This window comes from Phycisphaeraceae bacterium (genome assembly GCA_019636735.1).
Taxonomy (GTDB): Bacteria; Planctomycetota; Phycisphaerae; order Phycisphaerales; family SM1A02; genus VGXK01.
Window position 1 is genome coordinate 173,015 of sequence record JAHBWY010000005.1, and the last position, 57,671, is coordinate 230,685.

Annotated in this window: 42 protein-coding genes and 1 CRISPR repeat array (1 of these 43 cut by a window edge); of the genes, 25 read left to right on the plus strand and 17 right to left on the minus strand. The window is 65.2% G+C overall.

Annotated features, from left to right (window positions below; all coding sequences use genetic code 11):
- On the plus strand, positions 1 to 1,005 hold the 3' portion of the coding sequence (locus KF724_08755; GenBank protein ID MBX3355774.1) for a hypothetical protein. The gene continues 702 nt to the left of window position 1, outside the view; only the last 1,005 of its 1,707 coding nucleotides appear in the window; its start codon lies beyond the left edge, outside the window; the stop codon is at positions 1,003 to 1,005.
- Positions 1,002 to 2,276, plus strand: a complete 1,275-nt coding sequence (locus tag KF724_08760; protein MBX3355775.1) for a hypothetical protein — start codon at positions 1,002 to 1,004, stop codon at positions 2,274 to 2,276. The genes KF724_08755 and KF724_08760 overlap by 4 nt, the downstream gene beginning before the upstream one ends.
- A gap of 42 nt (positions 2,277 to 2,318) precedes the next feature.
- On the opposite strand, the gene KF724_08765 is transcribed toward KF724_08760, so the two are convergent.
- Complete coding sequence (locus KF724_08765) at positions 2,319 to 3,347, minus strand: hypothetical protein (GenBank protein ID MBX3355776.1); 1,029 nt, start codon at positions 3,345 to 3,347, stop codon at positions 2,319 to 2,321.
- Positions 3,348 to 3,775: 428 nt separating this feature from the next.
- Between KF724_08765 and KF724_08770 the strand changes: the two genes are divergently transcribed.
- Complete coding sequence (locus KF724_08770; protein MBX3355777.1) at positions 3,776 to 4,876, plus strand: class I SAM-dependent methyltransferase; 1,101 nt, start codon at positions 3,776 to 3,778, stop codon at positions 4,874 to 4,876.
- Positions 4,877 to 5,013: 137 nt separating this feature from the next.
- Here KF724_08770 and KF724_08775 read toward each other — a convergent pair whose 3' ends face one another.
- Both KF724_08775 and KF724_08780 read right to left on the minus strand, forming a co-directional pair.
- Positions 5,014 to 5,877: an alpha/beta fold hydrolase gene (locus KF724_08775; protein ID MBX3355778.1), complete on the minus strand. Its 864-nt coding sequence runs from the start codon at positions 5,875 to 5,877 to the stop codon at positions 5,014 to 5,016.
- 104 nt (positions 5,878 to 5,981) lie between these two features.
- The gene (locus tag KF724_08780) at positions 5,982 to 6,941 is read right to left on the minus strand and encodes a cation transporter (GenBank protein MBX3355779.1); all 960 of its coding nucleotides are present in this window, start codon (positions 6,939 to 6,941) and stop codon (positions 5,982 to 5,984) included.
- A gap of 40 nt (positions 6,942 to 6,981) precedes the next feature.
- Here KF724_08780 and KF724_08785 point away from each other — a divergent pair, with 40 nt between their 5' ends.
- Complete coding sequence (locus tag KF724_08785; protein ID MBX3355780.1) at positions 6,982 to 7,836, plus strand: universal stress protein; 855 nt, start codon at positions 6,982 to 6,984, stop codon at positions 7,834 to 7,836.
- Positions 7,837 to 7,887: 51 nt separating this feature from the next.
- Here the strand turns inward: KF724_08785 and KF724_08790 are convergent, their stop codons facing one another.
- From KF724_08790 to holA, 3 genes are all read right to left on the minus strand, one after another.
- Positions 7,888 to 9,765, minus strand: coding sequence for a KUP/HAK/KT family potassium transporter (locus KF724_08790; protein MBX3355781.1), 1,878 nt, complete (start codon positions 9,763 to 9,765; stop codon positions 7,888 to 7,890).
- 250 nt (positions 9,766 to 10,015) lie between these two features.
- On the minus strand, positions 10,016 to 11,206 hold the full coding sequence (locus tag KF724_08795) for a hypothetical protein (GenBank protein ID MBX3355782.1): 1,191 nt from the start codon (positions 11,204 to 11,206) through the stop codon (positions 10,016 to 10,018).
- Positions 11,207 to 11,403: 197 nt separating this feature from the next.
- A complete protein-coding gene (gene holA, locus KF724_08800) occupies positions 11,404 to 12,456 on the minus strand; it encodes a DNA polymerase III subunit delta (protein MBX3355783.1) in 1,053 nt (350 codons plus the stop codon).
- On the opposite strand from holA, the gene astB reads away from it, so the two are divergent.
- Positions 12,455 to 13,861, plus strand: a complete 1,407-nt coding sequence (astB, locus tag KF724_08805; GenBank protein ID MBX3355784.1) for an N-succinylarginine dihydrolase — start codon at positions 12,455 to 12,457, stop codon at positions 13,859 to 13,861. The genes holA and astB overlap by 2 nt on opposite strands.
- Here astB and KF724_08810 read toward each other — a convergent pair.
- Positions 13,821 to 14,633 (minus strand): hypothetical protein, encoded by an 813-nt coding sequence (locus tag KF724_08810; protein ID MBX3355785.1) that lies wholly within the window; start codon positions 14,631 to 14,633, stop codon positions 13,821 to 13,823. The two genes, astB and KF724_08810, sit on opposite strands and share 41 nt — an antisense overlap.
- Positions 14,634 to 15,639: 1,006 nt before the next feature.
- Here KF724_08810 and KF724_08815 point away from each other — a divergent pair.
- Both KF724_08815 and KF724_08820 read left to right on the plus strand, forming a co-directional pair.
- Positions 15,640 to 16,785 carry a hypothetical protein gene (locus tag KF724_08815; GenBank protein ID MBX3355786.1) on the plus strand — a complete coding sequence of 382 codons (1,146 nt, stop codon included), beginning with the start codon at positions 15,640 to 15,642 and terminating at the stop codon, positions 16,783 to 16,785.
- A gap of 493 nt (positions 16,786 to 17,278) precedes the next feature.
- On the plus strand, positions 17,279 to 18,385 hold the full coding sequence (locus tag KF724_08820; protein ID MBX3355787.1) for a hypothetical protein: 1,107 nt from the start codon (positions 17,279 to 17,281) through the stop codon (positions 18,383 to 18,385).
- 66 nt (positions 18,386 to 18,451) lie between these two features.
- On the opposite strand, the gene KF724_08825 is transcribed toward KF724_08820, so the two are convergent.
- Complete coding sequence (locus KF724_08825; GenBank protein ID MBX3355788.1) at positions 18,452 to 19,258, minus strand: hypothetical protein; 807 nt, start codon at positions 19,256 to 19,258, stop codon at positions 18,452 to 18,454.
- A gap of 553 nt (positions 19,259 to 19,811) precedes the next feature.
- A complete protein-coding gene (locus tag KF724_08830) occupies positions 19,812 to 21,896 on the minus strand; it encodes a serine/threonine protein kinase (protein MBX3355789.1) in 2,085 nt (694 codons plus the stop codon).
- A 447-nt stretch (positions 21,897 to 22,343) separates the two neighbouring features.
- On the opposite strand from KF724_08830, the gene KF724_08835 reads away from it, so the two are divergent.
- From KF724_08835 to KF724_08845, 3 genes are read left to right on the plus strand one after another with little or no spacing between them, the layout of a single operon-like run.
- Positions 22,344 to 23,504, plus strand: coding sequence for an FHA domain-containing protein (locus tag KF724_08835; protein MBX3355790.1), 1,161 nt, complete (start codon positions 22,344 to 22,346; stop codon positions 23,502 to 23,504).
- A gap of 17 nt (positions 23,505 to 23,521) precedes the next feature.
- Positions 23,522 to 24,142 (plus strand): ATP-dependent Clp protease proteolytic subunit, encoded by a 621-nt coding sequence (locus tag KF724_08840; protein MBX3355791.1) that lies wholly within the window; start codon positions 23,522 to 23,524, stop codon positions 24,140 to 24,142.
- 43 nt (positions 24,143 to 24,185) lie between these two features.
- On the plus strand, positions 24,186 to 24,824 hold the full coding sequence (locus KF724_08845) for an ATP-dependent Clp protease proteolytic subunit (GenBank protein ID MBX3355792.1): 639 nt from the start codon (positions 24,186 to 24,188) through the stop codon (positions 24,822 to 24,824).
- 656 nt (positions 24,825 to 25,480) lie between these two features.
- On the opposite strand, the gene KF724_08850 is transcribed toward KF724_08845, so the two are convergent.
- Positions 25,481 to 26,041, minus strand: a complete 561-nt coding sequence (locus KF724_08850; protein ID MBX3355793.1) for a hypothetical protein — start codon at positions 26,039 to 26,041, stop codon at positions 25,481 to 25,483.
- Positions 26,042 to 26,384: 343 nt separating this feature from the next.
- On the opposite strand from KF724_08850, the gene KF724_08855 reads away from it, so the two are divergent.
- Complete coding sequence (locus tag KF724_08855; GenBank protein ID MBX3355794.1) at positions 26,385 to 26,912, plus strand: dCMP deaminase family protein; 528 nt, start codon at positions 26,385 to 26,387, stop codon at positions 26,910 to 26,912.
- A gap of 6 nt (positions 26,913 to 26,918) precedes the next feature.
- Here KF724_08855 and KF724_08860 read toward each other — a convergent pair whose 3' ends face one another.
- The 5 genes from KF724_08860 to KF724_08880 all read right to left on the minus strand — a co-directional run bounded on the left by KF724_08860 (position 26,919) and on the right by KF724_08880 (position 30,622).
- The gene (locus KF724_08860) at positions 26,919 to 27,809 is read right to left on the minus strand and encodes a serine/threonine protein kinase (protein ID MBX3355795.1); all 891 of its coding nucleotides are present in this window, start codon (positions 27,807 to 27,809) and stop codon (positions 26,919 to 26,921) included.
- 294 nt (positions 27,810 to 28,103) lie between these two features.
- Entirely contained in the window at positions 28,104 to 28,838 is a 735-nt protein-coding gene (locus KF724_08865) for an N-acetylmuramoyl-L-alanine amidase (protein MBX3355796.1), read from the minus strand.
- A gap of 100 nt (positions 28,839 to 28,938) precedes the next feature.
- On the minus strand, positions 28,939 to 29,100 hold the full coding sequence (locus KF724_08870) for a hypothetical protein (protein ID MBX3355797.1): 162 nt from the start codon (positions 29,098 to 29,100) through the stop codon (positions 28,939 to 28,941).
- Between the two features lie 137 nt (positions 29,101 to 29,237).
- On the minus strand, positions 29,238 to 29,903 hold the full coding sequence (locus tag KF724_08875) for a hypothetical protein (GenBank protein ID MBX3355798.1): 666 nt from the start codon (positions 29,901 to 29,903) through the stop codon (positions 29,238 to 29,240).
- 65 nt (positions 29,904 to 29,968) lie between these two features.
- A complete protein-coding gene (locus KF724_08880; GenBank protein MBX3355799.1) occupies positions 29,969 to 30,622 on the minus strand; it encodes a redox-sensing transcriptional repressor Rex in 654 nt (217 codons plus the stop codon).
- 68 nt (positions 30,623 to 30,690) lie between these two features.
- On the opposite strand from KF724_08880, the gene metF reads away from it, so the two are divergent.
- Positions 30,691 to 31,605, plus strand: coding sequence for a methylenetetrahydrofolate reductase [NAD(P)H] (metF, locus tag KF724_08885; protein ID MBX3355800.1), 915 nt, complete (start codon positions 30,691 to 30,693; stop codon positions 31,603 to 31,605).
- A gap of 622 nt (positions 31,606 to 32,227) precedes the next feature.
- Here the strand turns inward: metF and KF724_08890 are convergent.
- Positions 32,228 to 34,018, minus strand: a complete 1,791-nt coding sequence (locus KF724_08890) for a hypothetical protein (protein ID MBX3355801.1) — start codon at positions 34,016 to 34,018, stop codon at positions 32,228 to 32,230.
- Positions 34,019 to 34,139: 121 nt separating this feature from the next.
- Between KF724_08890 and KF724_08895 the strand changes: the two genes are divergently transcribed.
- The 9 genes from KF724_08895 to KF724_08935 all read left to right on the plus strand — a co-directional run bounded on the left by KF724_08895 (position 34,140) and on the right by KF724_08935 (position 48,700).
- Positions 34,140 to 34,952 carry a hypothetical protein gene (locus KF724_08895; GenBank protein ID MBX3355802.1) on the plus strand — a complete coding sequence of 271 codons (813 nt, stop codon included), beginning with the start codon at positions 34,140 to 34,142 and terminating at the stop codon, positions 34,950 to 34,952.
- A 39-nt stretch (positions 34,953 to 34,991) separates the two neighbouring features.
- Positions 34,992 to 36,758, plus strand: coding sequence for a class I tRNA ligase family protein (locus KF724_08900; protein ID MBX3355803.1), 1,767 nt, complete (start codon positions 34,992 to 34,994; stop codon positions 36,756 to 36,758).
- Between the two features lie 124 nt (positions 36,759 to 36,882).
- Complete coding sequence (cas1, locus tag KF724_08905; protein MBX3355804.1) at positions 36,883 to 38,796, plus strand: CRISPR-associated endonuclease Cas1; 1,914 nt, start codon at positions 36,883 to 36,885, stop codon at positions 38,794 to 38,796.
- A 322-nt stretch (positions 38,797 to 39,118) separates the two neighbouring features.
- The gene (cas2, locus tag KF724_08910; GenBank protein ID MBX3355805.1) at positions 39,119 to 39,409 is read left to right on the plus strand and encodes a CRISPR-associated endonuclease Cas2; all 291 of its coding nucleotides are present in this window, start codon (positions 39,119 to 39,121) and stop codon (positions 39,407 to 39,409) included.
- 849 nt (positions 39,410 to 40,258) lie between these two features.
- The gene (locus tag KF724_08915; GenBank protein MBX3355806.1) at positions 40,259 to 43,174 is read left to right on the plus strand and encodes a DEAD/DEAH box helicase; all 2,916 of its coding nucleotides are present in this window, start codon (positions 40,259 to 40,261) and stop codon (positions 43,172 to 43,174) included.
- Complete coding sequence (gene csx17, locus KF724_08920) at positions 43,171 to 45,930, plus strand: type I-U CRISPR-associated protein Csx17 (protein MBX3355807.1); 2,760 nt, start codon at positions 43,171 to 43,173, stop codon at positions 45,928 to 45,930. The genes KF724_08915 and csx17 overlap by 4 nt, the downstream gene beginning before the upstream one ends.
- A complete protein-coding gene (gene cas7u / locus KF724_08925) occupies positions 45,927 to 46,943 on the plus strand; it encodes a type I-U CRISPR-associated protein Cas7 (GenBank protein MBX3355808.1) in 1,017 nt (338 codons plus the stop codon). Before csx17 ends, cas7u begins: the two co-directional genes overlap by 4 nt.
- A gap of 4 nt (positions 46,944 to 46,947) precedes the next feature.
- Positions 46,948 to 48,489: a type I-U CRISPR-associated protein Cas5/Cas6 gene (gene cas5u6u / locus KF724_08930; GenBank protein MBX3355809.1), complete on the plus strand. Its 1,542-nt coding sequence runs from the start codon at positions 46,948 to 46,950 to the stop codon at positions 48,487 to 48,489.
- Between the two features lie 7 nt (positions 48,490 to 48,496).
- The gene (locus tag KF724_08935) at positions 48,497 to 48,700 is read left to right on the plus strand and encodes an integrase core domain-containing protein (protein MBX3355810.1); all 204 of its coding nucleotides are present in this window, start codon (positions 48,497 to 48,499) and stop codon (positions 48,698 to 48,700) included.
- Between the two features lie 48 nt (positions 48,701 to 48,748).
- Here the strand turns inward: KF724_08935 and KF724_08940 are convergent, their stop codons facing one another.
- Positions 48,749 to 49,864, minus strand: coding sequence for a Fic family protein (locus KF724_08940; GenBank protein ID MBX3355811.1), 1,116 nt, complete (start codon positions 49,862 to 49,864; stop codon positions 48,749 to 48,751).
- Positions 49,865 to 50,068: 204 nt separating this feature from the next.
- A CRISPR array of direct repeats spans positions 50,069 to 53,767; the repeat unit is 35 nt; unit sequence CTTCAATGGGGCCGCTGCTTTGCAGCAGCGGAAAG.
- Between the two features lie 606 nt (positions 53,768 to 54,373).
- On the opposite strand from KF724_08940, the gene KF724_08945 reads away from it, so the two are divergent.
- From KF724_08945 to KF724_08960, 4 genes are all read left to right on the plus strand, one after another.
- Positions 54,374 to 55,753 carry a hypothetical protein gene (locus KF724_08945; GenBank protein ID MBX3355812.1) on the plus strand — a complete coding sequence of 460 codons (1,380 nt, stop codon included), beginning with the start codon at positions 54,374 to 54,376 and terminating at the stop codon, positions 55,751 to 55,753.
- 152 nt (positions 55,754 to 55,905) lie between these two features.
- Entirely contained in the window at positions 55,906 to 56,454 is a 549-nt protein-coding gene (locus KF724_08950; protein ID MBX3355813.1) for a sigma-70 family RNA polymerase sigma factor, read from the plus strand.
- Positions 56,451 to 56,966: a hypothetical protein gene (locus KF724_08955; protein MBX3355814.1), complete on the plus strand. Its 516-nt coding sequence runs from the start codon at positions 56,451 to 56,453 to the stop codon at positions 56,964 to 56,966. Before KF724_08950 ends, KF724_08955 begins: the two co-directional genes overlap by 4 nt.
- A gap of 19 nt (positions 56,967 to 56,985) precedes the next feature.
- The gene (locus KF724_08960; GenBank protein ID MBX3355815.1) at positions 56,986 to 57,615 is read left to right on the plus strand and encodes a UbiX family flavin prenyltransferase; all 630 of its coding nucleotides are present in this window, start codon (positions 56,986 to 56,988) and stop codon (positions 57,613 to 57,615) included.
- The last annotated feature ends 56 nt before the right edge of the window (positions 57,616 to 57,671 follow it).

Genomic DNA, 57,671 nt, shown 5'->3' on the forward strand with positions numbered 1-57,671 from the left:
ATGCGCGAGGTCGACTGGCGAATCGGGCCGCTTGGCGTAACTCACTGCTCGGTTTGGCAGCCCCTCATCATGATGCCCTACGAGTCGCCGAACCGTCTCGTTGGCGAAGCGCGAGTCGAGGATCAACTCGTCGGGAGTGCCGAGGTTGTTCCCGTTGCACGCCTCGAGTGGTTCCCGGGTGGACTGGAGGTGGAGATCCTCTTCGATGTGCAAGGGAAGCTCCGTGGCGGCCTGCCCGCAAACCCGAGCGCCGCCAGCTCGCCTCGATTGCCGAGTTCAATCGACATTCGCACCCGTGGTGGCGTGCTTGCGCGAAGTGTGTACCGCGACTTCCACATCGGTGATCATGCTGAGTCGATCTCCTCGACACAGAGGCTGCTCGATGATCAGGTGACGGAGCTTTACGAGTTCGCGCACCAGGCACGCGCTTCCGAGATTGAAGTACTCAGGAGTGGCGCGGTTCCGACATTCGACGAACCGGAGACTCTGGGCGCCACTGATCCCCTTCTTGCGAGATGGCGGCTCCGGGTGAACCTGCTGGTTGCCGCGCGCCTGGGGGATCAGCAACTGCATGATCGCTCCATCGACTTGATGCAGCGACGCCTACGACAGGATGGCGTAGCCTTGAAGTGGGCCATCCGAAATGCTCAAGCGTGGGTGCAGGAACTGGCAGGCCCCATGGACATGCCCGGAGCCGCAATTGAACTTGCGCTACCTGCGTGGCTCGCACTGATGAGCCAGGCTGACCCCGAGACGGCGCTCTCGGAGGTGGCTCGCCTCGCCATCGGCGGCCAGTGGGCGTTCGCACTGCTCGCCGCGCGCACTCTGGAGGGCCGGAACCTTCCACCCGGTGCGCTGGATTGGATCAATCGGCTGAAGCCGCTTCTCTCTGAATGGGCGCGCGGAGGACCAATGGCGCCGGTCCGAGAGGGCCCGCTCCGGCACTGGACCGCTCGAACCAACCAAGTCCTTCTTGAACACCTGACCTTGGAAGGAGCACCATGACGACCCTTCACTCGTCCACCAATGCCGGTGATGTACCCCACCTCTCAACCGCGGAACTCCCGCAGCCGCGTGTGCAGTCCCTTCAGAGGCGGTGGCGGCGAGGCCTTGAAGCGACACTCAGGAACCCTTGCGGGGCTCGCCGTCCCCGGCACACGACCGATGGCGACCAACTGCGATCAGTGCTCGCCATTCTGATGCTCTCATTGACGGCCATCGCGTCCTCAGCACGCGCCGACGAGGTACTTGCCGAGCGCCTCATCGACGGGCTCCGAGCGTCGAAACTCCTCACACCCACGGCCAAACAGATTCTGGAGCCCTACATTCGGCGAAGCGCCACACCGCTGCCATCTCTTCCGGTGCAAGTCCTCGTCCGAATCGATCGTGATCTCGCCAATGCCATCGATGGTCGCGAGTGGCCCTTCTACTTCACGGGCTCGACGCTGACGATGGAACGACTTCAGTGGATGGGACAGGGTCTCGAAATCGCCATCGAGCGACTTGAGTTTCTCTCCTACCCCACAACAGAAGAGTGCAACCAGATGGCATCGTGGGCGACGATCGCAGGGAACGCCGCTGCTCGCTTCACGCGGGAGTCGTTGGCCGATGAGTCGAGCGAGTTGCGGGACGACATTACTCGGGCCTTGCGCCTCCATTTCCAAGAACAGGCTTGGCGATTCTGCAATCCCTTCGTTCCGAGCCTTCTCAAGCCCTGTGAGACGAGTTCGACCGAGGAACTTGAGCAGCGACTCATCAAAGTGCTGCAGGATTCCGAGCTCATTGAGTCCTCTCGCAGCGCCCATCGCGCCTTTGAAGAGGCTGCCAACGCCAACGCCGAGCAAACCTTCGGCGAGGAACTGCGCCGTCAGGTCCGGATGTCGAATGAGTTCATGATTCAAACCAAGGCGCTCACGGAAGCCCTCGTGGATTTCAACGCCCCCTGCCTTGCCTCGATCCGGGGCAGACTGAGCCCGCCCGCGTGGCACACCGAACTCGGCTCGATCATCTCGCAGCGGGAGCTTGAGCTTCAAGCGCAAGCCGCATCCCGCGGTAGCGGGGCAGCCGTTGTGGGAGCGCAGGCATCTGGGTCGAGCCCCTCGTCATCAGGTTCCCGCGGTACTCAGGGAGACCGGCTATCGATCGACGATGCGCTCGCGCAGGCCTTTGCCGGAAGCGGGGTCCGCGTCGAGTTCTCAACGGCACTGCTTCCCAACTCATGGATCAGATCGGAGCGCCTCTGGCGCGATTGGTCCGGGGAGAAGTCGACGGAGTGACCGGAACCCCGACTTCGGGGGAGTGAACGACAACCCGAGTCGCTACTTCGCGCCTTGCGCGATCCACTGTCGCACGAGGGCGACTTCATCTTCGGTCAGTCTCGGGCCCTCGGGTGGCATCGCGAACTCATCACCCGCAGGAAGCAGCAATCGACGCAGAAGTTCGCTCTCCTCGGGCTCGCCCACTCGGACAATCCAGTGACCATCGGAGTTCTGCCGGATGACATCACTCACGCGTCCAAGTGCAAGTCTGCCCTTCCGCCGTCCTCCCATGTGGCACTCCGCACAGCGCGCCGTGAACAATGGGCGAATGTGCACCTCATAGAGAATCGCCTCGACGGTCTCACTTGAGCCGCCTGCGGCAACCGGCAGAGTGAGCTCGCCCGCGTTGCTCGACTCGGATGACTCGTGCGCCTCGCCCCGCTCCTCCGGTGACGACCGTGTTGACGGCGCAGTGGAGCGGCGCTCATCAGGGCCCTCATCTCGGTGCTCATCGCGGCGCTCTTCACCGCGCTCATTGCGGACCCGATCCGAGTGCTCATCCGAGTGCCCATCAGCGTGGTCGGACCTCTGGCCGAAGATCGTCGACCGCACCGCCTTGAAGAGCGTTTCGGTGGTGAAGCCACTGCCCCACTTCATCTCGCCACCGAGGTGGCCGCACCAAGCCAAGAGCGCGGCAACTCCAATCATGGCCAGCCTCACGATCAGGGATCCTCGGGCGTTGGTCGAGCCGTCGGCCGATCGCTTCTGCCTGCGACGCAGCACGGCCGCGGTGATGGCCACGACCCACAGCAGAATGACCGACGCGATGCCGCTCCAGCGATGCAGCGTCATCAGCGTGCTGTCATCGTCATGCGCTTCCGCAAGCAGGAGGCCCGACATCGCCGCAGGAATCGCGAAGACAGCGGCCGCCCAGAGGAGGGTGAAGCCCGTCGGGGTCGGTGCCGATCGCCTGCGCAACCAGCCCCAGCACTCGACCATCGCGGCGAAGACCCCCAGGGCCAGCGGGAAGTGAAGAACCGCAGGGTGCAGACGACCTATGGCGGTCACCCAGAGTTCAGCCGTGCTCACACTCCGATGGTATCGCATCACCGCCGAAGCAAGAGGCGACGACCACCGGCCGCGCAATCCACACACCGCATCTCCTACCTCTCGCAGCCCGCCCGACCGCGGAAGCACGCGGCGACATGTGCAGGCAGCTCCACACACACGGCAATGCCCAACTCTCGCGGCTCGCCCGACGACCAAAGCAAGGCGCGACAGCCCCCGACCGGTCAACACACACGGCATCGCCCAACGCTCACCGTCCGCCCGACCGCTGAAGCAAGAGACGACGGCCCCAGGCCGCTTGACACACACAGACGGCATCGCCCAACGCTCACCGCTCGCCCGACTTCTGAGGCAGGGGCCGATGGCTCGAGAGTCGCCGATCGGACTGCAGACCTCCAGCGACGCGACAACGCCGCTCACCCGGAGCCGCTGTCGTACCTTGAACGGACATGAGCGGCCCTTGGCAACCCTTCGACTGGTATCGCGATGTCCTCTACTACGACATCATCTTCGACCAGACCACCGACGATGAGGTCCGCTTCCTGCTCGGGGCTCTTGCGCGGCATGGCCAGACTGCTCGAAGCAAGGCGCTTGCGGCAGCACGACACTCAGGGATCGCTGCCGACGAACGCGGAACTCGACGCGGTGCAGCAGGAGCGCCGCACCGTGACAACTCCGCGATCGCTCGCGGGGAGACGCGCACGACCACCTGTGCGGTGACGCGCACGACCACACGCGAGGGCCGGCGCACGACCGCTTGCGAGGTGACACGCGCGACCGCCCGCGACGGCCCGCGCACGGCTGCTCGCAAGGTGACGCCCGCGACCACTCGCAAGGGCCCGCACACGACTTCTCCAGTTCATTGCATCCGTGTTCTCGAGCCCGGCTGCGGAAGTGGGCGTCTCATCAACGCCTTCGCTCAGCTCGGCGCCGAGGTGCTGGGTTTCGATATCGAGCCTCGCGCCCTCGAGTATGCGCGGCGCCGACTCCCACCCGGATCGCGCGCACGCCTTCAGCGTGGCCGCTTTGACGACTTTCGTGCGCCGCGCGAGTCGTTCGATCTCGCCCACTGTCTCTACTCCACGCTCCTTCACGCGACGAAGCCCGGCGAAGCCGAGGAGCACTTGCGGCGAGTCTGCGACGCCCTCGCGCCGGGCGGCCTCTATGTCATCGGCCTGCACCTGAGTGACCCCACCCGCCGCGAAGTGATTCGCGAGCGCGCCGACTGCACTCGGCGCGGCGTACGCGTCATCTACACCCTTCGCCACGGAGTACCGGATCGAACCACACGCCTCCAGCCGATGCGCTGTCGACTGGCGATTCGCCGGGCGGGGCGCACTTCCGTTCGTCGCCTCGAGAGCCAGTGGGACTTTCGAACCTACGACGAGCGCCAACTGCGTGCGCTCCTTCGAAGCGAACCGCGGTTCCGACTGGTGGCCACGCACGACTTCCACCACGATCTGGACAGTCTCAACGAAGGTCGCGATGCCAGCTTCGATCGAGTCCTCATTCTGCGCCGCGACCCGGCGCGAGCCCGTGCTCGAAAGTAGGCCACGAGGCTCTTTCGTCTCATCGACGCGCCATGACGGAGTGACCTCGCGAAGTCGTCGGGCATCCCGCCGCATCACCACACCCGCTCACCCTCGGCCCGCACACTTCTTTCGTTGCGCCCCAAGGCTCGCACCCCTCACTCCAAGTGCTTGCGAAGGAACTCAAGCACGGCGCGACGAGCCTCGGGGTGAGTTTCCTGCAAGGTGTTGTGACCGCCGCCTTCGAACGCAAGCAGCGTCACCTGATCAGGCGACGAGTCGCGGAGCCGTTCGCCATGCACCACCGGCACGAGCGTGTCATTCGCCCCATGAATGATCAGGATCGGCGTGTCCGTCGTGCTGAGTGCATCGATCGGTGCGTCGCCGTCACTGACGAACAGCCAGCAGAGGGCCCGCACGATCACATTTGGCCTGCTGCCGCCAAGGGCCGTGGCCGCCGCCAGGCGCCACGATGCAAATGGACTCTCGAGCACCGCGCACTTGAAGTCACTTCGCCGCCCAAGCAGCGAGAGCCCGACGGCGCCGCCAAGTGACTGGCCGAAGAGCGCGATACGCTCCGAATCAACCTCCGGCAGCGCGAGCATGGCATCGAGCGCAGCCACCGCGTCGCTTATGACCGCCCGTCGACCTGTCACCGACCCGTGACTCTCACCGAATCCGCGATAGTCAAAGAGGAAGAGGTTGAACCCCTGGGCGGGGATCCACGATGTGAAGTCGAGATGCCAATTCATGTTTCCGGCATTGCCGTGCACATGCAGGATGGTTGGGCTGCGCCCACTTGCATCAGCAATACCGCCCGCCAGGTGCTGCCCGGCACTTCCTCTTGCAGGAATGAACCATCCGCAGAGGCGCGTGCCATCGGATGACTCGAACCAGACGACCCGCGCCTCGGGGAACTTCGCGGGCGCAGGGGTCGGCTCGCGATAGGGGTGAAAGAAGAGACGATCGGTGCAGCCACCCACTCTGAGGAGGAGGATCAGCACCGCGATCACCGCCGTCAAGCGAAGCGGCGCCGCCCACCGCCTTGCCGGACGCGCTCTGCCGCCCGATTGGCCATGACCCGCCGAGGTGCGCCCACCCGCCCCCCGCTCTTCGGACCCGCGACTCACCCGTCACCTCGCGGGGGACAGCACCGGCACGCTTCATCGTCACAGGGTTCGACATGGGCCGTCGCATTGCCGAAGCCGAAGTGCTGCTCGATCTCATGTTCGATGGCCGAGGCTGCATCATGCGCCGAGCGGACGTCGGTGGCGTCCGGCAACCTCATGTGAAACTCCACCCAGTGCTGCCTGCCAACATGGCGAACTCGAAGCTTGTGCCAGGAACAGATGCGGGGCGGATTTCCCTGTGCACCCGTGTGGCCATCAAGCAGGCGCTCGATCTGTGCAAAGTCATGCGGATCCTGCTCGTCAACGAGATCGCCCAGCGCGCGGCGCACCACGCGCACTCCGGCGATCCCGATCACGAACGCCATCACCATCGCCGCCAGCGGATCGATCCACGCCGCGCCAGTCACACGCACCAGAAAGAGCGCCACGATCGCCGCGCCCGTCGTCGCCGCGTCGGCGAGCAGGTGCTTGCCGTCGGCATCGAGCGCCGGGCTTCCGAAGCGGCGCCCCAGGCGAAGCAGCCACATGCCCACCGCGCCATTGATCACCACCGTGCCGATCAGGAGCATCATCGCCAGGTCAATCGCCGCAGTGTTCAGTTCCCCGGAAATGAACGCCTCGATGGCCCGCCACAAAATGACCACGGCGGCAATCGCAATCATGCCCCCCTCGAGCGCCGCTGACAGCAGCTCGAAGCGGCCGTGACCATAAGGATGCGATCGATCTGCGGGGCGATGGCTCTGACGGATGGCCCACCACGCCACGCCACTTGCGACGACATTCACGACGCCCTCGACCGCATCGGAGAAGACCGCGGCGCTGCCGGAGATCTTCCACGCCACGATCTTGGTCGCGGTGAGCGCCAGCGCCACGATCACGGCGACGCTCGCCGCTCGCTGCTCCAGGCGCGCCGTGGCCAGATCGATCATCAGGGGATCGGACCGTCTCTCAGCCATGCGCTTAGCGTATCGGTCGCGGTCATGGCACAATGCTCGCATGGACCTCGCACCGCTGACGACGGTGGCCGTCGCCACCGACTTCTCCGAGCCCGCCTCGGTGGCGGTGGCGTGGGGGCATCGATTGGCCGCCCTTCATGGAGCTCGCTTGATCCTCGTGCACGCGCTGGGCGGCTCCGCCGATCATCATCTGACACCCGACGAGGCGGAGCGCGGTCTCGAAGGCATTGCGGCATCGATCCGGCAGGAGGGACTTCGCGTCGAGATCGTGACGCGCCCTGGTCAACCGGCCGAGGTGCTGCGCACGGTCGCCGAAGAGGCGGGCGCGGAGATTCTCGTCATTGGAAGTCACGGGCACGGCGTGCTGAAGCGCCTGCTGCTCGGCTCCGTCGCCGATGAGCTTCTGCGCACGGCCAAGTCTCCGCTGCTCGTCGTCCATCCGCGTGACGGTCAGCGCACCATTCAGTTCCGCACCGCCCTTGTCGGAATTGACTTCAACGACCCGGCCCAGCGCGCTGCGGAACTCACTCTGCGAACGCTCGAGCGGCGTGAGGAGAGTCGACTGCTTCTGCTCGCCGCCACGCAATTGCCGATGACCTTCGTCGGCCCCGACGCGCCAGCCATGCCGTTGATCGAGGTCACCGAGGTCAACGACGCCGCGCGTGAAGGCATCGCGCGCCTGACGCACAAGCTGGGCGGACACGGCCTGAGCGTCGAAGGCCTCGTCTGCCCCGGCGCTCCCGCGGAGGCGATCGTCGACACCGCCGAGGATCGTCGCGTCGACTTCGTCGCCGTCGGAAGTGAGCCCCGCAGCGGCGCCTCGCGCATGCTTCTGGGGAGCATCGCCCGCGATGTCGTTCATCACGCGCTATGCCCGGTGCTCGTCGTGCGCTGAGCATTCGAGGTCCGGCGCCCCCCCCGATCGACCGTCCGTGAGAAGGCGCGATCAGATCTCGACCTGCGTGCCGAACTCCACCACGCGTTGCGGCGGCAGATTGAAGAAGCGAATAGAGTCGGTTGCGCCGCGCGACAGGCTGGCAAAGAGGCGTTTGCGCCACCGCGCCATGCGTGTGTCGCCCGTGGGCAAGACGACCAGTCGCCGCGCGAAGTAGGTGGTCGTCTCAGGGTCCCACTGGATGCCATGCGCACGGAGTCGCTCGAGCAGCTTCGGCACATCGGGCGACTCCATGAACCCGAGTTGCACCGTCACGCGCCAGAAGCCGTCGGGTAGCCACTCCACATGCACCTTGCGATGTTCGGGCACGACGGGCAGGTTCGTCGTGACCACGCTCAGCAGGATCACCTGCTGGTGCAACACATGCGAATGCTCCACGAACGCGACGAGCGAGTAGGGTGTGTTCCTGTTGCCCGCTAGGAAGACGGCTGTGCCCGGGACTCGCGGCACCACTTGTGACCAAAGCGTCGCGAGGAAGACATGGATGTTCCGCGTGTCGTCGAGCAGCTTCCGCGCGACCAGCGATGACCCCTGCATCCAGGTGAGCATCACGATCGCGCCACTGAGACCGATCGCCAGTGCGAACCACCCGCCGTAGGGAATCTTGAGCAGATTCGCACCAAGGAAGAGAAGATCAGCCGCAAGGAAGATCGATCCGATGATGGCGATGTAGCGGCGTCGCCAGCGCCAGAGGCGCCGTGCAACCACCATGAACATGATGGTCGTGATGCACATGTCGGCGGAAACTGCGATGCCGTACGCGCCCGCCAGACTGGTGCTGCTCTGGAAGAGGAGCACCGTGACCACGCAACCGACCGCCATCAGGCTGTTGATGGAGGGGATGTAGACCTGACCCTCCTGCTCACTCGACATATGCAGGATCTGGATTCGCGGCAGGTACCCGAGGCGCACCGCCTGTCGGGCCACGCTGAAGACACCGCTGATCATCGCCTGGCTCGCGATGATGGCGGCGGTGGTCGCCAGCACCACAAGCGGGAGCCGAAGCGCGACCGGCGCCATGTCATAGAAGGGGTTCAGAATGGCCGCATCAAGCGCCTCGGGCGACGCCTGCGACGCTGCGAGCAGATGCGCTCCCTGCCCGAAGTAGTTGATGATGAGCGCCGGTCCCGCGAGGCAGTACCACGCCATGCGGACTGACTTCAGCCCGAAGTGTCCCACATCGGCGTAGAGCGCCTCGGCGCCCGTGACCACCAGGAAGACGCTTCCAAGGATCACGAAAGTCTCCCAGGGCGCCGTGCGCACGAGATAGAGCGCGTACCAGGGATTGACGCTCGACCAGATGCCGGGGTTCTCCCAGATTCCCCCAAGCCCCAGCACGATCAGCGTCGTGAACCAGACGATCATCACCGGACCGAAGACACGACCGATGCGACCGGTCCCGAACTGCTGGACCGAGAAGAGACCCAGCAAAATGCCGAGCGTGACGGGCACAACCGCCGGTTCGAGATCGGGGTTGACCTTGACCAGTCCCTCGACGGCCGAGAGCACCGAGATACTCGGCGTGATGATCCCGTCACCGAAGAGCAGGCCTGCGCCGAAGGCCGCGAGCGTGCCAAGGAACACAACGGACTTCGAGCCGCGCTTGCTCAGGCTGCGCGGAATCAGGGCAAGCAGCGCGAAGAGGCCGCCTTCGCCTCGATTCGTCGCCCGCATGACGACCGTCAGGTACTTGATGTTGACGACTGTGACGATCGACCAGAACACCAACGACAGGATGCCGCGGATGAACTCCTCCTCGACCGCCCTCACCTCCTGACCGTGGAGGTGAATCTCGATGCACTCCTTGATGGCGTAGAGCGGGCTCGTCCCGATGTCGCCAAAGACGACGCCAAGCGCCGCGATCGACATGAGCGCGAGAGCTCGCCCCCGAAGCGGCTGGCCGCCACCGTGTCCATGCAGCGGTGGATGCGCCGATCCGCCCCCGACCCCATGACTTCCTCGGGGGGCCGCGGAGCCGTCGTCGCGCAGCGACTCCCCGGTGTTGGGCGATTTGTCGGATGGCCTTTCTGGCGACTCTCCCACGCGTGTTCTCGTCCCGCGCTCGTAGGGGGACGCATGGTAGCGACCCGGTCAGCGCGCAGGGCACCGCGCTGCGCGATCAGTTCGGCAGTGATCCTCCCGATCGATTGGGCGCCGAAGGGCTCGTCGGGGCGCCACCCGTTGCAGGACCACTCGAACTTCCGGGGCGAGCCGCCGCGGCCACCATTCGGAAGGGCACGCTGTGCTCTGCGAGAGCGCCCGTCTGTTCATCGCGAACGCGGATCTTGAGCGCATAGGCGCCTACGGAGAGTGCATCCGGAATCGTGACCGTGTGGGTCACAAAGAAGTCCTTGCGCTGTGTGGCGACGAGATCGGTCATCGTCTGCCAGTCGCGGCGCCATACAGGGACGCCATCTCGCTCGGAGAGAATCGAAAGCTCGACCGAGAGTTCCGTCTTCCACCCTTCGGCACCCAGCTCGACGCTGCGATAGCCATCGACCTCGAAGTAGAGCGCGAAGCGGGCGCCTGAGTGCGCCACGAATTCGCGCGGCTCGATCGCTCGGAAGACGCCGAAGCCATCGACCTGCGTGCAGAGCTCACCTCGCGGAATCCGAAGTCGCCTCGCGCCGCGCATCTCATGCGAGAGACGCTCGACCGCGCGCGCAACGGCCTCGGGGTCGTCACTGCCGGCGAGCTGTCGCCCCAGATCGCGGCAGAAGCCGTGGAAGCGGGCGAGCACCCGGCGCTCATCCTCGGTGAGATCGGGAATCGCTTCCGCATTGAAAGGCCGATCCGGTTCCGCAATCGAGAGCGCCGCGATGGCCATGAGTGACCGAAGCGGCGTGTCTTCACGAGTCGCGTCTCGATAGAGCGCCGCCGCCGTGGCAGCCAGCGCATCGGGAGTTTCAGGCACGCGCCGAGGTGGCGTTCCGCCGGAATCGGGCCACTGCCGTCCGTCGAGATCACGATCCACGGCGACTGCACCTGTCGATCGATTGTCCGACGCATTGCGAGCGCCGCCGGCTCCCGTTCCAAGCGCATCAGCGAGCTCGGGCCCCGAACCGATGGCACCCGCTGGTGTGACTCGGTCGCTCTGATTGGATCCGAGCCCTCCTGCCTCCGAGCCACTCGAGCCTCCGGCGGGCGGCATAGACACTCCGACCTCTCGTCCACCGGTACCTCCAGTCGCACCCGTGCCGCGCCGCGCCGCAGACATGCGCTGGAACTCGGCGAGATCGCGCTCCGCCTGTTCAGCGATCTGCTCCGGCGTCATGGCGCCGATTGGCACCGCACTGTCGCCACCGGCCATTGGATTCTCTCGCTCCGTATCGCTCGCGCCCACCGCGCGGGCGGCGCGATCATCCGCTGCGGGCGTGCTTCCGCCGCTCGTGCACGCACTCAGTCCGACGATCACCAACAAGCAGCACGCCCCGGCCATGGGCGCACGCACACTTCGCGAGCTGGCGGCACTTGGGTGCCCCCTCCGAAGCGCGGTCCTTGAAGAAGTCATCGCAGCGCCCCACCGATGGTGACGAGCAATCCCTCGATGGTCCGGCGATCATCGCCTGAGAATCCGCTTCGCATTCGAACCTCCGTGTTCAACGCCGTGTCGAGCAGCTCCGCCGCCCGACGACTGCCGATCGATCGCGCCGCTCGGAGCACCGCGTTGGACTGCGGTCCCCAGAGCCTCAAGGAGCGCGCAATCTCCGCCTCGCTCTCACCCTGCTCTCGCAGCTTCGCCGCGTCATGCAGCTTGCGAAGCAGGTCGGTCACGCTCCAGGCGATCATGACTTCCGGTGCCCGACTCACGCCCAGGAGATCATCGAGCTTCTCAATGACCCGCCGAGGCGGGCCCTCGAGCAGCACCGATTGAATCTCCCACGCTTGCTCCTCGCGGGAGAGGCCGACGAACTGCCCCACCAGTTCCCTGGTGATCGTTGCACCATCGCCGCCCCCCGCCGCGGTCGCGAGCTTCTCCAATTCGGCGTCGAGTCGGGCCAGATCAGTGCCCGTCTTCTCCACCAGAAGCCGGGCTACGGACTCATCGACCTTCGCCCGATGCGCCTTCTCCGCGCGGCGCATGCACCAGATGATCACCTCCTCTTCCTTGGGAGGTTCGCACTTGATGACCGCGCCAATCTTCTCGACCAGCTTGTCGAAGTTGCCCGGCCTCCATGTTCCCGTGGTCCGCATCAGGAGCGTGGCCTCGGCCATGGGGTGCTCGGCATATCGCTCCATGGCGCGGCGGCGATCCTCCGACCCCATGAAGAGCTCGGCCCCGTCGAGCACCACCAGCTTGTGCTGGCTGATCAGGCCGAAGGTCTGAAGCTCGTCGAGCACGGTCGCGAGCGGCGTGCTCGCACCATCGAAGTCGAATCGATCGAACGCGCCGAACTTCTCCGTGAGCGCCGCAATGAGTTGTCGGGTTCGCTCCTGGCGAAGGAATGCCTCCTTGCCGTGGAGAACCACGATGCGCATCGAAGCATCGGGCGTCGCTGAACCGGCGCTCCGCGCCGACGACGCACCGGCGCCGCTCCTCCGTGAAGGCGCCTTCGCCATGCCCGCGATTCTACGCTCACTCCGCCAGTGGCTGCCCGCTCATTACACTCCGCGCGTGCCGGAGTTGAACCTCGACGGAATCGTGGGCCCCACCCACAACTACGCGGGACTGAGTCTCGGCAATGTCGCGAGCACGCTGAACCAGGGCGTCGAGAGCCACCCCCGCAAGGCGGCGCTTCAAGGCCTGGAGAAGATGGCCGCTGTTGCGGCACTCGGAATCCCCCAGGGCGTGCTTCCCCCCCATGAGCGACCCCATGTCCCCACGCTTCGCGCCCTCGGCTTCACAGGAAGCGATGCCGATGTGGTGGAGCGCGCGGCACGAGACGCACCGACCCTCCTGGCGTGCGCCTCGAGCGCCAGCGCCATGTGGACGGCCAATGCGGCGACGGTAACCCCCTCCGGCGACAGCGGCGATGGACGGGTCCACTTCACACCCGCCAATCTCCGATCGATGTTCCATCGGAGCATCGAACCCCCCACGACAACCCGAGCCCTACGAGCCATCTTCACCGACCCAAGTCTCTTCACCGTCCATGATCCTCTGCCATCAACGGGGCCCTTCGGCGATGAAGGTGCCGCCAATCACACGCGCCTGACGCCAAGCGCCATCGCCGGTGGCGAGGTGAACGGCGTCCACCTCTTCGTGTACGGCGCCGGTCTGGACCCCGCGGCGCCGCGCCCGCGCCGCTTTCCCGCGCGGCAGGATCGCGAGGCATCCCTCGCCGTGGTTCGGCGCCACGGTATCGCCCCCGATCGCGTGCTCCTGGTGCAGCAGACACCCGAGGTCATTGACGAAGGCGTGTTTCACAACGATGTGATCGCCGTGGGGAATGGCCACCTGCTTCTTGCTCACGAGGATGCCTTCCTCGGTGGGGTGGATCAGGTCGAGAGCGCGCTGCGCGAGCGCCTCGGAACGGCCCTTGTGGTCGCGCGGGTCTCTCGAGATGAACTCTCGGTGGCCGAGGCGGTTTCCACCTACCTCTTCAACAGCCAGTTGCTCACCTGCCCCGACGGCTCCATCGTGCTCGTCGCACCGAGTGAGTGCGAGGCTCATCCCCGCGCTCGCGCGGTCATCGACCGTCTGGTGGCCGACTCCCGTGTGCCGCTCTCAAGGGCCATCTTCAAGGATGTGCGCGAAAGCATGCGCAACGGAGGTGGACCTGCGTGTCTGCGTCTCCGCGTGCCGCTCACGGAGCAGGAACTGTCGCGCGTGAACGCGGGCGTGCGCTTCACTCCTGAGGTGCACGCCCGCCTTCTCGAATGGATCGAACGCAGCTATCCGGAGACACTCACTCCGCGGGAGCTCGGTGACCCGCGCTTGCTCAGCCATGGCCGCGACGCGCTCGATGCGCTGACGCGCCTGCTCAACCTCGGTCCGATCTACGACTTCCAGCGCGCCGGATGAGTCCGCCAACCAGCACGAGCGCCAAGGCTCCGGGCGCGGGGATGGTGACATTGGCATCGCGCATCGCGATCGTGAACCTGACCTCCTCGTCACCGCCGGAACCACTTCGAATGCCCTGAATCTGGCCTGTGAACGACCAGTTGGCAGAAGCGAGATCGGTCGTCGACACGAGCGTCTGATTCCAGAAGCCGTTGGAGTTGCCGGGGCCGCCGGTCGACGGCGTCACGACACCCGAAGTGAACGCGCCATCGGCCACGGCAAGTTCGCTGTTGAACGCGAGGTTGCTGAACTCAAGGCTCGACCCGCTCCGCGTTGCGCGCGCCTCGATGAGCAGCGTGTTGAAGCTCGCGCCGGGCGTGATCCCGTTGAGCGCGCTCTGCACCGTCCCACCGGGGTTCGACTCGAATGCGCCCCACGCCTGAGTCGTGGTCGATCCGCTGCCAAGGTCTGTCAACTGCCAGATGAGGCCCTGGCCTGCGAGATGAGTCAGCGTGAACTCGTAGGTTCGCGAGGACATCTGGTTGTTGTTGCCCAGATTGGCCCCGATGAAGTTGGCGGTACTGCCCGTTCCCTTGCCGTTGTCGAGCGACATATCCCAGTTGGAGTTGGACATGCGGTACTTGACGCTCGCCGCGGTACCGTTGAAGCCGTCGATTGATGGAACAGCGCTGTTGATGTAGAGATCGGCGTGCGCGGTGCCACCAGCCCCCATCGAGATGATGGCGGCAGTGAGCGGAGCGAGACTTCGGACGAGGGAAGGAATTGAACGCATGGTGCATGGCCTCCGATTGGCGGGCGACGGCGTGCGCCGCCAAGGTTCAACTACTCCCTTCCAACACCGGCGTGTGCAAGCCGTTCGCTGGCGGGCGATGTGGAGCGTGCCGCCTGCAAGTTCCGTGCCGGTCATGACGCTGTTGTCCTGAACGGACGCATTTCCCTACTTCGATCGACCCAGCAGGGCCCCGCCGTCATGGCACGCGCGATCTGCGCTGCTCGAGAAGGTGCGAGACCTTTCACGATGCCGTCCCCTCGCAGGTCGTGCGCCTCTAACACCAATCCACTAGCGCAGACCTTTGGCTCCATGTCTTGAAGGCGCGTGACGAAGGCGTTAGATCCCCGTGAACCCTCCGGGGACACCGGGCTGCGCCGAGAGGATGCGCCGCCGCGATTGAGTCCTGGGGTCAATCTGTGCGAGGTCGATCTGAGGATCATGCCGACACGCGTACGAGAGAAGTTCACCTGGTCTCCGGACTCCGTCCTTCGCGCCCTCAACCCGCGCCGCGCACGCCTCGCACTTGTGTCTCATCGTATTGAGCGATGTCTCGGCCGCCTGTGCATCAATCCAATCCGAGCGGTGCGGGTCCTGCGGGCGATTGCGCCTTCGGGCGGCCGCGGGCTGGCGCCGTCGATCGTGATCTTGATCATTGCAGCGGCGACTCCCGGTTGCTGCGATGGTCGCTCCGACACGGTCAGTGCCGACGATGTCTCCGCCGCCGAGGCACCCGGGACCGCTGCGATGGGCGAAGTGGTCTCTCAAGCGCGCAAGCCTTCATTCCATAAGGTCGTCATCGCCGCTGAGCCTTTGTCTCGCCAGGTCGACAGCCCCGGCGAGCGTCCGCGCCGAGCACCCGGCCAACGGCTGACTCATCTTGTCGTACACCTGGAATGCACTGATCGGGATTGCATCGATCAGCTTCGACCCGGTGACCCCGTTCACCTGTTCATCTCGGCCCGCCGAATAGGAACTGCGTCAGTCGCTGCACATGTGGAGCCTCCCCATGTGGATCCTTAGCATCTTCGCGACAATAGTTCTTGTTGGGTGGTCGCCCGACGACAACCTGGCAATGCCCCAAGGTGATTCGGCGCAGTCCGCTGCGGTTGTGGCGGTCACGCTTCCGGCGTCAGTGCGTCAACTGGCGCAAGGCGGACTCTGTCTCGTCGTTGACCCCGAGCTTGCCCAATGGGTCGTTCACTCGGCGGCCACGCGAGGTGTCGACGAGCCTGCGCTCGAATCGCTCAGGTTGCTCGTCTCGCACTATTTCTTGACGCTCTCCGAGTTCAGCGAGCGCGTCGACCAGAGTGTTTCGAACCGGCAGATTTCGAACATCAGCACAGAGATTGAGCAAGCCACCACAGGCCTTCTTGAGTCCATCCGAAGTGTGCTGACGGAGTCTGCGACCACGACGGTTCAACTCCCGCATCTGCTGCATCACTACGCCACGGCACGAAGTGCCGGAGGTGTCCATCTTGGCAATGCACTCGGCGAGTATGTGGACCCGCTCGAAATCCTCTCCGGACTCCTCGCCACTCCCGAGTGGCGCGCCGCCATGCGAAACGAGCAGGGAGCAACCGCCGTCGCTCACATCGTCGAGCTCTGTCGACATCACCATCGTCAGGATATGGCATCGGCAGCAAAGGCTCGCGCCGAGCTGCGGTCAGCGCTGAGCACGGATCAGTTGGCACTCGATAAGGACAATCGACGCGGGCGGACCGCCCAGATGCGAAGTGCGATGCTCATCACGCTTGGGATGACCGTCGACGGCTTGATGGCGGATACGAACTTCATAATGCTGGGGGTCGACTTCAGACTCGAGTTGGCCTACGCACAACTCGGAAAGTATGTTCCGCCTTCTCGGGTCATCGCCCGGAGCGCTGCGCACTCCGTCGAGGGCCAGTGCACATCGCTGTGGAGTTTCCGCGAGGCTGCATCCGCGTGCGAAGCCCTCATTCGGGAGCTGACCACACGCCGCCGTGAACTCGAACAGGAGCCCGCGACGGATCAGCTGCCGAAGGCGGGGCGCGGATTGAAGCGCGCGTGGACTCGCGTTCTTGAATCACATGGCCACCACGCACCCGGCGGATCGGTGCTTCTGGAGCGTGCCGACTGCCCGTGGACACAATTCTTCGACTGGACATCTGATTGACGGAGGCCTTCTCTCTCCGGCTCGCGCTCCAACACCAACGGGAGCACCCATGCAGCAACAATGGCACTGGCGACGCGGCACCGCGATTCTCGGGGGTCTGCTGGTCATGGCGGTCGCGATCGCAGAACCGCCCCCCCTCTCGCCGACGGCGGTCCCGGCAGGTACGGCACCAGCGTTCACCCATCACAACGGAATGGTCTGTCCCCCACCGGGCACGGGAGCGCGATGCAGGGGTCAGTTGGACTTCAGCGCATGGGGCGTCAACACCGCATGCGACTACTGCCTCGCGCCGAAGGTCAACATTTCGTGCCAGCCCCAGCCGAAGTCAACTTGTGTCGATGCTGTGTACAGCGACGGTGACCCGAGCTGTGGGGCGCACATGGTTGGGGGAACGGTTGATGTCAACGGTCGCTGCGTTGGTGCCGTTCCGAGCGGCAACATGTGCGTCCGTCGATTCTGCCAATAGGACCGGCTTGTATCCCTCCCAAGCGTCATGATTCGCAGACTGCATCTCTGGGCTGTCAGCCTCGTGCCCGTGCTCATGCTCGCGGCAGGTGTCGCGGCGGACAGTGAAGTCGCGACGCGTGCGGACGGACAACATTCTTCGCAGCCAGCGCCTGAGACCGATCCGCCCGAGACGACCAACAACGATGGATCGGGGCCATGCGCTCTGATTGACCGCGCCACCGAAGCGCTGGGCCACCGCTGGCTCGGCACCATGCGAGTCCGCTTCGAGTGGTTGTCCTATGGACCGAAGGACGCCCCCATTCGACCGCGCGACCAGGTCTCAACATGGACGGTCTTCGCCGACAACGATGGGGTCTGCTTCACCAACGAGGCCACCGGCATCCAATGGTGGGTCACCGACCATGAGCACTGGCGACTTGATCCAAGCGATCGGACCGCCGTCATTCACTCCGCGCCCGCAGAGCCTTTCGAGGAGATGTGGTGGCTGTTGACCCAATCCGAAGTGGGCAGTCCTGCAAGTGTTCGAAGGTCGCTGCTTAAAGACCTTGCCCTTGCGCGAGTCACCGCCACGACCGGAAATGCCGAGCAGTGCCGCCTGACCTATGAGTTACCCGCTGAAGCCGATCTGGCCAAGCGGATCAGTCCCGAACCCGAATCCGTCGCGCCGTGGGAGTATTCGATCTCGTTCCAAGTCGATGGGAGAACTCGCGTAAGTGGCTGGTCGCGCACCGTGCGCGTGATGAGAGACGGAGTTCCGTTCACGGTGTCCCAGATCGATGTCGCCGTGGTGGCTTGGCGAGACTTCGAGCACGGCTTGGTGCCCCAAGCCGTCGAACGATCGGTTGACAATGAGGCTGGACACGGGAAGACGCGACTCGAGGTCCTTGGGTCGGACTTGCCGAGTGCGCCACAACGCCTCTCGATCGAACCGGGATGGCAAGTGACGGAGGTTGCCATTGGCGCCACATACACGGTGGGATCCCGCGATCTGTTCGTGCGCGGCTTGCGATATCGGCTCCCGGCACCACTCGAGACGGTGCCACTGCGAGCTCGACTTGCCGAGTTCCTCCGTGATGCGCTTCCCGATCCGCAGGACTCGCCCCCAGAGGACGACGGCGCAGGGGACCAATAGACCGATCTGCGGTCTGTCGGCCGGGCGCACCATGACCTGTGCGAAGCGGAATCCTCGACGCCGGATTCACTGCGCCGTCGGAGACGCCCCGTCCACAATGTCGAAGATCCAGCGCCAGAGGTCGTCAACCTCCGGCCAGAGTTCGCCGCCCGAGCCAGCGCGGGCCATCAGGAGGTCGCACGCTCGCAGCGCTCCCGCATCACATGCCATGGACAAGGAGTCGATCGCCAAGTCGCGCAGCCCGGCGCAACTCGCCAATGCCGCCGCCAGCGCCGCGGTGCGCACCTCGTCGCGGTCGAAGTCAGACGCGATGCGCTGAATGACCGTGCACGCCAGGTCTCGGTCGGACCCGCCGCGCCCTTCACGGCTCGTCAGCGCCGCGTCACGCAGCAGCAGCTCGAAGATCTCGCCCGCGAGATAGGCGCGCACCACCTTGTCTCGCTGCCAGAGACAGACCGCGACTTCGCCGCCCCATCCCCGGATCACCGTGACCTCGTCGGCGATCTCGTCGAGAATCTCCTCGGTCAGCGGTCGCAACGCGGTGTTCGGATCGATGCCATGCACCGCCATGAACCGCAGCGTCGCAAAGACGGGGTAGCCATCGCCCATCACAATGCCAGGCGCGTCGACGGTGGCTTCAGGCCGCCACGGCTCGCCTGCTCGCTCCCGCACCACGCGCACATCGGCGATCGCGCCATTGGCTCGAATGAACCGAAGCTCGAACAGATCGTTCGACACGCTCCCCACCATCGCCAATTGCCGTGACGCCTGCGGCGCATCGGCCTCGGCGGCAGACCCGAGCGTGAGCACGCTTCGCAGCAATGGCCACATGGCAAACACGACTCCAGCGCCCAGAAAGAGCGCGCCGATCATGAGAGCAATGCGGGACCGCTTCAATCGAGTTCTCCGTTGGAGAGCGTACGCTGTCGCCGCCGCATGACGACCCCGCCCGCCGATCCACCGTCGGATGCGCCGCCACCTCTCGACCGGGATGCCGTCGCCCGCCTGCTGATGGACCAGCGGGCGGTGATTCGCCGCCGACTCTCCAGGATGATTCCCGGTTCCGCGCGCGCTCTCTTCGACACCGACGAGGTCTTCTCCACCATTTGCCGACGCCTCGATCAGATGATGGCGTCCGGCCATGTCGAGTTCCGCTCCTCCGAAGCGCCGCTTCGCATGGCGCAAGTGGTCGGCCGCCGCATCGTCGCCACGCGATGGCGCGATTGGGTGACCTGGCTTCGACATCGCGACAAGCCGATGCCCCAACCTGATACCGGTGACGACGACTCCGCCGAAGCGATCGGTGACATGGGCCAGCACTCTGCAGTGCTCGGTGCACTCGGGTCACTCTCCAGTCAGGATCATGCGCTCCTCCAGGCTCGACTGGCAGGCGCAAGCTGGGAGCAGATTGCCACCATGCTCTCGATCAATCCCGGGGCGGCTCGGCAGCGGCTTCAGTCGGTTCGCCTGAAACTGCTGGCCGCCATGAGCGCTCCGCCATCGCCGCCGTCAGGAGAGCGCGCTGCGTCCGAAGAAGATGCACAATGACATCCCGCTCAGCGGCCTCGTGCTCGCGAATTGAGGCGTCGAGCTCGACCAGTGCGACTTCAGGAGAGGGAAGCCCCGCTCGCACGCGCCCGCCGCGCATGCCTTCGGCCACCGCCCGGGCCGTCGCACCGCGACGCACTGCCTCGGCGATCGCGCGAAGCGGATCGCCCGGCGAAAGGAGTGTTTCGAGATCGGCCCCTCCACTGCGCATGACAGGAGCGGGGTCGCGCCCCTGGCTCAGCAGGAGTGCCGCCAGCGTGGTGCGCAGAACCAGCGGTTCGATCTGCGTCGCTTCGCCATGACGCGCTGCAATGATCTGAACTCCCGCCAACAGCGAAGCGAAGCGCGCCCCCTCCGGTCCCGCCATCCACGCATCGAGTGATGGCCCCACGGTGCGCCCCGTTCCAAGGATCTGCGGCGTCCGCGCGAGCATCGCTCGGGCTTCGTCTCGATCGATCCGAAGTGAGCGGTCGAACCGGCTCATCGCATATCCGATGGCGCGATCACTGCGCGCCGCCATCAGCGTGTACTGCGCCCCGCGCGTCGGCGGCGGAGCAGGTGCCATGATGGTGTTGACCAGCGAGAGCGTGAGCAGCGCCGTCGCAAGGACTGTGAAGGCAATCGCCGTCCGTGGATGCTGCCTCCACCACGCACCAAAGCGACCGCGCCAAGGCAGGCGTCGGCGCCGTTCGTCCGTGAGCCACTGGTCGAGCTCCTCCGCGAACGCTTCCGCATCGCGCGGTCGCAGCGTCGGGTCGAGGTCGATCGCCCGCATGACCAGCCGCGCCACGCTCCGTGGAACGGCCGCCGCACCCAGAACCGCCATGCGCCAGGCGGCAGGATCGCTCCGACCTCGCAGGAGGGCATCGATCTCGCTGCTTTCGCGACCGTTCGCGCTCACACCCGTCAGCAGCCAGAAGAGGATTGCTCCGAGCGCATAGACATCGAGCGCCGGGTCGACTTCTCGCCGTGGATCCGCCTGCTCCGGAGCCATGAAGCCAGGTGTGCCGCGGAGCACGCGCTCGAACGGGGCCGCGGCGCCCGCATGGGACGCCGAACCGAGGTCGACGATGCGCACCACGCCGTCACTTCCCACCATCAGGTTCGACGGACTCAGGTCGCAATGCACCACTCCGGCCCGATGTGCAATGCCCACGGCATGTGCAAGTGAGGCCACCAGTCGGATCGCTTCAAGCACCTCGGGCTTGCCCGTCGACTCGACATGCTCGCGCAGCGATGCGCCATGCACGAACTCCGTGACCAGGTAGACCTCGGCATCGTCGCTCACGCCACTGTCGACGAGCGCGACGACCGCCTCATGGCGAATGGCTCGAAGCAGGCGCGCTTCCTCGATAGCTTCATCAAGCTGCGCCTGATCACTCGCACGACCGAGGATCTTGACGACCACCTGCATTGGTGCGCCCGGCTGACTCAGGAGGTGATCGACGGCGCGGAAGACCCGGGCCGGCTTTCGTGAGCCCAGTGACTCCACCAGTTCGTAGCGACCGCGACCATCGGGCATGGGGCGTCCATAGCGCGACGGCAGCGAGCGCTCAGCGACAGGAGCGAGCGGCTCGTGGGCGGCGCCGCTCGGACCAAAGAGCATGCTGATCGTCGCCGTCGACTCGATCGTGCTGCGCAGCTCCGGGTGGTTGGCCGACAAGCGCTCCACCGCCCGTGGCATGGGTGTTCCTGCCGCCGCTTCGGCACGAAGCGCACCATCGATCGCCGCGTCGATCGCCAGTGGCCGTCGCGACGCCTCGCCGATCACGGGCAGGTAGCGATCGAGCGAGACCGGCAATCCACGAATCAGACGATCGGCGACATCTCGATCAATGGCGTCGGCGAGCGCTTCATCGCCGAGGTTCCCCGGCACCGCGAAGGGAGCATCCCACTCGGCCTCCATCGACGGGTGGCCGGCCTTGTGGAGGTCGGGGGGGATGGGTCTTGAAGCGGCGTCCATGACCAGTCCATGCGCAGAACGCCCACGGACAACACGGGGGCCTTCCATCCATCGACGGAATGACAACCCTGCCCATGCATTGTGACGGCCTGATGAGACCGAGGCGACCCGGAGTCAGCAATCAAAATGGAGTTCGCTGCCGGGTGCCGCGTTCATCGCGGTCACCCGGCACCGTAACCCGTTTTTTGGACCTCTGAAACCGACGGTCTCCACACCAACGGTTCTTCGATCCGCGGCATCGTGGCCGCCCCGCGGAAGGGCCTCAACGGGTTCGGTACCCGCCGCCGTGCCCAATCCCACCCCATTGACGCGCCACGCAGCGAAGTGTCAGCCGGATTTTCCGATGCGCCGTTTAGAACGTTCTAGGGCTTGTATTATAGGGCATTGCTTTCCGGAGGGGCCCCTCTACCATTCGTCGTGGGCGGGCCGGAGCCCCAGAGGCACTCATTGCACCACCTTGAAGTCATCGAGGGTCCGGATGCTGGACGCCGCTTCGAGCTCCCGGCACCTGAGCCGCAGCTCATCGGCCGCTCAACCGAGGCGCTGCCATTCACTGACCCCTCGATCTCGCGACGACATGCCGAACTCACGCCCAGCGCGGGCGAGTGGTGGCTGCGGGATCTTCATTCATCCAACGGCACCTTCGTCAACGGCTCTCCCGTGCTTGATGTCGTGCGGCTTCGCCCCGGCGATCGAATCCGCTGCGGCGACACGCTCATGCGGGTGATGGAGTCTCCCGCCGGATCGCGCCTCGACACAGGTCGCATCGCGACGGACGCAGCCACGGTCGCCGCGTCATCGGCTCCAGGTCCAGAGCACCCTTCGCCACCCGGCGCCAGCGCCCTGCGACTGGCTGCGATCGGCGAGACCATCGCGACGCTGAGTCACAGCATCAAGAACATCATGCAGGGGCTGCGCGGCGGTGCGGACGCCGTTGAACTGGCCATCCAGCGCGGCGACATCGAGCGCGCCCGTGAAGGTTGGCCGGTGCTCGCGCGCAACCTCGATCGCGTGCTTGCGCTCACGATGAACATGCTTGCCTATGCGAAGGATCGACCGCTCGACATCGATCTGGACCAGCCGAACACCACCGTGCGCGAAGTCGCCGAACTTCTCGGCGCCGCGGCGCGGCGCAAGCGACTTCGACTCGAAGTCAATCTCGACCCTGCGATGCCGGCGATTCCCGTGGACTCCGCCGCGCTTCACCAGGCCCTCGTCAACCTCGCCACGAACGCCATCGAAGCAGCGCCTGATCGAAGTGGCGAAGTCCTCATCCGCACACGCTTTCATCCCGCAGGACCCGCAGGACCCGGACATTGCGAAGTCACCGTCGAGGACAACGGTCCCGGCATTCCGGCGAGCCGTCGTGGCGATCTCTTTCAGCCCTTCGTCAGCACCAAGGGACAGCGCGGCACGGGGCTCGGTCTCGCGGTCACGCTCAAGTTGGCGCAGCAGCATGGCGGCTCTGTCGTTCATGAGGATCGTCCGGGCGGAGGCACGCGCATGATCCTCAACCTTCCCGCCCATTCGGACGATCTCGACTCCGAGCGCACGCGCGCACCGAAGCCGCTGGCTCACGGAGAACTCGGCATCTCGTTCGAGGAGTGATTATGATTCGCCGCCCCATGCCCACCATTGACGACATGCTCGCTCTCCCCCCGCTGCGCAACGCCATCACCTACCAGCGCACCCGGGAAATGAGCATCGACGAGCTCCTGCTCGAGAACCGCGTCGTCTTCCTGATCGGCGAGATCAACTACTCCTCCGCCGCGCGGGTCATGATGCAGATGCTCTACCTCGAGAATCAGAAGCGAGGCCAGGACATCAACTTCTACATCAACACGCCCGGCGGCAATGTCGATGACACGCTGGCCATCTACGACACGATGCAGTTCATCTCGAGCGAGGTCGCGACCTACTGCATTGGTCGCGCCTACTCCGGTGGGGCGCTGCTGCTGGCGGCGGGGCACGCGGGCAAGCGACACATCCTTCCTCACGCGAAGGTGATGATCCACCAGCCGTGGGGCGGTGTCGGCGGTCAGACGACGGATATCCAGATCCAGGCCGAGCAGATCATCAAGGACAAGCGGCAGCTCAACGAGATTCTGGCCCGACACACCGGCCAGAGCGTGGATCGGATCGCCAAGGACGGAGAGCGCGACAAGTTCTTCTCCGCCGAGGAGGCGAAGTCCTACGGGCTGGTCGATGAGATCGCCTCGTTCCCGGACAAGGTCCTCAAGAAGTGATTGATCCGCGTTTCACCCGACCCCGGTGCACCACTCCACAGCCATGAGCCTCATCCCAATCGTCATCGAGAAGACCGGCCGCGGCGAGCGCGCCTACGACATCTACTCGCGACTCCTCACGGATCGCATCATCTTCGTGGGTGGGCCGGTGAGCGACCAGATGGCGAATCTGGTCATCGCCCAACTCCTCTTCCTGGCGAACGACGATCCGAAGGCTGAGATCAGCCTCTATGTGAACAGCCCCGGCGGCAGCGTGACGGCGGGCTTGGGCATTGTCGACACGATGAACTTCGTGCCCTGCGAGGTCGCGACCTACATCATCGGCCAGGCCGCGAGCATGGGTTCGGTCATTGCCGCCTGCGGCGCAAAGGGCAAGCGCTACGCGCTGCCGAACGCCGAGAATCTCATGCATCAGCCGCTGATCGCCGGCGTGCTCGAAGGGCAGGCGACCGATCTTGAGATCGAGGCCAAGCACATTCTTCGGATGCGCGCGACGATCTACGAGCTCTACTCGAAGGCGACCGGTCAGAGTCGTGAGAAGATCGCCGAGGATTGCGAGCGCAACAAGTGGCTCACCTCGCAGGAGATGCTTGAGTACGGACTCATCGATCGGGTTCTCGACCGTCTCCCGCCGAACCCCGCGAAGAGTGCTCGCGCCGAGCGAACCGACTCGGACGAGTGACGCAGGCACCACCGCTGCCGTGCATGACACGGTCGACGCTCATCGCCACCGTGGAGCGATGCTGATCTCGCCGCGCTCAGGCCACGAGGTTGTCGGGCGTCGCAACGCCTGACGACATCTCTCGCGCGCAGCACGCGCATCGCCTGTCGTGAGGATCGGCCGTGGCGGCGCACCCGGGCGGCGCGTCGCTTGACGAGACCTTTCGCACGCCCGCGCATCGCAGGTCGGCAGGTTCCACTGTGGTCGCTCACCCGGGTGTCGCATCGCTGGCTGCGACATGGGCGCGCGGGAGGGGCGAGTCACAGTGCCCCACTGTGCCCGCCCGCCGAGCCCCCGGTTGTGTCGCGAATCAGGAATCCATCGGCTTCCCCTCAATCAGAGCGTCCGGCGGTTCAGCCGCTGTCGAAGCCTCAGGGGAAAGACTCGGCGGCGGCACGGGGGAAGAAGTCGCAGTCCTGACACTCGTCCTGAAGGGGAAGCCGATGGGTGCCCGCAGGTCCTGGCCGCGGGCGAAGAGGAGACGCGTTGAAGAGGCGCGGATGGTCAGGTCCAGCCGAACCCCTTGTCCCCCCTCTATCGAGACGGGCTTATTCCAAGAGACAGCCTCCCCGGAACTTTGGGCACGATTTCGCCAAGGTCGGCCGGACCGCAACCTTTCAGGTCGTGACGCCGTCGAACGCTTGAGTGTTTCGCCTCCGACGCAATCCACACATCACGAGGACACCGACCACCACGCCTGCGGGCGACGGAATCGGCTGAGGCGCAGCCGGCGAGCCGAAGACCCAGCCATCGAAGCTGCCGTTGAAGAGCTGACGAGCGCCGGCACCGATCGGCGCCCAGCTCCAATCTCCACTGTCCTTCAGCCAGTAGTGCCAGTAGTTCTCCACCTCGGGCCAGAGATCGCCGGTCCCGAACTCGTAGTCACCCAACACGCCCAGTCCATTGACGAGCGGACCAAAGGCCGTGTCCTCATACACCAGCGTGAACTCAGGCAGCAGCGTCTGGAGGCTCACGAGAGCCGAGAAGCCCGTCGCCGCGCCATCCCATCGATACTCGATGACATAGCCGTTGCCGTTGGAGAAGTCGATCTGGATGGTGGAGAGGTTGGCCCCCTCCCCTGCGGTGAGCGTGGTCACGATCTCGGCGTGGACCGCCGTGGTCGATCCCAAACCGGCCGCAGCGGCGGCCACGATTGCGCAAGCGAATGAACGAATCATGAGCGAAACCCTTCTGCCGGCGCGATCGCGAGGCGCCAGCGACCCGCGGGCTGACGGAGGCACGCACCGCTCACGCGGCCCATCGTGCATCCGAGCCCGAACTCTCGCCCGGCGATTGGAGTGACGACCGCCTGACTCCGCCAGGCTCTGGCGGGCCTCGGTGCGTCGACCCAACTCGCGTGGGCGACGAACTGGTGAGCCTGCACGCCGGTCGACCCGGCTCGTCAATCGGGAGCACTCCCGACCGACCTACGGTGACGCGTTCGCAGCGGATTTGGACCGCTTTCCTCCGAGCGCGCAGGCATCCGCCACACGGCGGACTCCGGGAGGATACAACGAAGGCATGGCTGAGCCCCGCACCTCGTCGACCACCTCCGCCAGCACCTCTTCAGGGGCCACGGAGCGCTTTCCCATCGAGACCGACGGCGCCCGGCGCCTGCGCTGGCATCGGCGCTTCCTCGAGCTCGCCGATTCGATCGCGAAGTGGAGCAAGGATCCATCGCGTGGCGTCGGCGCGATCATCGTGACTCCCTCGCGCCAGATCATCGCGACGGGCTACAACGGGCTGCCGCGCGGCGTCGAGGATCGCCCCGATCGACTGGCCCGGCCCGTCAAGTACGACCTCATCGTGCACGCGGAAGTGAACGCCATTGTGCAGTGCGCACGCAATGGAATCTCCCCTACCGGATGCACGCTCTACTCGACCTTCAGTCCGTGCGTTCACTGCACGCTCGCGATCATCCAATGCGGCATCGCGGCGGTCGTCACGCGGCGCCTCACCGAAATGGGCGATGAACACTGGATGGAGTCGATCGCGAAGAGCCGCTCTCTGCTCGAAGAGGCGAAGATCCCCCTGATCGAGGTGAGTTGAGCGGCGTCACTTGGCCGCAGCGCGCTGCGGCTGGGACAGCTCGGCGGCGATGGCATCCAGGCGATCGGCCACCAGATCCATCGACGCCACGCGATCTGAGGGAACGATCTGGATGCACTCCATCACCAGATCCGAGAGCGACTGAGGCACCACGAAGCCATTGCCGCGCCGGATGCTCTCCGGATCGCGCTGAGCTGGCGGCACTGGCATCTTCACTTGATTCGGATCGACGGCGCCGCTGTAGATGCTGTTGTTCTCATCCTTCGGCGGCAAGGCTGTCGGGATCACCTCACCAACGAGCACCCAGTACATGGTGGCGCCGAAGTTGTAGATGTCCGTCTGCGGTGTGATCGCCTCGCGATGCGCCTGCTCCGGCGCCATGTAGCCGGGCGTCCCCTGGATGCGCTTCTTGATGGTGCCGACTTCACAGGCCTGACCGAGGTCGATGACTTTGACCGACCCGTCCTCCGAGAGCATGACATTGATCGGCTTCATGTCGGCGTGGACGAACCCGCGCGCGTGCATGTGGGCAAGCCCGTGGGCCACCTGGGCGAAGATCCGCGCCGCCTCGGCCGCCGTGGTCGGCAGCCGCCGGTCGAGGGTGGCCGCATCGACCAGCTCCATCAGCAGACCCACTTCGACCACGCGGAAGAGCTTGCGGGTTCTGAGGATCTTCTCGATTCGCCGGATGTTCGGGTGGTTGAGCTTGGCGCCGATCGACGCTTCCGACTCGCACTGCTCGAGGAAGCGGTCGTCCTTCTCGCCCCGCTTCACCACATGCTTCAGCGCGTAGACCTGCTTCGACTTCGGGTCCTGCACGGCGTAGAGCACGCTGGCAGCCCCTTGGCCGATTCTGGCCAGCACTCGATATCCGAACAGGTCGCGAACGGAAGACATGGACGCGGGAGACGAAGAGGTGACGCGCAAGAAAGGTACCTTCACTGAGGGCCCGGCGCAACGGGTGGCTCCCAGGATGCAGCTCCAAATGGGCTCAACTCGCGCGCACTCGGCGGAGCTGAGGAGTGTCTCAGGGGAGTGTCAGAAGACCGTCGCCCCTCCGGTTCGAAATGCGCTTGGATCGTAGTAATCACTCCGTGCACCTGCAAACGATCATCGGCCTGAAGTTCCGGCTCGATGCCGTTGGGATGCACGAAGTACGCTTTCGGACCTGAAAAACTCCCCGGCGACCCGTCAGGGAAGAATCTGAGACTCAAACTCAGCCGTGGGGAAGCGCTCGCCTGGACTGGTGACTTCGGCAAGGTCCCGGTGCAAACGCACCTCCGACGCTGGAATCCCCAGTTCCCGCTGAAGGGCCCGCACCAGGGAGACGAGCTCTCGCACCTGTCGAGGGGTGAAGGAAGAGCGATCGCCATTGCCTACAAGACAGATTGCGATCGACCGTTCGTTGATTTCAGAAAGCTCCGCGGCACTGAATGAAGCCTGCCGAGCGGCGATCGATCCGCTGGCACCGGTCCCCTTCGGACGAAGCGCGACATGGGCCCCCGGAAGCTGCTGAGCCCAGCGATAGCCGACCTCGATCTCTCCGTCTCCGGAGCCGTGGCCATTGCCAACCACGAAGTGATATCCGAGGCCAGAGATTCCGGCGGACTGCTGGAAGCGCTCGATGCTCGCCGCATTTCCCGCGGGCAGGCCTGAGTGATGGATGACGATCGATCGCCAGCGAGCTCGATCAAGTGGCGCCGCGGCCGGCAGCACGCTGTCGGGCCGACCCGCCCCCGGGCTTCGCACCATCGCGGCCGTCGTCGCCAGGACCGACTGCGGGGCTGGACCATCGAGAAGGAGCAGGACGCCGCCCACGGTGGTCATCGACGCGGCGAAGAGCGACCACACCCAGCGCAGGCGTCGACGGCTTGACGCGATCGGGCGTCGCGGGGCTGCGGTTGTGCTCTCTCGTCGAGGTGTCATGGGCAGCAGGGATATCGGCGGCTCTCGGCTTCGTTCGCCAACGATTCACAGGTGACTTGCAATGGCGCGATCGGCGCGCTGGAGTTCAATCGCGTGAGCCTCACCGTTCAGGGGTCAGTCGAGCGCGGACCGCGGGACGAGGAGTGCCGAAGACATCGGGCTGCTCCAGCGGAACATAGCGCTGCCGCATGATCTCGTAGGCCTCAAACTGCGTGCGCGGCGCGTTCTCCGGGAAGAGTGCCTTCTGACAGCCGGTGCTCATTGCCGCCGCAGCGAGAAGAGTCAGCAGGCCTGCCTGCCGGAGCCGTCGCGACTCAACGACCCGTGGGGCCGCCGAGCGCGCGAGACCGCAATCGGTCGTGGGCGAAGAGTGAGTTGTTGGTCCTAACCGCACCATGGTCACTCGTGAAGAGGCGGAATGGTAGCGGTCAATGTCCGCCCCGGGGCAATGCGCCTCTGGTCCTCGAAAGCCCGTCCCGACAGAGCATCGTCGAAGCGGATCGAGATGGTCAGCGGGCACTCCCGCAGCGAGCCGCTCAACTGCAACGGGATCTCGAAGGCGTAGCCGGTGCCCATGAAGCTGCTTCGCCAGCCGTCGCGAATGGCCCCTGGACCGATCACGGCCCGCATGACCTCTTCAGGGGCGCTCCCCGCTCGAACGCAGGCGGCGCTCACGGTCAGGCGACCGACGATCTGCATGAAGCGGCCGCGGCCATCCAACGGGAGAATCCGAAGTCGAAGCGTTGCCGGGACTTGCCCACCGCCTGATCCTCCAAGGATCACCTCGGATGTGCCCTCGATCTGCACGCTGGCGAGTCGAGGAAGCGCGGCGTCCTCTTCGGGATCAAGCATGCGGGCAGCGCTCGGCACTGCGGTCTGGCCGGACGCCGAAGCGCTTCGCCGCGACTCTTCGAGGCGCGTCTCCAGCTCCCGCGTCTGCTGGGTCAGGCGCTGCACTTCATCGCGCAGTTGCAAGTTCTCCGCCCGCAGAGCGTCGCCCGGTGATGGATTGAGAATCTTCGCGCGGTCGCACCCGAGCGCGGCAACTGCCAGGGCCAGGGCCATCACTCTGATGGTCCAGATCGATCGTGGAGCCGAGGCCACTTGCCCCCGGTCCATCCACCATGAATTCACGACTCGACCCCCTCCCGTCCACGGGCGATCGAAATGTCGAAGGCAAGTTGCTCGATGGCCACGGTGAGATCCACTGTAGCCATGCACACGCGGGACGGTGCGGTCAGCCGTCGCGGCGCGAAGTTCAGGATTCCATCGACGCCAGCGGCCACCAGTCGATCGGCGACCTCCTGAGCCGCTTCGGCCGGCGTTGCGATGACACCAATCTGGATCTGCCGGGCGCGGACCTCCTGCGCCAGTGACGCCACCGGCAGCACTCGAAGGCCGGCAATCGTCTGCCCCACCAACTGAGGCGACTGGTCAAAGACAGCGGCGAACTGGAAGCCTTCATCGCGGAAGCTGCGATAGGCGAGGATCGCCCGGCCGATGTTGCCGGCCCCAACCAACGCCAGATTCCACCGATGATCGCGTCCCATGATCCTGCGGATGCGCTCGCTCAAGTCGGCCGCTCGGTAGCCGACTCCGGGCTGGCCGAACTGGCCGAAACACGCAAGATCCTTGCGGACCTGCGCATCGGTGAGACCTAGTGCGTCACCGAGAACCTTGGAGCTGATCCGCACCCTTCCCGCGTGAATGCTCTCACTCAATTCGCGCAGGTACAGGCTGAGGCGACGAGCGGTTGGCTTTGGAATCCGCACACGCTCCGACATGACTGCCTCCGATCCCGTGCCAGAAGCCTACCGCATCTGCGTCAACCCTTCCCTACACTCGCGATGCCATGCATGTCGCCGACATCTTCGCTCGCGACGGCTTGACCACCAGCTTCGAGTTCTTTCCGCCGCGAAATCCGCAGGGATGGGAAGCTCTCTACTCGACGATCAGCGACTTCGAGGCGCTCTCTCCGTCCTTTGTCTCGGTCACTTACGGGGCGGGCGGGTCCACTCGTGACCAGACGCACGAACTCGTCGTCCGCCTCCGTCGCACCACGCGGCTGGACCCGATTCCGCACTTGACCTGCGTGGGACACACGACGGCGGACATCGAGAGCCTTCTTGAGCGCTATGCCGCAGAGGGAGTCACGAACATTCTCGCGCTGCGCGGTGACCGACCGCGCGATGGCAGCGCGGACGGTGTCCGGGGCGACTTTCCGCACGCGAGCGACCTGGTGCGCTGCATCCGTCGATTCAATGATGCGGGTCGCCACCCCGACCCGCGCGGATTCGGTATCGGCGTGGCCGGCTTCCCCGAAGGCCATCCCGAGACGCCGAACACGCTTCGGCAGATGGACCACCTGAAGGCGAAGGTCGATGCCGGTGCCGACTGGATCTGCACGCAGCTCTTTTTCGACAACCGCGCGTTCTTCGATTGGCGGGATCGATGCGAGATTTCGGGCATCAAGGTGCCGATCCTTGCGGGCATCATGCCGATCACCAGTTCGGCGGGCCTGCTGAGAATGGCCGACCTCGCTGCCGGCACGCGCTTCCCGGCGAGCCTGCTTCGTTCCATCAATCGCTGCGCCGGAGATGAAGAGGCCGTCGCGCGCGTCGGTGTGCACTGGGCCACGGAGCAGTGCCGCGACCTGCTGGACCACGGGGTTCGCGGCCTTCACTTCTACACGCTGAATCGAAGCTCGGCGACGCGCCGCATCTACGAGGCGCTGGGTGTTCGCACGAGCGCCCAGTTGCGACCGTGAGCGGATGACGGTCTGGTTGCCGTGCCGCCATCGTGCTCGGAGTGACGCTGGCGCTGAGGCGGTTCACGGGCGGCCATCGATCGCCGAGCGTGGACCTTGGTGCCTCGGCGAGCTGCCATTGAAGGCCGAGACGGCGATGCGCCGATCAACCAGGCATGGAGTCTCCCGGCGCTCCACTCGAATCCCGGCGAATCCTCGGCATTCCGGCCCCCTCCACCGTGAGGCGTCCCAGCGATGCCGACGATCGCCAGAAGAAGCGCGATCGCGGCGCCGACTCGGGGCGTTCGCACAAGCCCCCCACGGATGTTGTCGAGGTGGTGTCCATCAAGTCGGCTGATGCGAAGGCCGAGGTCTCTTCCGGCCAAGGCGCGTCCACGCCATCCGCAAAGGCCAGGAGCCCATCGATTGCGAGGCCTCCCATCGACCTGTGCGGGTGAACGGTGGCTTTCGAGTTGGAACCCCAGGTCTTTGTTGACACACGAGCACCGCATCGACCTGCGCGGGTGAACGACGGCGTTCGAGCCGGAGCCATCGGACCCGCGCGATCAACGCGCGTGAATGAGCACCGTCGTACAAACGCACACCGGCTGCGTTCTCGCCGTGCTGTTCGAGCCCCGTCCGATCACGGCGCTGCCGGCGCGTCGCCCACCTTCTCGTCGAGCCAGATTCCGCGCAGGAGCTTGGCCAGCACCTCGTCGCCGGGCGTGCCTTTCACGAGGGCCAAACCCTGGGCAATCGTGTCGCGCTCGTTCAACTGGCGACCGATGTACGCAAGGACCACTCCGACATCGGCGGCATTGCGTGAATCGGTGCGCGTCGTGCCGAGCTGATCTCGAAGCTGCCGCAGGCGATCAGGAGGGGGCAGGAGTTCGGGGGCGACACGGGCGTCGATCAGCGCCGGATGGTCGGCGAAGAGGTTGCGGAGGGTGATGGCCGCCGAGGCGGTCAGACCCGCGCCGACCTGTGCGTTGAGCATGCCAAGTTGCGCGAGCGGATTGCCAGGGTTCAACTGAAGTGCCGTGGTGAAGTGCTGTTCGGCGCGGAAGAACGAGCCGCTCTTCATCGCGAGTTCACCCGCCGAGACGATCTCCCGGACGCGGTCAACCTGCGCGTCACTCAGGGTCTCGACGCGCTCGCCATGCTTGAGGACCGCCACGAGATCATCGAGCGTGCGCCGCCTCGTCTCGGCTTCGTCAGCTTTCGCAGGGTCACCGCGCCCGAGGGCACGGTCAGCCGCCTCGTCGGCATCGGTGCGCGGAACCTCACGCCGGCGATCGAGAGAGAATGGATCGTTGCCCGGCTCGGTCGGTCGCGAAGGGGCCCCACGGATCTGACGACGGAGCGCTTCGATTTCCGTGGCGAACTCGGTCAGGCGTCGCTGCGACGCATCCGTCGAAGATCCCTGCGTGTCGAGCGCACCGGGTTGCTGGCCGGGAGCCGTTGCCGCTGGCTCGACCGGCGGCGCCTGCACGGCCGTGCGCTCACGCTGCTGGAGATTGCGGTCAATGGCCGTCACGATCGAGTCCATCGTGCGAATGCCGGTGTCGATGCGCGTCGAGCCAGGCGCGGGCTGCTGTCCGGGGCCGGTGCCCTGTTGCCCAGGCTGCCCGGGCTGACTGCCAACGGGGAACTTCTCAACCCGCGCATCAACACGGAAGGGATCGCGATACTCGAGGGCGCGCAGGTCGGGGTCGAGCTGACCCGATCGCAACTCACGCTTCAGGCGGGCGGACTCGTAGGTGCCGAGGCCGAGACCATCCACGGCGTCGCGCTGCTGCGCGGTGCGCACACCGGTGAAATCGCCGGTGAGCAATCGGACTCGACCGCCGTCGCCCGTGTCGAAAGTCGAGGCGACATTCACATCGGAGATGGCGCGCGAGGCCATCGGGGTCGAGAGACTGGATGTGCTGTGATCGACCCGCAGTCGGGTGCCGATGAGGTCCGCGCCTACGACCGAGCCCGTGATGCTCGATCGGCCGTACTCGATGTTGCCGTAGCTTCGTCCGACCGCCATGCGATCGCCCATCGATCCGGCGCGAAGGAGGCGAGGGTCGGAGAAGGCGCTTCCAGCGCGGAAGTCGAAGCTCGCGTCATCGGAAGTGGAGCCTCGGAAGTCACGATCCGCCGTGTAGCCGACATCACCCCGGAAGCCACGACCGCCGGCCACATTGCCTGTGACCACCAGGTTCCTGGCGCGCAGATCCTCCTGCACCGGCCCGGTGTTCCTGCCGCCGGAACCATGTTGCAGGTTGCGATCGAGTGCGGATCCGCTGCCGCTGGGGTGATCGAGCGCCCGGCCGGAACCGAGCGCATCCTGCGGGAGCGCGACGCCGACTTCGACGGCCAGCAGCGTGCCGACAGTTGCGGAGAGCACCGCAGCCACGGAGATCCTCGTTGAAGGCTGGAGCTTCATAGTCGAATGGTATCCCGCCCGCTTTCAGACGCAATTCTTGTTGCATGGACCGAGGGGCTACGCTGTGACGGTGGAGCGATCCAGGCCCAGCGGCGAAGGTCCGCGACCAAGCGTCTTTGCCATGACCGCGTGCCTCGCGATCGTGGCGGGAGCGGTCCTCTTCGGCGTCTTTGGCCCGGGGATTGCACAACGCTCCATGCTCACCGGCGGAACCTCGTTGGGAGAACTGGTGAATTCCGCGGTCATCCAACGCGATGGGCTGCTCTGGCGCGCGCTGAATGGCGGGCGCGGCAATGGCTCCGAGCGAAGCGGCGAGCGAACGGCGCCGAGCGAGTCTTCAGGGGACTCGACTCAGGCGCCGCAACGGGAGTCATCGGGGGACTCCTCACAAGCACCGTCGCGGGAGTCGTCGCGGGACTCGTCACAGGCTCCGCCGCGGGATTCGTCGCGGGATTCGTCACAGGCGCCGCCGCGCACGCGCGATGGGGTTTCTAACGCAGGGCGATCGCCCGACGAGCCACCGGGGAGCAGCGAGACACTCGACGACGCCGCAGCCCGAGCGATGGCTCGACTCATCGGTCATGGCGCCGAGCCGCCGGACCTCTCTCCGGCGGGCCTCGAACTCGCCGCGTGGAGCACGACCTCACTTGCGGGTGGTCGTGACGACGCAGTGGCGCTCGGCTATCTCGATCAGCGGCGCGACCGCTTCCTGGCGCTCTTTGCGCTCATCGACGATGGTCGGTTCATTCTCTTTGATGCGTTCGGGCGCGCCGTGCCGCTGCTGCCCGATCGACTGGTGATCGAGGAGGTGGCGGGCGCGTCGATCGACAACGCGGTGGTCATGGTCTGGAGCACGGGACCAGTGCTTTGGATTGCGGTCGTCGATGCGGTCGAAGACGCGATGTCGCTCCGACCCCTTCTGGGGGCGCCATGAGGTCTGCGTTCCATCTCGGAACGCCGTAGGATTCGCCGCGTGTCGCGCACCGCTTACATCACCACGCCCATCTACTATGTGAACGATCGGCCGCACATCGGCCACGCGTACACCACCACCCTGTGTGATGTCTGGGCGAGGGCCATGCGACTTCGCGGGCGCGAGGTGCGCTTCCTGACCGGCACCGATGAGCACGGCGTGAAGGTCGAGAAGAGCGCTGCGGAGAAGGGTGTTTCGCCACAGCAGCTCGCCGACGAGAACTCCGCGGAGTTCCAGCGCGTCTTGAAACTCTTTGATCTCACGAACGACGACTTCATTCGCACCACCGAGCCGCGGCACGAACGGCGCGTGCAGGCGCTGGTGAAGCGACTGCTCGACGCGGGGCATGTCTATCTCGGCGAGTTCGAGGGGTGGTACGACGAAGGCCAGGAGGAGTACCACACCGAGACGAAGGCCAAGGAGCTTGGCTACAAGAGCCCTGTAAGCGGCAAGCCGCTCGTTCGCGCGAAGGAGCACAACTACTACTTCCGGCTCTCGGCGTTCCAGAAGCCGCTCGAGCGCTTCTACGCGGAGCATCCCGGGTTCGTGCAGCCGCAGGCTCGCTTCAACGAGGTGCTCGGACGCGTACGCGACGGTTTGCAGGATGTCCCGGTGACGCGGACCAACTTCAAGTGGGGCATTCCCTTTCCGGGTCACGCCGAGCATGTCATCTATGTGTGGATCGACGCGCTCTTCAACTATGTGACGGCGCTCGGCCTCGGCGACGGCGCGACAGGCGGCTCGGGCAGCGGCGTGAAGGGAGTTGCCGGCGGCGAATCGGGTGGCGCCGCTGATGTGCGCCATGCGAGCGGCGCGATCGTCGGCTCCGCGGCAGGTGCGGGCGCGGCTGGCGCCAGTCCCATTTGCGGCGACTCTGCGCTAGGTGACCTCGCTCGCTTCTGGCCCGCCGACTTTCATGTCATCGGCAAGGAGATTCTCTGGTTCCATGCGGTCATCTGGCCGGCGCTGCTGATGGCGCTCGAGATGCCGGTGCCGCGCTGCGTCTATGCCCACAGCTTCTGGATCTCCAACGGCCAGAAGATGTCAAAGAGCCTCGGCAACTTCATCGACCTGCCGACCATCGAGGGATACTTCGGCAGGTACGGGCTCGATGCGTGGCGCTGGTTCATGGTGACGCGAGGTCCGCTCGAAGCCACCGACGCCGACTTCCGCGCCGAGGCGTTCCACGAGACCTACACGGCGGATCTCGTCAACACAGTTGGCAACTGTGCAAGCCGGGTGACCGCCATGATGGAGAAGTACTTCGACGGCGTGGTGCCCGAAGACCCGGAGCGCGGCGGCGAGTGGCCTGCGCGGGTCCGCGAGACGGTCGCCGCGTGGGAGAAGGCGATCGACGACTTCGCGCTGGCCGATGCGGCAAGCGCGGCGATCGGTCTGCTGCGTCAGGTCGACGGCTTCATCAATGCCACCGAGCCGTTCAAGCTCGCCAAGGACCCGGCGCAGAAGCCCCGGCTCGCGTCGATTCTCGCCCAGTGTGCCGAGTGCGTGCGCGTGAGCGGCGTGCTGCTCGCGCCGCTGTTGCCGGGAAAGATGAACGAGCTTGCCGCGGCACTTGGGCAGCCAGCGCCGAACACGCAGTCTCGCGGCGGCGGCACGATCGGTGCGGCGCACGCAGGTTCAGCGCCGCTGTCGGCGGGTGCCGGCACCGGGATCGAGAGGCTCACGGCCTGGGGCGGCCTCGCCCCCGGGACAAAGCTCACCAAGTGCGCTCTCTTCCCGCGCGTGGACGCGCCGAAGCCTGCCTGAAGTGGCGGGCACGCTGTCGGTTTCCCACAGCGGGAGCCGGCCCCGCGCAGGCTGAGAACTCGGTGAGAGGGCTCATGCTTCACTCGCGCTCAACCTCGCTTCGAGTCCTGCCGATGGCGCTTGTGTGGACGAGACAATCTGGCCATGCCGAGGTGTTGCAGAGTTCGCGTACTGCCCGCGCCTGTTCTATTACATGACGGTCGAAGGGGTCTTCATTCCCAGCTCCGACACCGAACTGGGTGCGAGGGTGCATGCTCGAGTGGACAGGCCGAGCGCCGCGATCGAGTCGGGGCCCGGTCAGTCGGCGCCGCAAGCCACTCCGTCGCTTGGCACTGACGCCTCTGGTGAGCAGAGTGGATCGGCGGATCGCCCAAACGCGGCTGGCATCGACAAGCTGGGCGACGCCGAGCGGGATCCGGAGCGGCCTCGTTCCATCCGAAGTCTCTCGCTAGCCAGCGAGCGGCTGGGCATTACGGGCAAACTCGATCTCGCAGAAGTCGCAGGTACAACGGCCACTCCGGTGGAGTATCGCAAGGGGCGTCCAAAGCGCACCGGTCCGAGCGCTCCCCAGGGTGATGAGCTCATGGAGGAACTCCTCCCGCTTGGCACGGTGGAGGCATGGCCGACCGATCGAGTCCAGGTGGGCTTGCAGGCGCTCCTGCTCGAAGAGGCCGGATACACGGTGCACGAGGCGGTCATCTACTACGCCGCGGAGAAGCTCCGTCTTCGCCTCCCGGTCGACGATGTCCTGAAGGCCGAGGCGCTCAGAACCCTTGAGGCTGCAAAGGCCGCCAGCCTTGGTCCGCGACCGCTCCCGCTGGTCAACGACCCTCGGTGTCCTCGATGCTCATTACAGCCCATTTGTCTGCCAGACGAAGTCAACCATCAGCGGTTCACCGCGTTGACGCAGTCAGTGCAGGCGGCCGCCCAGCCACTGGACTCGGCGCGCCCAGGCAATACTGGCCAGCGGAACGGCACCAAGGTCCCCGAAGACCACACTCCCAGGAAGCTCTGGCCGCCGCGCAGTGATGGCATCCAGGTGGTGCTTCTGAAGGATGGGATTCGCGTCGGCGTTCGCGGCCAATCTGTCAGGGTCACCGATCGCGACGGGACCACCGTGCGCGACCTTCCACTGGCCACCATTGAGTCCGTTGCCGTTCTTGGTGGCGTTCAGGTGTCGACCCAGGCACTCTGTGTCTTTGCGGATCACGAGGTGCCCGTCGCGTTCCTGTCGGCTGCGGGGCGGCTCGTGGCCATGATGGACCCGATGGGGCCCACCAGTGCTGCAGTGCGCATGGCGCAGATGCGCCGCTTCGATCAACCCGAGCGAGCATTGCAACTGGCGAAAGCTATTGTGTCCGCGAAGATCCACAATCAGCGCACGCTGCTGATGCGCAATCATCCCGCGCTGCCGGACCTCGCATCGAACACAATGCTTCAGGCGCTGCGCGACGCAGAAGGGGCGCGAACACTGGACGAGCTGCGCGGCCACGAGGGGAACGCCGCCGCGATCTACTTCCGCCACTTCGCCGGCATGTTCAAGCCCACAGCGGAGAGTGTCGCTCGCGAGTTCGAATCCAGCGGGCGGCGCCGAAGGCCGCCGCCCGACCCGGTGAACTGCGTCATCTCGTTCGGCTACGCGATGTTGGCCAACGAGTGCGCTGCGGCAGCACGACTGGCGAGCCTTGAGCCGTCGATCGGCGCTTTGCACGCGCTGCGCCCCGGGCGTCCGGCGCTGGCGCTGGACCTGATGGAGCCGTTCAGGCCGATCATCGCGGATTCCATCGCCATCTCCGCGTTCAATCGCGGCGAACTGGTCGAGGGTCACTTCCATCGCACGGCCGCCGGGTGTGCCATGACCGACTCGGGGCGCAAAGCGTTCTTCGGTGCCTACGGCCGCCGAATGGAAACGGAGGTGACGCACCCGGTCTTCGAGTACCGGCTGAGCTACCGGCGCATGCTGATGCTGCATGCACGGTTGATCGCCGCGTGGCTGCTTGATGAGGTTCCCACGCTCGCCTTCCTGACTACGCGGTAAGCCTAGTCCAATATTGAGGTTGCGCCCATGCCTCCTCCCCGATGCCAGGACATCCACGCCACTCGCGGCGAACGCCGGAGTCTGAGCCCGCCGACGGCGCACTTTTCCTGCGCCAGGAGACCCCCACCATTCGCGGCGAACTTGGCCCCCGTCACGCCGGGGTTTGCTGCCTCGAGCGGGGGGTGGCCACTGCGAAGTCCGCCATGTCGAGGGGCCGCCATGTCGGGAGTCGCCATGTCGGGAGTCGCCATGTCGGGAGTCACACTTTCATGACCACACCATCTTCCAGAATCCGCTCGCAACTGACGCAGTGTGTCACTCCATGAGGCGAAGCTACCTCGTCTGCTACGACATTCGGGAGCCCAAGCGCCTGCGTCGGGTGCACAAGCTCATGAAGGCCTATGGCGAGCCATGGCAGTACTCCGTCTTCCACTGCACATTGAAGTCGATCGATCGTGTGCGCATGGAGACGGCGCTGCGCGAGACGGCCAATCTCAAGGAGGACCAGGTGTTGATCGTCGACCTTGGTTCGAACGAAGACGCCGCGCTGAGGGCGTCGACCTTCCTGGGCGTTGGAATCCCGGAACCCGAGAGCGGGACTGTGGTGATTTGAGGGGCTTCGGGCATCACCTCCGCAGCGCTGCAACTTGTGGTAAAGGTACGCGCTCGTGAGTGCGGCGATCGACACAACATTGGGGCGACGAGACGGCCGGCTGAAGCGCACAGAGGATTGCACGTGCGATCTCATGGTCCAGAATGTGGTTCGCATGAACCTACACGGATCCGGAGCTTGCAAGCGCGTTTGCGGGGATTCTCATGAGGCATTGGAAACAAGGCCAGGGCGCGACCTGCAGGACATGTGCAATATGGCGAATCGAGCAAGGAGCAACTCCCTAATGTGGAAGGCAAGGGCGCGGGCCGGACTGACGGAGGCGTGTGCTGCGCGTCAGGGTGTCTTGATCGCATTCGTTCAGTGTCAGCTTTCGCAACCGGTGCGCGGCCACCGAGATCTATACACATTGCAGGCCTACGAGCCACCGCAAGCACAGCATCATGTGACAATACGGACATGGACCTTGAGTTTCGACGGGAGCAAAGGCTGCACGAGGCAGTTTGCCACGCGCTCTGTGCTAGCGCTGACGAAAGCAGCATGGCGGGCTCCTGGGGCTCTTCATCACGACGAGCAACAGCGAGCGTCGCGGTGGCCGCGGGTGTTGAGGACGTCGATCGATGATGGCCCGAACACCAGAGTGCAGGGAGCCAACTGCTTCAAGAAACCCGAAGACGCTCGGCACCAACTGCGATCGTGGCGCCGATCGTGGCGCTATGCAGACGTTCGGTGCGGACTCACGGCTCACTGCACGAACAGCCGAGCTCTGATACTCCATCCGATCGCGGCACATCACGGCTTCGCCCGCTCCGAGGTCGGCATGAGCGGCTGTGGGCCTGCTGGAGGCGTGAGGTGACGACCGCCTTCGACGCCTTCTTTGCGAACGTAACCGGTCATCGGCGACATGAGTGGCAAGCACGGCTGGCGCAGCAGGATGACTGCCCGAATCTGCTCATTCGCGTTCCCACTGGTTTCGGCAAGACCGCAGGCGTGACAGTCGCGTGGCTCTGGAACCGCGTACACGAGAAGAACGAAGCCTGGCCGCGACGCCTCGTCATCTGCCTGCCAATGCGCACGCTGGTCGAACAGACGGAGCGGGCGGTCACCGAGTGGATCGATCGTGCCGGGCTCGATCCAAAGCCGAGCGCACACGTTCTTCTCGGTGGGTTGTCTCCCTCGGATTGGCATCTCGAACCCGAACGGGATGCTGTGCTTATCGGGACCCAGGACATGCTTCTTTCTCGCGCGCTCAACCGCGGCTACGGGTCGGGTCGAGCGCGCTGGCCGATGGAGCACGGGCTGCTCAATGTTGATTGCCTCTGGATCATGGACGAGATCCAGCTCATGGACGTCGGGCTGGTGACCAGCGTGCAGCTCCAGGGATTCGCCAACACTGAGGAGCGCGACAAGAAGCTACCGCGCCCTCGTCGAACATGGTGGATGAGTGCGACGTTGCAGCGCGACTGGCTGCATCGTGCACCAGCGTTGATCGATGCTGATTCGCTTCCGATCGTCGAGCTCGATCCGATTGAGCAGACTGGTCCTCTTTGGGCGGTACAGAAGCCGTTTCGTGTGGAGCATGTGCCAGCGGTCGACGATGGAATGGGTAAAGCGTGGGCCGAGATCGTCGCCAAGTCCCACGAGGCGACGCAAGGTGGCCTCACTCTCTCAATTGCGAACACGGTGAAGATCGCGCTTGCACTGCATGCGGCGCTTGAGAAGCTCAAGAAGCAGAGAAGGCTCTCCCAGGATGTGGACCTTCGGCTAGTCCACTCGCGGTTCCGTGGCGCGGAACGGAGACTGTGGGCCAGAGAGCTTCTCGCCCGCTCACAGTGCGGGGCGGGCAAGAACCGGATCATCGTTGCGACCCAAGTGGTTGAGGCGGGCGTGGACATTTCGGCCGATGCCCTGGTGACCGAGCTGGCACCGTGGGCGTCCCTCATTCAGCGGCTCGGACGCTGTGCGCGATACGGTGGCAAGGGCGAGGTCGTCGTGATTGACCGGGGTTACGCCGACGACAAGGCGGCCGCCCCATACGAGCTCGCGCAGCTACGAGCCGCTGCTGAGGCCATCATGCTGTTGGACGGGGACGCGGGACCGCCAGCGTTGGACTGCTTCGAGAAGAACCAAGCGGCGAAGCCAAAGGAGGAGAGCATGCTGCCTCGCCTCTACCCCTATGCGCCGCTGCACATTCTCACACGGCGGGAGATGCACGATCTCTTCGACACCGGGCCGGACTTGACCGGTGCGGATGTTGACATCTCACGCTTCGTCCGCGAAGGTAACGACCGCGATGTAACGGTTTGGTGGTGGCCGGTGCCCGAAGGACGGGCCCCGCATCTCCGCCTCCGTCCTTCACACGATGCGCTTTGTCGCGTTCCGGTCGGCGACGCACGGACATGGCTACTCGCAGGCCAGCAAAGCGACGACGACAGTCAGTTGCCTGTGCCGGAGGAATCGACTCTCAGTCCGAAGAATGTGCGCCCGCGCGCCTGGGTGTGGAGCTACATCGAGGGTGAGTGGGAGCGTCTCGAGGAGCGCCACATCTATCCGGGGCAGACTATCCTCGTCGATGCAGCCGGGGGTGGGTACGACATGCGGATCGGCTTCACTGGAAAGCCGAGCGCCGTTCCCGTCGAGCCCCAGCATGCGCGGGCGATGAACGCCACGGACGCTGCCGACTCTGCAGACGAACTGGAGGATCTCAGCGAAGGCCTCCTCGATAGCCGCTTTCAATACAAGACCGTCGCGACGCACGGAACCGAAGTCGCGCGTGAAGCAGCGCGAGCTGGCTCTGCGCTTGGCCTCAGTACTGAAACTGTACGGGCACTGGAGCTCGCGGGGCTGGTGCATGACATCGGAAAGGCGCATCCGGCGTTCGCGGGCGCGATCAGGGACCGAAACGGTATCTCGCTCGACACGCCCCTGGCGAAGGCGCCCAAGGGCCGTTGGCACGGCGTTCGGCACATGTACGATCACAGCCCGCTCGGGAAGCGGCCCGGGTTTCGCCACGAGTTGGCTAGCGCCCTCGCGCTTTTCGATCTGGTGTGGCGTGCAAGCCCTACGCACCCTGCGCTTCAGGGCGGGCGAGAGGAGATTCTCAACGCCACCGTCGGCCGAGCCCTGCCGGAGGACGATGATCGGATCCAGGAGCCGTCGGGGATACTCGCTGCACTCGTCGCGCTAGACGAGACCTCCCTCAACCTGGTCATGTACCTCGTCCTCTCGCATCACGGGAAGGTCCGTGCAACCTTACCGATGGGCGCGCGCGACCAGGAGAACGTCGGCCAGGATGGTAGCTTGCCAATACGCGGCGTAAGAGACGGCGACGTAATCCCGGCGCTCGGGCTTGCGGACGTAACGGCTCAGGACTTCCGTCTTCCTCAGGCGACGCTGCGACTCGATCCGGCGAAGCTTGGCTTGTCGCAGCGCTATGGCCCGAGCTGGGTCGAACGCGTGCTTGGACTGCGCCGTTGCTACGGCGGGTTCCAGCTCGCCTGGCTGGAAGCGCTCCTGCGGGTTGCGGACGTCCGCGCATCGCAGATAGCCCAGCCGCGGGATGCGCGTCTCTCTCAGGATCTGGTGGAAGTGGCACCCACGCCGGAAGCGCCGGACCGCGACGTTGACCTTCGACAGTGGATCGAAGAAACGGTAGCCGCCGCTCAGCCGCAGGTGAACACTGCTGCAGGTGGTCGCAAGACGAAAGTGCGGGCCGCACCAAGAGCGGCGCGAACTCCTGCGCGGCGCGGCGCGCGAGGCACTTCATGACGAAGCCTCACGTCCACGAACTGACAGGCCTGAAGCCTGACGCGCTCGCGACGTATCTCGCAGCCCTTGGCGTCATCCGCCTCTTGGCGGAACAGAGGGACGCGTCCGCACGCGGCTTCTGGCGCGACGAGCATTTCGTCCTAGTTACCGAACTCTCCTGGGAAGAGGTGCAGCGGTTCTTCCTGGAGGACTACGAGCCAACGCCGATCTTGGCGCCGTGGAACTTGGAAAGCGGATTCTTCTCGTTGAAGGGACCGGACGGCAGTGTGGGCACAGATGAAGCGGCGCCAGGAACATCCGGCAGCGACGAGGAGGAAATCGACAACGCCGCGACCGGCGATTCGGAGACCGACGATGGCGATGAGGGAGAGGACGATGCGGAACGGGCGGTCGGCGATCCAGTACTGGATGCCTTCGCGGCGTCGTCTGCGCCTCGCCTGGCCCCTTTTCGAAGTGCGATTGAGATCGCGAGGGCGGCCATCCCGGAAGAGGTTCTCAAGGCGGAGGAGGACGCGCGGAATGTTCATGCCGACATCCGCGAGCGAGTGGACGCAGAGTGCTCGGCACACCAGGACGCATCGCGGAAGCTCGAAGATGCGAGTTCACTCGTCTCGCGGTTGAAGGCAGACGAAGAAGTGAAGAAGTCTGCAGCCAAGGGCTCGGCGAAGTCGTCGCCCGCTCGCGAGGAACTCACCCACGTTCAGGAGCTGCTCAAGAAGGCGAGAGAGGAGGAAAGGAACGCTCGCGCGGAGCTGAAGGCCTGCGAGAAGCAACTCAAGGCTGCCGAGAAGCAAATCAAGAAGGATGTCGAACTGCGGGCGCGTATCGTCGACGCGAAGAAGCGATTTACGGCCGTCCAGAAGTCCACGAAGGCACGGCTGATAGCCGGCCTTCGCGCGCGCTGGAGTGAGCACGGGCAGCAATGGGTGGACGCAGCCGTCGCGCTTGACGAGAGACAGAAGAAGGGGTTCGAGTTCACGTCTCTCTTTGGCTCCGGCGGTAACGATGGCCGCATGGAGTTCACGAAGAACTTTCGTCAGCACCTCCACGCGCTCTTCAATCTGAACACAGGTGAGCCCTTGGATGCCGCTGGCGATAGACTGCTCGCCGCGGTTTTCGGGGCGACGACGAATCTCCTGCTGAACAAGGCCGTCGGCCAGTTCTTTCCGGGACGAGCCGGAGGCACGAACATGGGCGCGGGTTTCTTCGGCGGCGCTGCGGTGAACCCCTGGGAATTCGTGCTTATGCTCGAGGGGGCCATCGCGCTCGTTGCGGGCATGAGCCGTCGCGGGGACGTGGGCCGGGCCCGCGTCTCGTCGCCCTTCTGGGTGGAAGCTGCCTCGGCTGGCTTCGGAAGCGCGTCGGAGCTTGAAGGGTCCCCTCGAGGCGAGCAGTGGCTGCCGCTTTGGGGGCATCCACTCGAGTATGGCGAGCTGGTCGAGTTGATCCGCGAAGGTCGTGCTCAAGTCGGGCACCTTCAGACGACGAAAGCCGGCGATCTCGTGCGCGCCGCCGCGCGACTTGGGCTTGCGCGTGGCATTGAGGCGTTGCAGCGTTTCGCGTACCTCGAACGCAATGGCCAGTCGAATCTCGCCGTATCGGCGGGTCGCTTCCGGGTCGCATCTCGCTCTCATCAAGCCCTGCTGGAGGAGGTCGCACCTTGGATCGATCGCCTTGTCAGGTACTCCAGGCGGACGAAGGACAACAACGTGCCGCTCAGCCTCGGCGCAGTCGCTCGCCGAGCTCAGGAGGCCCTCTTCGCGGTATGTCGGCACGATGCGACCCCGACGGAATGGCGGGAGTTGCTCGTCGCACTTGGTGAAGCGGAGTTCGCGCTACTGCGTTCAGGAAAGAGTCCGGCGCGGCGACCTCTGCCTAGGTTGAGCTGGGCTTGGATAACAGCCGCGGATGACGGCTCCTCGATCGGCCGAACGGTGCTCCGTCTGGCGCTCTCACTCGCATCGCAGCACCGCCCTCCCGGAAACGATGGCACCGCGATCCAGGACTCGATACGGGGGCACTTCCTCCCGGTCGACGAGACTAACCGGGATTGGCCTCGATTTCGGCTCGATGCGCGTGGGCGAGCCGAGCGCGATCCCGAGCTCGTGTGCCTGGGCCGCGATCTGGTCACTGACGCGATCGCGCTGGTACGACGCCGCTCGATCTGGGCCCGCACGTCAGATCTTGAGCGGGACAGGGCCCCGCAGCTTCCGCTTTGGGCGGCCGGCGCGTGCGAGGTAACTCTTGAGGAGGTCGGAGCGTGGGTCCGAGGTGAGGTGGCTGACGCTGCCGTGTACGCGCTCGCGCGCCCGCTGCTCGCCCTGGACTGGGATGCGATTCACAAGGAACAGTTGGGCTCCCAGCTGCCCGCCGTCCCCGGTGGAGTGCCCGAGCCGCTTCACATGTTGCTCCGCCTCGCTCACCTCCCCTTCGACATCCCCATCGAGGGACCAAACGGTCGACCTGAGGTCGCGGTCACGGTCCGCCTCGACCCGGAGCCACTGCGGCGGCTCGCGGCAGGAGATCTAGACGGCGCGTTGAGAGTCGTCGTTCGACGCCTCGGCGCGAGCGGGCTTCGGCCCGTCTTCCGACGCGGTGTCGCGCGGCCCGGACTGGTGCGTCGCCTGGCAGCCAGTCTGGCATTTCCGATCTCACAAGCTGGTGTGTCGCGTGCAGCTAGGCTCGTGTGCAAGCCCTACGAAAAACTGAAACCTGAGGAACACTTGGCTGCCCAAGCCGGAGGAGCATCATCATGAGCATCGATCTCACATCACTCGACAACCATCACGATCTGCTGTTCGAAGTCGCGCTCAAGGTTCGGCAGGGGCATCGGTTCCAGCCCACGGGCTTTCCAGACCTCGGGGCGGCCGAGTTCGAAACTCCGAACGGCAGATCGCTACTCGTCGAGTCTGCGCAGAGCATGGCGAACTGGCTGGAGAAAACCTGCTGGGAGGACGATGTCAACGATCTGAAGGAGGAGCTACGCGGCCTCAGTTATGTGAAGGTGATGCGGGAGGGCAAGTACCTCACTAGTTCCATCACCGATTCGCATCGGCTCAACAGCCCGTATATCCTCGAGAGCAAGGACAAGACATTCTTCAACGCACTTAAAGGGGAGCTCGGCGCACTCGACAAGGGGCCGATCGACCGCAAGTTGCTGGCACAGAAGCTCCTCAAGTATGATGCCAGCTCGCTTGTTCATGGTGTCTTCCTGGCCAAGGAGCAGCTCGCGGGCGGACGACTGCGAGTCGCGCGGGCGCTGATGGCCTTCATCGAAGCAGACGGTGTGAAGGTCGCCCCCTCAGGTGGATCGAAGCAGGATCATGTCGATCCGACCGGCAAGGCATTCGGGCAAGGCGGCGCCGAGAAGGGGTTCGGGCATGTGCCATTTCCTCGTGACGAGTACACCGCGGAGAAGATCACGCTCTACGCGAGCATCGACCTCGCGCAGATCCGCGGCTACGGCCTCGACGCGGACGCCACCAAGATGCTGGTGCTGCTGGCCCTCTTTAAGTTGCGCGCCTTCGTGGACAGCCCGATGCGGCTCCGCACAGCCTGCAGCTTCGAACTCAAGGACGTCGGTCCCATCGCCAGCAAGAACGTGACGGGGTTCCGTCTGCCGGAGCGGAAGGAGATCGTCGGAGAGGGGAAGGACGGGACCTGGTCGGGTGAACTGCCCGAGCTGATCCGCAAGCTCGGGGTCGGCAAGGATGACAAGCCGGAGAATGCGGAGAAGATGCGGATGACACCGGTTGTTTTCACGGTCTGAGCGAGTGGAGACGATGCTGCGCCTCCGTTTCGACTTCCCCGCTGGCCGCTACCACGCGACGCCATGGGGGCACCATGTGAACGAAGGGCTCGTGGAATGGCCACCGAGCCCTTGGCGCATCTTGCGTGCACTGCTCGCGACGGGGTACACAAAGCTGGGCTGGCAGCAGGTTCCCGCTGAGATGCGGCGGCTGGTCGAGGCGCTCGCCGCGAGCGAGCCGACCTATTGGCTGCCCCGCGCAACGAGCGGCCACACTCGCCACTACATGCCGGTCAAAGGCTGGAAGAAAGGCGTCCAAAAGACGAGCCTCGTGATCGACGCCTTCGTTAAACCTGCCGGCCCGCTATGCATGGTGTGGCCCGCAGCGCTAACGGAGGATCAGCGCGCCCTTCTCGCGCAGCTGCTGTCTCGTCTCGGCTATCTTGGCCGCGCCGAATCTCGAGTCACAGCTAGACTGTCGTCCGGTGATGAAGACCTCCCTGACCTAAAAGTGTCGACGCGACGCGTGGACGCCGACGACGAGCCAGTGCGGTTGCTTGCGCCCGTCGCTAGCAACGAGTACGACGCCTGGCGCCGTGACTCGCCCAGCGCGCCCAACGATGTTATTGCTGCGCTGCAAGTCGATACGACCACGCTCCAGCGTGAGGGATGGAACTTCCCGCCCGGCGCCCGCGAGCTCATCTATTGGCGTCCAGCGTCCGCACTTTCTTTCGCTTCCGCTGCAGACATGCCGGCCAGCGCGACGCGAGATCGCGATGATACGGCGCTGTTTGCACTCTCGACCGACAAGAGGCGCGATGTCCTTCCGCTCATGGAGCGAGCACTCCCGACGATGGCTCTCTTCAGGCGTGCCCTGTTGAGCCAGGTCGGCGATGAACAGCAACTTGGCCGATGCCCAGAACTCACAGGGAAGGATGGCGAGGGGCAGCCTCTGCGGTGCGAGCATCGCCATGCCCACTTCATCCCGGTGGCGTTCGACGCTCGAAGCCCGCGGCGCATCGATCATGTGCTGGTCCATGCCCCGATGGGTTTTGGTCCGGTTGCAGAATCTGCGCTCCGTCAGCTACGAAGGACTTGGGCTAAGGGAATGGATGACATTGCGGTCACTCTCATCGGTATCGGGACGCGATGCTCATTCCGAACCGTGGGGCGTGAGCCGATAGCGGAGCTCGGATCGGGCGCGACATGGGTAAGCCGTACGCCCTTCGTGCCACCACGCTTCCTCAAGTCCCGCGGGAGGGACTCCTTGGAAGAGCAGATACGCTCCGAACTAGAGCACCGCGGCCTTCCCCGTCTCATTGCGGCCCCCACTATCGCCGCGCCATCCGACACGAGCCGAGCCGGGAAAGATGCACGATGGTTCAGAGCCTTCGCTCGCACGCGCCAAGGCAACGGTGGGACGGCACCGGCTGGAGTGTTCCATGTGACGCTGACGCTAACGCGTCCGGTTGAAGGTCCGCTCTGTCTTGGATGGGGCAGTCACTTCGGCCTTGGTGTGTTTGCGCCGGCGGCGGATGGCATAGACCCGCAACGGACGGCTTCGTGACGAATGTCTGAACCAGGAGCTGTTCGGAGATGTGCGGGAGGCGCGGGTGGTGATCGGAGACTTCCGGGCTGACTACAACCTGCGGCTCCCGCACTCGTCGCTTGGCTACCTGACTCCGGCGGAGTTCGCGGCGTGTTCGCGTGGGGAGTCGTCGCTGCGGCTCGCTTCGCTCGCCTGCGCTCCGCCTCCCCACGCGACGGCAACGGAGTAATCTGACCCCTGGACCCTCACTCGACCTGGTACGAAGAACCCCGGCAGGTCACTTTACATCCTCGGCCTCGCCGAGCCTGTAACTGGTGCTCCTACCGCCGCCGGGGTTCTGGACCAGGATGCCGCGCTCCAGCAGTTCCCGGATATCGCGCAGAGCGGTATCCGGCGAGCATTTTGCCAGCTTCGCGTACTTCGAGGTCGAGAGGAACCCCTCGAATCCGTTCAGCATCCGGTTGATCACCAGCCGCTGCCGGTCATTGACAGGTCGCCGGTTGATCCGCTGCCACATGCGGGCCTTGTTGAGGACGGCGCCAAGCGTCCCATCCGCGCCGTCGATGGCGCGATCAAGACAGCCCAGGAACCACTCCAGCCAACTCGTGATGTTCGCGTCGCCGCGCTGCGCCGACTCCAGCCGCAGGTAGTAGTCCTTTCGATCCGCCTCAATCTGCGACGACATGCTGTAGAAGCGGTCCCGCGTACCGTCGGCGCGCGTGAGCGCCATGTCGGCGATGGCCCTGGCGATGCGCCCGTTGCCGTCCTCGAACGGGTGGATCGTCACGAACCAGAAATGGGCAATCCCGGCTTTCAGCACCGGGTCTATCGCCGGCGACGCATTGAACCACTTGATGAGGCGTGACATTTCTGCTTCAAGACTGTCCGCCGCCGGCGCCTCGAAGTGCACCTTCTCCCGGCCCGTCGGCCCGGAGACGACCTGCATCGCCCCGGATTCCCTTTTCCTCCACGCCCCAACGGTGATGCGGTTCATGCCGCTTCGGCCGGTTGGAAAGAGCGATGCGTGCCAATCGAAGAGCCGCTTCTTCGTCAGTGGCTTTTCATAGTTCCGCGTGCCGTCGAGCATCATCTCGACGACGCCCTCGACATCGCGGCCCGCCTTCGGCAGTCCCGCCACATCGAGCCCCAGCCGCAGCGCGATCGACGAACGGACCTCATCCGGGTTCAGCTTCTCGCCCTCGATGGCGGAGGACTTCACCACATCGCTGGTCAGGACGGCAAGGCTTGCTTCGGCTCGCAGGTCGAACCCCAGGGCCTCCATCTTGCCGAGCAGGCGGCCCTGCTTGTGCCGCACGGCCGCCAACTGGCTGGCGAGGGCCTCGCCGTCCCAGGTGAACTCGGGCCAACCCGGCTTCTCGTGGATGTACGCCATGTTTCTCCGCATATCGTGCGGTGATTGTACCGCCCAATCGCCGCAAGGGCAAGTCATTTGCCGCAACATGTGCGGTGAATATGGCCCTAATTCGCCGCAGCAGCCCCTGACCGCGTTGATTGAGCTGGAGACGCGGGCCCTCTCCCGCTCCAGGCCTCACCCTCTACCCCGCCCGGTGCTCTTCATGGGCGAGCCCGGCTCGGGGCTTCAATGGGGCCGCTGCTTTGCAGCAGCGGAAAGAGCCCAATCGCGGCAAGCTGCTGCGACATGAGTTGGCTTCAATGGGGCCGCTGCTTTGCAGCAGCGGAAAGTACCTCGACCTCATCACGCCGGACAACAACCCGAAGCTTCAATGGGGCCGCTGCTTTGCAGCAGCGGAAAGAGGTCGAGCGGCTCACCGAATCGAACGAGACGAGGGGGCTTCAATGGGGCCGCTGCTTTGCAGCAGCGGAAAGGCCGAACTGCATGTGCTCCGTGCGTCACGCGCCGAGCTTCAATGGGGCCGCTGCTTTGCAGCAGCGGAAAGAATCGGCTTGGAGGCCCATCCATGTCCAATCAGGCGCTTCAATGGGGCCGCTGCTTTGCAGCAGCGGAAAGCACATCGCAGACTCCGACCCGCACCCGCAGTACCGCGCTTCAATGGGGCCGCTGCTTTGCAGCAGCGGAAAGAGCCCATTGGCCATTGCTGCCACCTGAATGAGCCGCTTCAATGGGGCCGCTGCTTTGCAGCAGCGGAAAGCAGAACCGCGACGGCCGATCGTGACGCCGTGATTACTCCTTCAATGGGGCCGCTGCTTTGCAGCAGCGGAAAGCATGAGCGTCCGCCCGATGGCCAGATCGAGGTCACGCCCTTCAATGGGGCCGCTGCTTTGCAGCAGCGGAAAGGACGACAGCGATCTGACGCACCCGATCTCTGACGCTCCTTCAATGGGGCCGCTGCTTTGCAGCAGCGGAAAGGACGACAGCGATCTGACGCACCCGATCTCTGACGCTCCTTCAATGGGGCCGCTGCTTTGCAGCAGCGGAAAGCTTTTCGCCGCCGATGTCGTCGGCGAACCGGGAGGCCTTCAATGGGGCCGCTGCTTTGCAGCAGCGGAAAGGATACTGCTTCGTTCACCTTCCGGGCGTCCAGTCCACCTTCAATGGGGCCGCTGCTTTGCAGCAGCGGAAAGGAAAGCTGTGGGGTGCTATCGGAGGGTGGGATGAGCCCTTCAATGGGGCCGCTGCTTTGCAGCAGCGGAAAGCTCATTCCGCCACCCTAACGCTACCTTCGCCGCGCGTCCTTCAATGGGGCCGCTGCTTTGCAGCAGCGGAAAGCACTCCATCTCGTAAGCGTCGCCGCCCGTGTCACCCCTTCAATGGGGCCGCTGCTTTGCAGCAGCGGAAAGCGTTCGCGCGGCAGACCGTCACCCGCGGCTGGTACCTTCAATGGGGCCGCTGCTTTGCAGCAGCGGAAAGGGAAAGAACGCGGAATCAATGCGGAATCAACGCGGCCTTCAATGGGGCCGCTGCTTTGCAGCAGCGGAAAGGTCCCAGCCCTCCGTCGCAATGCCCACGTTGCACAAGCTTCAATGGGGCCGCTGCTTTGCAGCAGCGGAAAGGCTCGCGGACGTCGAGCGGTCGATGGACGAGTTGACGCTTCAATGGGGCCGCTGCTTTGCAGCAGCGGAAAGGCCATGAAGATCACGAACCAGAATCGGACGCCCGCAGCTTCAATGGGGCCGCTGCTTTGCAGCAGCGGAAAGAAGAACTGACCGGGAAAGAAGGAAAGAAGGTAGAGAGCTTCAATGGGGCCGCTGCTTTGCAGCAGCGGAAAGGCCACCAACTCCTGAACCGGGATCTTGAGCGAGTGCTTCAATGGGGCCGCTGCTTTGCAGCAGCGGAAAGCGGGCCACTGGCCGATCGTCGTACTTGACATTGGCGCTTCAATGGGGCCGCTGCTTTGCAGCAGCGGAAAGTGAGCCGGGCATCCGGCTGCGGCTCATCGAGGCCGAGGCTTCAATGGGGCCGCTGCTTTGCAGCAGCGGAAAGGCACACGGAGCCGCGCTTGCATCCATCGAGCGGACGCTTCAATGGGGCCGCTGCTTTGCAGCAGCGGAAAGGCCGAACTGGTGCGCGAGTTGAAGCCGCGGTTGCCGCTTCAATGGGGCCGCTGCTTTGCAGCAGCGGAAAGCCGTTCACGGTTGACGATACGACGCTGGCCGATGCCGCGCTTCAATGGGGCCGCTGCTTTGCAGCAGCGGAAAGACTACCTCGACTGGTGCGAGCCTGACGAGCCCGACGGCTTCAATGGGGCCGCTGCTTTGCAGCAGCGGAAAGCCCCCGGACCGACACGGGGGCAGAGGGGAGCACGATCGCTTCAATGGGGCCGCTGCTTTGCAGCAGCGGAAAGCGGAAGGGGGGCGGGGCGTGACTGAGCGACCACAACGCTTCAATGGGGCCGCTGCTTTGCAGCAGCGGAAAGCCGTTCGCATCACCAGCCGCTGGGATGCGGTTTGGCACGCTTCAATGGGGCCGCTGCTTTGCAGCAGCGGAAAGGCGCGAGAACAGCGGTGCACCCCGCGAGCATGCCGCCGCTTCAATGGGGCCGCTGCTTTGCAGCAGCGGAAAGCCAGCCGTGGGCGGACGCTGAGATCCCCGATGAATCGCTTCAATGGGGCCGCTGCTTTGCAGCAGCGGAAAGCCAGGAAGCGGCGGTACATACCCTCGCCGCTGTCGGGCTTCAATGGGGCCGCTGCTTTGCAGCAGCGGAAAGCAGACAGATTCGCGGTGTGGTGTCTGTCACACCCAGCTTCAATGGGGCCGCTGCTTTGCAGCAGCGGAAAGGCCACTCGAGGAGGCGATCTCCGTGAGCGTCACGCTGCTTCAATGGGGCCGCTGCTTTGCAGCAGCGGAAAGCGGCGGCGTTCAAAGTGCCGGTGAGCATGCTCAAGGCGCTTCAATGGGGCCGCTGCTTTGCAGCAGCGGAAAGGCTGTGTTCGTGGAACAAGTGGCATCCGCGGAAACGCTTCAATGGGGCCGCTGCTTTGCAGCAGCGGAAAGTCGTCCAGAATGAGTACGGCGGGCTCGCGCGACGACGCTTCAATGGGGCCGCTGCTTTGCAGCAGCGGAAAGGTGGTCGTCATGACTGCGCCACCCTCATATACAAGGCGCTTCAATGGGGCCGCTGCTTTGCAGCAGCGGAAAGTGGATGTTGACCCGGACAGTGCCGCAAGGATGGCCGCTTCAATGGGGCCGCTGCTTTGCAGCAGCGGAAAGTCGATGCCGGCGGCACCTTGCGCCAGGAGCGGGATGCTTCAATGGGGCCGCTGCTTTGCAGCAGCGGAAAGGGTCCGTCACGATCGGCGATGGGGTGGCGCGATAACGCTTCAATGGGGCCGCTGCTTTGCAGCAGCGGAAAGGAACCCCGTCTCGACCTGATCGTAGCCCACGACCGTTGCTTCAATGGGGCCGCTGCTTTGCAGCAGCGGAAAGCGGGACTGGACGGGGAGCCCACGCCTCGCGCCGCATGCTTCAATGGGGCCGCTGCTTTGCAGCAGCGGAAAGTCGTCGAATGCGTAGGGTTTGGCGGTTGTCATCGCGCTTCAATGGGGCCGCTGCTTTGCAGCAGCGGAAAGGGGCGCGTACAGTGCGCGAATGCCTGATGTCACAGATGCTTCAATGGGGCCGCTGCTTTGCAGCAGCGGAAAGCATCATCTCGACCGTGCCGCCGTCGCCCTCGTAGGGCTTCAATGGGGCCGCTGCTTTGCAGCAGCGGAAAGCGCCCCTGAACCGCCCCCTCGATCACGGCGCCCTGGCTTCAATGGGGCCGCTGCTTTGCAGCAGCGGAAAGTGAGTACTCCTAGCCTCCCGAACGGCGTCTATCACGCTTCAATGGGGCCGCTGCTTTGCAGCAGCGGAAAGGCCGCACTCGCTACGCTCGGGAAAATACGGCATTCCCGAGCACTTTGCGAGCGTGGCAGGTCGGTTGGGGTGCGAAGTTCACTTGGGACCAGGTCGGAGGGTCAAAAAACGCCACTGGCGCGATCCCATGGCCGATCGAGCGTGCCCCGGCCCCCCCTGCATCACCGTCGCACTCGCGGGCCGATCTGCACGCGATCGCCGTGGTCAGCCAACGGGCCACGCGGACAGGACCAAGGGGCGGGCCGGAGCTGCCCTCATGCCGCATCTCCAAGCCCGCGCGGACCCTCACCCGAGGGCGATGCGCCGACCTTCAACTCAGTCTTCTCACTTGCCAAAGACCTTGGGTCAAGGCGGCAGTGTAGACAGTCCTCCAGTCGGCGCCGATAGCGCACCCAGGCCTTCCCGCCCCGCGTGCACCGGTCTCGAATCCAATCCCACCTCCCGGCCCGATGAGGGTGAGGCACTCCGCGCCAGCGGGCCCCCGGTGGCGACACACCCGGCAATCCCGCAGATCTCGCGACCGATTCTCCCGTGCGGCGTCGTTCCATTGAGAACGCCCCATCGGATCAGGTGGGGTGTGAGCTCCAGAACTACGAGGCCCCAACCATGATGACCGCCCTTCTCGTCTGTGTTGCGTTCGCATTGCCGCAGCAGGCTGGCTACATCCTCAACGATCCAGGTCATGAGCCTGGTCTCAGTGGTCTGCAATTCGTGAAGTGGGGAGAGCGGACCACGGATGGGTTCCTTGTCGCTCACTATCGGGGTTCCATCACCGATAGCGCCATGCTTGCACAGCGGCGCAGCCTGAGTGCGCCCCGTGGCGCCGATCTTGAGCAGGCGACCCATGCCTACCGCACCCATGCCCGGCAGATCGCCGCCGCCACTGGCGAATACCTGCGAACCTCGCTCGGACCCGCATGGCGTGTGACCCCGATCCACAACGCGTCGAGCATCGAGTTCGCGGGGCCGGCCGATGACCGGAACGGGCGCATGGCGATTCTCGCCGAGGCCATCGAAGCGATCGGCGACCAGATTCGGAGCAAGGAGCGGGCCGACACCCTCACCGACGATCGCGAGAGAGACGAAGCGATCGCCAAGTCGAACGCCGCCGCCAGCCGCGCTGAGCAGGCGCTCTCGCAGGTTCGGATCATGACGCGCGTACTCCAGATCCAGCATGCCGTGGGTGAAGATGCGGCGCGGGCGCTCAAGTTGGCACTCCCTTGGGGATCATTCTCCGCCGTGGGTGGAACCCAGATCGTGGCGAGCGGCACCATGGATGAGCTGGACGCCGCGACACTGCTGATCGCCCAACTCGACCGGGTGGCCATGGTGGAGGCAGCGGAGACGGCCGAGGCCTCTGCCGCGCGCCGCCGAGACACTCCATCGGGTCGACTCCTGGCGAACCCGATCAACATCAACTTCCCCGGAGGTGCGCTGCCGGAGTACCTCGGAATGGTCGGAGGCGCAGCCGGTGCCCAGAGCTGGGTGCTCGAAGATCCGCGCCTTGCGAGGGCCTATGTTCCGGAGATCAAGCTCACCGGTGTCACCGCCGACAGCGCCTTGCGCATGCTCGATGGCCTGACCTTTCCGAGTGCAGACAAGGCGTTTCCGGTGAATGCACGACTCGCCGTGCAGCGCATCGACGCCGCGCCAGGCAGTGAAAGTCCTCCCATCTATCGGATCGGCGCCAACTTCCCGGGGGCAGCCGACCCGGAGTCCGGCAAGTCACCGTCGCCTCGAACGGTCACGGGCGTCTTCGAGGTCGGCTTGCAGCACCTGGGTGACTCCGACGAGGACCTGCAGCGCATTGCCAAGGAGCAGGCGGAGCTGCTGGCCACCATCGAGATCGGCATTGAACTGAACGGCCCAAGCGAGAGCTTCCGTCTGAAACTCCACTCCCCCACCGGCATGCTGTTCGTCTCAGGCACGGGGGAGGAGTTGGCCCTCGTGCGTACCATCATCGAGAAGTGGGCCAGCCAGCGCTGACATGCATTGCTCCGCCGCCTCGCGCCCGAGGTGTGGCCTCTGAGCCCACACCGACGCCGACCCCCACGAGAGGTCACGGAACACGCGTCGTTGGAGCGACGAGCACGCTGCGGATGACTCGCGAGACCGCGAGACCTGCCGGTGTTGCCCCCATGCGGATTCTCAGTGATGAGGATGCGAAGCGACTCTGCCAGGGGATGCTGGCGGGCACCCCCTCCGCACTCGCTGACCTCTATGGCGCACGCTTCGACTGGATGGTGTCGTTCATCTCATCGACCACTCGGCGCGACGAGGCGTTCGCGCTCGACTGCGTGCAGGACGCATGGCTGCGCATTGCCGGTGCTCCCGCGTCCTGCGAGAGCGCCGCGTCGCTCGATGCATGGCTGCGCCGCGTGGCGCTCTCGGCGGCGCTCGATCGGCTGCGAAGCGATGCCTCGCGTCGTCTTCGCGAGTCGCGCGCCGCGGTCACGGAGCTGCGGGATTCGCTTCGCACCATCGAATCGGTCCGCGCGGCGCTCGACTCGGCGATGGACCAGTGCGCTCCCGATGAGCGCGGACTGCTCCTGATGCGCTTCCGTGCGGGCATGACCGTCCGTCAGATCGCGGCCGCGTGCGGGCTTGGCGCCGCGGCCATCGAGAGTCGGCTGCGGCGTACGATTGCTTCGATGCGCGAGGCGATCGATCAGGAGAATCGGCGATGATCTGTCGGCGTGATGAGATTCTCGCCGCGGCGCAGCTCGAGCTTCAGAGGTCACATCGGCGCCGGGTCATGCATCGGCGAGTGCGGAGCTCCGGCGCTGCGCTGGTGACCGTGGCCGCGTTGACGGCGACCATGATGTGGCTGATCCGGCCGACGACTCCATCCGATCCGATGTTCGGCGCCGAGCGCGCCCACGGAGCCGGCGCGCTCGTGTTAGCTCCCGGTGAGCCCTCCGCGTCACCCGACGACGCCGCGACCTCCGCGCAGGCTGCGGCCGCTTCCCCCGAGCCGGGTGAGATCGCAGCGACTGAGACACCCACGCCCGTCCGCCGCGTCAGGATCGAGATCGTGACCTCAGTTGAACCCGCGTCGGGGTTCGTGGAGGTGCTCGATGATCGCGGCCTCGAGCGCGCCCTGAGTCAGCTCCCGACCCCTATGGGAGTCGCCGTGATCGGCGGCCGTACGCACCTGGTGGCGAATCCATTCATCGATGCCAGCGAACGCCTTCGCTGAGCCGCGTAGGCTTCCACTCATGCGTCGCTTCATCATCGGCATCACAGGCGCCAGTGGCGCCATCTACGCTCGGCGCGTGATCCAGGCGATCACCGCGGCGGAGTGTCGCGTTGAACTGGTCGCCAGCCCCAACGGCCGGCGACTCGTCTTCGACGAGCTCGACATGAAGCGTCTCGACGCCGATGCCCTGAGCGACGGTCGCGGTGAACTGGTGACCATTCACGCCGACAACGATGTCGGCGGTGCCCTCGGTTCTGGCAGCTTCATGCACGACGGCATGGCAATCGTGCCGTGTTCGGCGAACACGCTGGCACGCGTCTCCGTGGGCGTGACTGACAACCAGCTTCAGCGCGCCGCGTGCGTGGCACTCAAGGAGCGGCGCCCACTGATCCTGGCCCATCGTGAGAGTCCGCTCTCGCTCACTGAGATCGAGGCGATGCGCACGGTCACGCTGGCGGGTGCCGTCGTGCTGCCGCTTGCCCCGGGTTTCTATCTCAAGCCAAGGACGATCGACGAACTCGTCGACTTCATGGCCGCGCGCATCCTCGACCTGCTGAAGGTGCCGCACTCGCTCAGCCGGCGGTGGGATGAGCACCGCGACGCCGAGCGCGCGGAGCGCTCGGCCGCTCGCACGCTGCCGCTTCAGTGAACGGTCGTCCGAGCTCGATGCTCAATCTACTGCCCGCGCCCCCTCTTGGCGATTAC

What these genes read in the sequence shown, in the direction of transcription:
- KF724_08770 (MBX3355777.1), top strand. Translation starts at nt 3,776, where the DNA reads ATGAGCGGCCCTTGGCAACCCTTCGACTGGTATCGCGATGTCCTCTAC.
- KF724_08940 (MBX3355811.1), bottom strand. Translation starts at nt 49,864, where the DNA reads ATGGCGTACATCCACGAGAAGCCGGGTTGGCCCGAGTTCACCTGGGAC.
- KF724_08790 (MBX3355781.1), bottom strand. Translation starts at nt 9,765, where the DNA reads ATGTCGATCGCGGCGCTTGGCGTCGTCTTTGGCGACATCGGGACGAGC.
- KF724_08810 (MBX3355785.1), bottom strand. Translation starts at nt 14,633, where the DNA reads ATGCGTTCAATTCCTTCCCTCGTCCGAAGTCTCGCTCCGCTCACTGCC.
- KF724_08815 (MBX3355786.1), top strand. Translation starts at nt 15,640, where the DNA reads ATGTGGATCCTTAGCATCTTCGCGACAATAGTTCTTGTTGGGTGGTCG.
- KF724_08780 (MBX3355779.1), bottom strand. Translation starts at nt 6,941, where the DNA reads ATGGCTGAGAGACGGTCCGATCCCCTGATGATCGATCTGGCCACGGCG.
- KF724_08870 (MBX3355797.1), bottom strand. Translation starts at nt 29,100, where the DNA reads ATGAGCACCGGCTGTCAGAAGGCACTCTTCCCGGAGAACGCGCCGCGC.
- KF724_08895 (MBX3355802.1), top strand. Translation starts at nt 34,140, where the DNA reads ATGACCGCGTGCCTCGCGATCGTGGCGGGAGCGGTCCTCTTCGGCGTC.
- KF724_08830 (MBX3355789.1), bottom strand. Translation starts at nt 21,896, where the DNA reads ATGGACGCCGCTTCAAGACCCATCCCCCCCGACCTCCACAAGGCCGGC.
- KF724_08840 (MBX3355791.1), top strand. Translation starts at nt 23,522, where the DNA reads ATGCCCACCATTGACGACATGCTCGCTCTCCCCCCGCTGCGCAACGCC.
- KF724_08820 (MBX3355787.1), top strand. Translation starts at nt 17,279, where the DNA reads ATGATTCGCAGACTGCATCTCTGGGCTGTCAGCCTCGTGCCCGTGCTC.
- KF724_08855 (MBX3355794.1), top strand. Translation starts at nt 26,385, where the DNA reads ATGGCTGAGCCCCGCACCTCGTCGACCACCTCCGCCAGCACCTCTTCA.
- KF724_08795 (MBX3355782.1), bottom strand. Translation starts at nt 11,206, where the DNA reads ATGGCCGGTGGCGACAGTGCGGTGCCAATCGGCGCCATGACGCCGGAG.
- cas7u (MBX3355808.1), top strand. Translation starts at nt 45,927, where the DNA reads ATGAGCATCGATCTCACATCACTCGACAACCATCACGATCTGCTGTTC.
- KF724_08950 (MBX3355813.1), top strand. Translation starts at nt 55,906, where the DNA reads ATGCGGATTCTCAGTGATGAGGATGCGAAGCGACTCTGCCAGGGGATG.
- KF724_08825 (MBX3355788.1), bottom strand. Translation starts at nt 19,258, where the DNA reads ATGATCGGCGCGCTCTTTCTGGGCGCTGGAGTCGTGTTTGCCATGTGG.
- KF724_08860 (MBX3355795.1), bottom strand. Translation starts at nt 27,809, where the DNA reads ATGTCTTCCGTTCGCGACCTGTTCGGATATCGAGTGCTGGCCAGAATC.
- astB (MBX3355784.1), top strand. Translation starts at nt 12,455, where the DNA reads ATGCCCGCGATTCTACGCTCACTCCGCCAGTGGCTGCCCGCTCATTAC.
- KF724_08760 (MBX3355775.1), top strand. Translation starts at nt 1,002, where the DNA reads ATGACGACCCTTCACTCGTCCACCAATGCCGGTGATGTACCCCACCTC.
- KF724_08845 (MBX3355792.1), top strand. Translation starts at nt 24,186, where the DNA reads ATGAGCCTCATCCCAATCGTCATCGAGAAGACCGGCCGCGGCGAGCGC.
- KF724_08865 (MBX3355796.1), bottom strand. Translation starts at nt 28,838, where the DNA reads ATGACACCTCGACGAGAGAGCACAACCGCAGCCCCGCGACGCCCGATC.
- KF724_08955 (MBX3355814.1), top strand. Translation starts at nt 56,451, where the DNA reads ATGATCTGTCGGCGTGATGAGATTCTCGCCGCGGCGCAGCTCGAGCTT.
- cas2 (MBX3355805.1), top strand. Translation starts at nt 39,119, where the DNA reads ATGAGGCGAAGCTACCTCGTCTGCTACGACATTCGGGAGCCCAAGCGC.
- KF724_08875 (MBX3355798.1), bottom strand. Translation starts at nt 29,903, where the DNA reads ATGGCCCTGGCCCTGGCAGTTGCCGCGCTCGGGTGCGACCGCGCGAAG.
- KF724_08960 (MBX3355815.1), top strand. Translation starts at nt 56,986, where the DNA reads ATGCGTCGCTTCATCATCGGCATCACAGGCGCCAGTGGCGCCATCTAC.
- KF724_08945 (MBX3355812.1), top strand. Translation starts at nt 54,374, where the DNA reads ATGATGACCGCCCTTCTCGTCTGTGTTGCGTTCGCATTGCCGCAGCAG.
- KF724_08785 (MBX3355780.1), top strand. Translation starts at nt 6,982, where the DNA reads ATGGACCTCGCACCGCTGACGACGGTGGCCGTCGCCACCGACTTCTCC.
- holA (MBX3355783.1), bottom strand. Translation starts at nt 12,456, where the DNA reads ATGGCGAAGGCGCCTTCACGGAGGAGCGGCGCCGGTGCGTCGTCGGCG.
- KF724_08880 (MBX3355799.1), bottom strand. Translation starts at nt 30,622, where the DNA reads ATGTCGGAGCGTGTGCGGATTCCAAAGCCAACCGCTCGTCGCCTCAGC.
- KF724_08890 (MBX3355801.1), bottom strand. Translation starts at nt 34,018, where the DNA reads ATGAAGCTCCAGCCTTCAACGAGGATCTCCGTGGCTGCGGTGCTCTCC.
- KF724_08850 (MBX3355793.1), bottom strand. Translation starts at nt 26,041, where the DNA reads ATGATTCGTTCATTCGCTTGCGCAATCGTGGCCGCCGCTGCGGCCGGT.
- metF (MBX3355800.1), top strand. Translation starts at nt 30,691, where the DNA reads ATGCATGTCGCCGACATCTTCGCTCGCGACGGCTTGACCACCAGCTTC.
- csx17 (MBX3355807.1), top strand. Translation starts at nt 43,171, where the DNA reads ATGACGAAGCCTCACGTCCACGAACTGACAGGCCTGAAGCCTGACGCG.